We start from the raw sequence: 41284 nt of genomic DNA, 5'->3' as shown, positions 1-41284 counted from the left end.
TCAGCCTGGGCGGTGAGCTTCTGCTGGAGGTCGTTGGCGCTCTGGCTGGCGGCGTCTTTCTCGGAAGCGAGGGCGTCTTTTTCAGAGACGAGGGCGTCTTGTAGCGCCTTGGACTTCGCCAGGTCGTCTTGGAGGCTTTTGATCAGGGCGTTGTGGTCGTCTTGCACCTTGCCCTGTTGCTCGCGTTCGCCCAAGAGCTTGTCGCGCTCTCTGGTGAGCTGGGCGAGCTGGCTGTCGAGCTCAGCCTGCGTCGCTTGTAACTCATTTTCTTTGATGATTAATGCAGAAGAAAGGTTGTCAATTTGCCGTGAAGACAACCGTTTGGCATCTTGAACCTCTGTAATTAGATTCGCGACGCATTGAAGAGCTTCGAACACATTGCTGCTATGATTGTGGGCCTCAAAATCAAGAGTCATCATGCGAGAGCGTTTCCCCTCTCTATTGTGCCACTTGCCAGTCCGATGTCCCGCAAATATCCCTTGGAAGACAAAGTGTCTGCCCAAGGGGGGGGCAGTGGCGCTTGACCGTCCGCCCATGAGCCAATCGCTTGCCTGCGATAACAAGGGTATCGTCCCGTGAATGGGTGGCTTTTCCAGAGTCTCCCTAGGGGTTACCCTTCTTCAGCAAAGTGAATCAATGGTAACCTAACCGGTCATTATTTTCATAGCATGGAACGATGACAATTCTCACAAAAGACAGCAACAGTATCCTTTTTCTGCATGTCCCCAAGTGTGGAGGATCCTCAATTGTTGACACGTTTACGGCGAATGGCTATACATCTGAATTGGAGATGCGAGGAAAGCCTGCCCAAGACTGCTTGCTGGCCTCTCCACAGCATCAAACCTGTTCGGCACTAAAATCGCTTGTGCGTTTTGATAACATAAAGGAGATCTTTATGGTTGTTCGAAATCCTTATCAACGCCTTGTGTCTGAATATAATTGGATTTTTCGTGAAGTCTCTCCAGAGGAGCGGCCTGAATATAGCCAATGGGTGATTAATAGCATAGCCATTGTGGAGCAAGACCCTTACTATCTGGACAACCACCTAAGGCCTATGATCGATTTTCTTGACGTGGGTCATCCGGCAAGGATATTTCGGCTGGAAGGTGGACTTCAGGCAATTATCGAGTTCTATCTACAGCCTGTTGAATCGATGCTGAATATCACTGTTGCCCACAATAAAAAGGCGTCACTCTTTAAATATAAAAGTGATAACCCTGCGCTTGATGAGCGAGCTTTACATCTCGTGAATAAGTTTTATCGAGATGATTTTTTGGCGTTTGGCTATGAACCAACCACCTCAGATAATATGCAGTCTTACGGCGATACTCATTGCACCCAAGAGGAATCAAGTAACCAGCTGAAGGTGAGTATGGCGAAGGAATGGCAGTCAAAATCGGCTGTATCGCTAGGCCGAAAACTCAGGATGCAGTCTGAGTTCCTTAGAAATATTTTGGATGATTTGGACAGACATGTATGTGAAAAGAGTATATTCAGTGGCAGCTCTTTGACGAACGAGCATTATTTATGTGATCTTCTTTATGAAGATATACTGCTTAAGCTATCCGTTGCAAGAGGAGACCTTGAGTATTCGCTGAGATGCCGTGGTGATGGATCTGAAATTTATCACTACTCATCATCTGCTAGTCTTGTGTCCATATATAGGGACAGGATTGCGCTGCACCAGCTCAATCCAATGGAGATTGGTGCTTCGCAAAGTTGTTGAATATTGTGATGTGTGCATGTTGTAAGCCGAGATTCTCGGTTGTGAGATTCCTGCTTTCAGGAAAAGTAGCACTGAGAACGCTCTAGTCTCTCAAAACTGGAAATTCATTGAGTGCCATTGCAGTTTTTGATGGCAAACGTGAAAATCTACCGCAGTTATTGGCACGAACTGGTTCAACACTCCTTAAAGCTTGCTGAAAAACTCGGTCAATTCTGCGAAAATGGGTCATTTGCATGGCTGTTGATGCCGAGGCCAGCAGGAGCTTGGGTCCCTTGTGTTGGTGTAAATCCCTGGGGACCTCAACCCCGGCTACGCCGGGGTTGAGCGCGCAGCTCAGGCATCCCGGCTCAGCCGCTGGCGTTGCAAGGGGTGCGCAGGCCCGTGACCCTGGTTTGAGAACCACCTCAACCAGACGAACCATGCCCAAGACTGATTCTGGCGCCTCAGCCCTGGCACCGCTCCTCTCTCTTGTCCAAGCCCGCGTCGCCTTCTGATCTGATCGGCTTTCTGCAGTCGCTTCCTGAGGGTCGCAAGCGCCGGGGCGTGCGCTATCCCCAGTGGCTGCTGTTGCTGATGGTGGCCATCCTGGGAATCCTGAGCGGCTGTCGCAGCGCCAGGGATCTGGAGCGATTTGCCCGCCGGCACCGCGAGGCCTTCAATACGGCTCTCGGTCTTGAGCTTCGCGGGACACCCACCGACTCCACCTTTCTCTACCTGTTGGAGCGGGTGGATCTGCAGAGCATGTTCGCGATGCTGCGCCAGTGGATGCTGGCCCAAATCGCAGAGCAGGACAGGGAACTTGATCAGTTGATCTGTGACGGTAAGACCTTGCGTGGTTCCGCCAGCCAGCCCGAGGGATCTGACGGTGCCACCCGCTTTGTCACCCAGGTGACGCTCTACGCCCGCGATCTGGGCGTCGCCTACTGCTTCGCAGAAGCCTGGCGGCTACGCCCAGACCTCCTACGACACCGGTGACTCCCATGAGCGCGCTGCCCTCAAGGAGCTGCTGAGCACGCTCGATCTCAATGGCGTGCTGATCCAGGCGGATGCACTCCACACCTCACCGTCTTTTTCAGCTCGCAGCAGAACAGGGGGCCGACTTGCTCCTGACCGTCTAGCCGAAGGCTTCTCCGAAGGAGTGGAAAAATCAGCGCACACTGCACCGGCAGATCGCCGATCAGTTCCGATACCAGCGGCACTTCCCTGTCGAGGAGAGCGATTTCGAGAAAAGTCACGGCCGCCAGGTGCTTTGGGAACTGAGGGCCCGCAACGCCACAGAGGCGATCCGCGAACGCTGGATCCGCGCCAGCTGGATCATTGAACTGGTGTCCTCAGGCCAACGTGACGGCAAGCCATTCCGCCACGTCCACCAATTCATCACGACGATGCGTACCAGCCCAAAGGCCCTGCTGCGCCTTGTGCGGCAGCGCTGGGCAATCGAGAACGAGTGGCACTGGGTCCGTGATGTGCAACTTGGCGAGGATGCCCACCGCTATGCCGAACGCAACGGCGTTCAGGCTCTGGCGCTATGGCGCACCCTGGGCCTCAACCTGCTGCGGACCAATGGCTTCCGCTCCATCAGGGCTGGATTGATGGCCGTGGCCCACGACATCAACAGGATGCTCGGCTGGAGCGGGATCCAGGCGCTGGAGAGGGATTAACGAGACTTTCAGTCGGCCCTGGCTGGGCCCCCAGGTGGGCGACAGCGAGACCGAGGGCTTCTGGAGCGAGTTCATCGCTTCCCTCAAAGAACGCGGCCTCACAGGCGTGCGGCTGGTGGTGAGCCGACAGCTCCCCACTGATGTGGCTGGCCATCCCAAGGCCAACGCCCAGAGGAATTTTCCTGATCCAGCCAGCCACATCCTCAAAAGGCGGTGATGGCTGGATTCAGGGCTAAAACTGCCATCCGCGGTCGATGGTGATCACCAGGTGATCGGGCCAGCTCATCCCAGGGAATCAGCTCGGCGAGCTTGACCCAGCGATTGTTACCAGAGAGTTTGCCGCCAAAAGGTAGGAAGAAGTCCTCAGACGAGAGCTGGTTCCGATGCTCGCGTCGACACATGTGTAAAACTCTGGTCACCTTTTCGGCAGGAATGAGCCAATTTGCGCACAGTCTACTGACCAATAGTGCTCAGTCCACTGCAGAGTGGACGGTCTGCTTATTTCAGGAGGCCCTACGTAGTCGGGGGAAAAGTATGCCCGTTCAACTTGCTGCACAGGGATAAAAGAGCGCTGTCCAGAATGCTATTCCCGTGTCAAAGTCTTTCCAGATGCGATGAAATTAGGGCAGAGAAGGGGCCATCAGCCTGCGCGAAAAAGCTGCGTGTGAGGGCTTGGCGTTCCGCATCGGGTAGAGAGTTTATCTTTGTTGCGGCGGTGTCAAAAATCGTCTCGCGTCGGTCGGGAGAGCCGTGCAAAAATCGTTGTGTGATCTGCAGGATCACATGGCTGGGGTTCAGCATCCCCGAAAGAGTGGTGCAAAAGCTGGCTGGGCGGTATGCATAGGTCACTTGCGAGAAAACTCCGGTTAAGCTTTGCGCAAAGTTTGTGCCAAAACTATCACCGAAGATTAGGCAGCTGTTGGGCAGCGGGGCGTCGGGATTTTTCCACATCCGGATACAACCTTGGTTGCGCACGCCATTGTCGAAAACCAGAAGGCGATCAGGGTCTTTCGCAAAGACCAGCTGATAGCTGGCGCGGTGCGGCTCAAGCTTAACGCCTAGATCGCCATGCCGCTGGCGCGAAACAAACTCTTGTGGGAGCTCGCCAATGATGGTTTCGTCCATGCCCCAGTGTTTCAGCACGGCCTTTGCAGCGAGGGTGGCACCATGATCGGTCCAATGTGTATCTGTTTCACAATAGGCAAATTGACGCTGTGCGCGTAACTCGTGGATCGGCACTACCGGGTTATTGGCAGCAAAGCGGAAGCGAAAATCATCAAGCACGGTGCGCGAAGCTCGCGGGAAGGGAAAGTAATTAGGAAAAATCTCTTCCTTGGCCGGGGCGATAAGAAGCGACATGCGCATGCCATACTCCGTCTCCCATGCCTTCATCGCCGCGAAATTTGCCGCCCAGGATATGGCCGACCTCTCCGGTACAATGCGTCTTTCGGTGAACTGGCCCACACTGTCATTGCTGTCCCCGCCCAAAAACAATTGCCTGTCCTTACCGATCAACGCGTATGGACCGCACTGCAGGTCAAGGATGTCAAACACCATTATTCCACCATCCAGTCCCGGACCGGACACCTCCAACCGGTAAGGACCAGGCCGGCGCGACAGGGTCAGATCAAAACCACAACATTCCTTGCCAGGGCGGTCTGCAGGGTTGTCTACCCGGGCGCGAGTGACATCTTCTGGACGAGGGAGATCTGCGGCTATGTCGGCCAGCACTACTCCACCGTGCGAAAGCTTAATTTTCCCAGGACCACCCTGCTGCGCAAGATACCAGCCACGGAAGCGAATCTGATCCGAATAATCCTGTTCTGATTCCGCTCCTGACTTGGGGCTTTCAAGATTCCAGCCTTGTATCTTATCAGAGTTTCGGTGGTCTATTAGCGATATGGACCAATTTGCATGCATAAAACAAAACGTGAAACTCGTGCCTGGGTTTCCTGGGAACCGTTTGCGTCAAAAGCTGTTGCGCTGCAATACAATAATAGGCTGTGTACCGACTTCGGAAAAGTTATCGATCCAATCAACCAGCGTGAAATGGGTCTGCCAATTCTTTTCAACGTAGCTCTTCGGAATTATCGCCTCTCCAAAAAAGTCTGGGGACAAAAGGCCTCCACCACCGGTTGGAACATAAACAAATTCGCCAGCATCATAACGTGATATTGCGGTGTCAAAATCATCTAGCATAGTTGCATATTGCTTTAGATGGCCACTGAGGTCTACTGTATTCTCTGACTGTCCCTTAGAATTTACGAGATGCATCCTGGCACGGGTGGTTATGCAGACAAGCCCGCTAGGCGCAACAATACGCGCAAACTCATTAATCCATGCTTGCGCCACATCTTCGGATAGATGAGAGAATACAGAATATCCGACTATCAAATCAAAGATTCTATTCTGAAACTGGTAAGCAGGAGGCCGTGGTGCGATGAGCGAAAAATCAATAGCTGCCGACAATGATCGAGCCAATTCAACGGCGTCTGGCCGAACATCGACACCAGTGATCATTGAGGCTGGTGTAACGCTCAAGAAAGTTCGAGCAATTCGCCCCCAACCACAACCAAAATCAAGTACCGCAGGTTGCCCTGAACTGGTATGAGTACGATAGCGCTCGATCACGGAGTGGCAGAAGTCAACAGCCTCAATGATGTTGCGTTGACCGACTTTTCCGGTAGTGGACATTTGTATCTCTTCTGATGGCATGCCTGGAATCCCGCTGCGTAAGTATTCTGGCAAACCGGTGCCATTCATCAGGGCAGAAACAAGGGATTCTTTTCCCATAAGTCTAAGATATCCAGTAAGATCGGATGCCTGCATCGGTAAAACTCCATTTGCCAAACACTTTGAGATTCTACCTCATTTTATGATGTCAGTCCGGTTCTCAGACGCAACACGAAGCGAAGCCTGGCGAAGTGCCGCCATTTCAGGCGCTGCAAACGCTTCCTTCACAAGACTAGCGTATTCAGGATAACGCTTGGTCACCATGTCAACACCCGCCTTAACCAGCGCCACCTTTTCACCTTTGAAACTGGCTGAGCGAACATGGTACACAAAAGACCAGGGCGAAACAAGATTGATCCAGCCCGCTTTCAGTGCGCGCATGCAAAAGTCATTTTCCTCTCCATAGCCGCGGGGGAAGGCTATGCAGTCAAATAATCCACATTTGCGGATAACATCTCGTCTAATCAACATACAAAATCCTGATCCAGTTGGCACTTTGGGTGGTACACAGGCTTGCGTGGCTTGCAGAATCAACAATGCATACTCATCATGGCTGAGATGATCTGGTTTAAAGCAAGCTTCATTGAACTTCGGGAATGAAAAGGCACCTGCGTTGTCGCTCATCGCAGTCACTGTCGCCACCTTTGCGCGGCAGTAGGAGGTAGCGAGCAGACCTTCAAGCCATTTGGGAGTCACGATGGTGTCAGAGTTTAGGAGTACCACATCATCCGCATCTGTCTCGGTGATGGCTGCATTGATAGTTCGGGTATAGCCGATATTTGAGTTGTTACGGCGGATGGTAAGACTAGGGTGACCTTCAAAAATTGAAAGTACCGATGTCACCGCTGGATCGGAGCTCCCATCATCGATCACAAGCACTCGGTTGCGCGAAAGATCAGTGTGGCGGAGAACAGAAGAGATGCAGGCGTTCACTTCATCGGGCGCATTGTAGACTGGGATAATTATAGACGTGCGCTGGGCACATCCCACACGGGTAATGGCCGGAATATGGGGAGTGGTATTGGGGGCCTCTAGCGTGGCCTGGCCGCGCATGGGGAGGCCGAAAATTTGTTCATATCCCCTCGCCAGCGCATCGCGCAAACTCTCTTGAGAGAATTCCTTGGAGATAAAAGACCTACCGGCATCGCCCATTTTATGGATCAATGAGGGAGTGTTACAAAGAGTGACTACCGCATCGACTACCCCATCAATGTCGCGGTACGGTACCAAAATTCCATTTTCACCCTGATTCACCAGTTCCCGCAAGGCCCCCCATTCGTAGGCGATGACAGGGCGGCGAGCAGCGGCCCCTTCGGCTAATGTTCGGCCAAAGGATTCAGCAAAATGCGACAGATTTAATAAGACATTTAGTTCAGACATTGCTGCACGTGGATTATCACGATATCCGAGGAAAGCAAGATTGTCTGGCCGCTTACCCTGTTCCACCTCTACGCTCCACTTTCTGATCTGATCATTGAGCGGACCGATTACAACAAAGCGGGCACTTGGAACAAGAGCCGCAGCACGTCGGGCAACCTCGACAAAATCTGCAACTCCTTTCTTAGGAATGTTTGAGCTGACAATTCCGAACTTGATGGTCGTGCCGAATTTGTTGCTCATATCTAAATCGGATATGTTCACTGCATTGGGCACATACAACGTGCGGCCTCCTTTAGAGAAAAGTGTAGCGGTTGCCTGCGAGTTTGCTACGATCCAATCAGCACGTTTAAGGACCTCGGCGATGATATCGCTGGTTCTCATCGCCATCCTTTCGCGTAAGGGTTCATCTAGTGAGATGAGTTCCCGCACATGGATCAGCACTTGCCGCCCCATCCTTCGGGCGGCAAGCACTGCTTCAGATAAAACAATCGTATTGGCGTGCACGATATCCACTCCATGCCGCGCGATAATATCGGAAAACTTATTGGACAACCAGGCATAGTTCTCGCGGTTGTTCATCCATTGCGGATAGGAAAAGACATATGAACCAATTGAAAGACTGGCGATCCCATCAAGATAGGCTGTGTTGTTGCCCGAGGGTAGGGTCACAACCACGTTCAATGGCAGGGTCGATAGGGCATGCAGCACATCAAGGAGGCTTCGCTCGCCGCCAAACAGATGATGGCCAGAAATGTGCGCGCACAGGAGAACGGTTGGCAGGGTTGCATCATGTCTGCGTTGGCCCTCATGCCAAGCAGGCGGGGCCAATGCGGCCCCGCCATTGTCTAATGGTGATCCCTGTACGGCAAGTCGGCCTTGTACCATTGATCGCGGTGACTTTCTCTTTGGAACCAGTACAGCCTTTGCTCCTGGGACCGACTGTATGCTCGAGGCAAAGGCTTCGAGGTACGCGGTGCCCCAACGTTGGTCGGGTTCCAGATAGGTGCCCTCGGCCCATTCGTTCCAGGCATTGATGAAGATCAGGCTTTCGGATCCTGAGTTAAACCTTGCCTCTTGTTCCACAATCCCCTTCATCCAACGGCGAAAACCGTACGGTGTCGCTCCATGGAAGATGCGTGCGTCGGTCAGACGCCGGGCGGTGTTGTCCCAGCCCAGCATTGCGCCACGATGCACCGGCCACTCGTAACCGCCATCATATTTCTGAAGATCACCGTCAACCACGGCGGTATAGTCGAAGATTTCACCGCCGAATTCTTTGTGTAGATCATGTACCTCGTCCCGTATATTCTTGCGTCGTGTCTCATGGGGAGGGAACAGCACATAACTATCAAGTCCATGTTCCTGAGGCTTGCCTTGCAGCGTTTCCAGACCAAAGCGTACAGCGCAAAGATGAATTTCGCCCAATCCCGCCATACGACACTCTTCACGCCAAGCCCGAGCGGTTTCTGTCCAGTTCGGAATGATTGAGATTCGGTAAACCACCATCACTGGTCTCCCGGAAAATCGTACCCATCGGGGGTCTTTCATCATCGGTATCATCTCGCGGATCAGTGCGATATTGCTGTTCAGCGAATACTCCTGCTTCATTAGAACATGGCGGTTTTGGCCATCCCAGTTGCGCGACCAGTTCTCATTGGCCCAGCAGGCGCAAAAGCCCGTTTCTACGCGGCTCGATCGTGCCATCTGCTCGATCGGCTGGTTCAAAAGCTTTTTCCCGTTGAACCAGTAGTAGTAATAGCAAAAACCGTGGATACCGAATTGCCTCGCTAGTTCAGCTTGCGCTACCTGGGTATCTTCCAGTCGGAGATCATAAAAGCCTAGATCCGCAGGCACACGAGGTTGATAATGGTGGCGGAATAACTGCCTGGTGCGTGTCACATTAGACCATTCAGTAAAACCCTTCCCCCACCACTTATCATTTTCTGGTATTGGGTGAAACTGCGGCAGGTAAAATGCCACCGCCTTGATTTCACGATCCCTGACTGTTGCGGGAATTGTGGCCAAACGAGAGGCGCTGACAGTTTCCATCCCCGCCTCTCTTGCGACCGCGGCGAGTATGCCCAGCACTGTTGCGCGTCCGGGAAAGTCGCCCTTGCTTTCAACCTTCATTTCGAAGAGACGCACGCTGGGTTTAATCGCCCGCAAAAGGATTGGGCGCAGCCAAAGCGCATTACCTTCGGGTAATGCCAGCGGCGAATTCCCAATGGACAGACCCAGCCTTGGCAATGCGGTTCGCAGCGCATCCAGCAGTTTTTGATCCGCCTCTGTTTGGGCCTTGGGGCCAAGGCTTCTCAGCTTTGTCGCAAGATAACCCCATTCTGCATCAGCCCGGAATGCCTGGCCCCTTGCTACCAGCTCCAGCAGCTCATCATCCGCCTCGCTCCCGCCATCGCCGGGAGACACCCACAAAAGTGCCTCATATTGCGAGAAGACCCCAGTAATGGCGCTGCAAAAAAAGCCATGCGCATTGCCAGTTACATCAGCTGGGCCGAGGTGTGTGAGGGAGGAAAGGCCTGCTGGCATCGACGAGAAATCTAGGGTGTCGGGCCCGAGCAGGAACAGATCATGAGCCGCTTCATCTAAGGCCTCAAGTGCAGCCAGTGCTTTCACCCAGGCCAGCCCCCCGGCCACGTTGATAACAACGGCCAAAGGTGCCGTAGGTTCCAGCCCGCGCAGCATGAAGGCATCAAGCCCTAAGCGCCAGGTCCAATGTGGATTGGCCGGCATTGAAGCGGGATTGGTAGGCTTTTCCGGTTTTTTCGCGGATTTGTCCTCCGCGCTAGGAACATTCGGCTCGTCAGCCCCTGGCAGTGCCAGTCTTCTTTTGCATCGCTCGATATTGGAGGTGACAATGTGTCTGTTGTCTGGGAACTTTGCTTGGAATTGCAAGTACAGATCCAGGGCTCGGCCATAATCTTTAAGTCTATAATGATTATTAGCTTGTAGAATGAGTCGTTCAGTGATTCCAGAGTTCTTGTTGGCTTGCATTGTGGGTTTAGGGGTTGAAACCAAGTCTTTGGGGTGGATTCTATTGTCCATCATGACTTTTCAGATCCCACCCCACCCGCAAAGCTCTGGCGGGGCGTGGACGGATATCTTGGTGCTGATCCGCCGCGCGTGCCAGGGAACGCGAGAAGTTTCGTCGGTTTCCGGCAGGATCAGGCTGGGTTGGGGAGCGCACGCTGGCTCTAGCGTATCAATCAGGGCGAAGGCCGCTTCCTCCACCCTGTGGAGCACCTGCTCATGCGCCGGCAGCTGGGCCAGAGCCTGATCATTCCAGGATGCAATTTCCTTGGCATTGAGGTCAACCGTCCTCACCTGTACATCCATGCAGTGGTCGGTAATGATCGCCATCGTGGCACCGCTAATGTTGGCGTCGCCAATGCGTCCGTGGTTGGTGATAGGAGTGGGTTTCGTTGGTTTAGATATGGCGAAGGCTGGGGATGGCTTGCTCAGGCCAAAGGGCTGGCCGCCATAGACCGATCGCTCACTCAGCATCTCGCACAAACTCTGATTGGCCAGAAACCTGCATACTGTGACTGCCAGGACTTTGTCAAAGTTGTTGTGCGGCTGCCAGCCCATCTCAGCGCTGTTATTGCGGGGATTGATGGCGTAACGTCGGCCGTGTCCATGGCAACCCGTTGCCGGTTTGATCAGGCGGCTGTGAGGAGCCCCAGCAGGCACCAGCTGAGCACTGCAGATCGCATCCACCTCCGGATTGTTTGTGCGCTCGTTGGCTGATCCATTGGAACCGTGTCCAATCACCATGCCATAGCCCTCGCCCAGCTGCACTTGGCAGCCGGCCAACAACAGCGCATCCACGGAATGTGAAAGTCCAAACTCTTCATCCAGCCAGTGACCGTCGCGGGAGAAAAGCATCCATCGACCGTTGGCAATGGTGCGCTCTTTGCCTGCGGGTAAGGGATAGCTGAATCTGGCCTTGATGTCCTCTCCCAACAGCTTTCGCAACCCCTTCTGCCCAAAGAAAGCCCTGGATCTCGTGCCCAAGTCTCCACACCCCGATCGTGGCGCGGTGCACAGCCAGCAAAGTCCGACGTTCTTGGTTCCCTGGCTGAGGGATGCTTCACGCGAACACCTCCTCGGCTGCCAGCGCCCCGGCCAACGTCGGTGCCTCCGCATCCTTGGGCGCCAGCAGCGGTGCTGTGTCGCCGATGCTCTCCAGGGGCCAGTCGATGCCGATGGTGGGATCATCCCAGCGCAGCGAACGCTCGCACTCCTTGCTCCAGAAGCCGCTGGCCTTGTAGAGCACATCGGCCGTTTCGCTCAGGGTGAGAAAGCCATGCGCGAACCCCACCGGCACCCAGAGCTGCTGGTGGTTGGTGCCGCTCAGCCGGGCAGCCAGCCATTGGCCGTAGGTGGGGGAGCTGCGCCGCAGGTCCACCGCCACGTCGTAGATCTCGCCTGCCACGCAGCGCACCAATTTGCCCTGGGGCTCGGGTTCCAGCTGGTAGTGGAGCCCCCGCAGCACCCCCCGGACGGAGCGGGAATGATTGTCCTGGAAGAACAGGGGGGCCTGCTCCGGTGCTACTCCCAATGCTTCCGCGAAGCGGCGTTGATTCCAGCTCTCGAAGAAGTAGCCCCGCTCATCGCTGAACACCCGGGGGGTGAGCAGTAGCGGTCCCTCGATCGCGAAGCGTTCAACCTGCATGGGAAGGCAGCAGGGAGGCCTGCAGGGCGCTGTGGTCGCTGGTGTTTTCCTTGATCAGATCGAGCAGATAGGAGCCATAGCCACTCTTGCGCAGCGGTTGCGCCAGTCGCTCGAGCTGCTCGCTGTTGATCCAGCCCATCCGCCAGGCCACCTCCTCCGGGCAGCCCACCTTCAGGCCCTGGCGTTTCTCCAGGGTGCGGATGTAGCTGGCCGCTTCATGCAGGGAATCGGGCGTGCCCGTGTCCAGCCAGGCCATGCCCCGGCCCATCAGCTCCACCCGCAGCAGCCCCGCATCGAGATACAGCTGGTTGAGGTCAGTGATCTCCAGCTCACCGCGAGGGGAGGGCCGCACCCGGCGGGCCTGCTCCACCACCGAGTCGTCGTAGAAGTAGAGCCCGGTGACCGCGTAGCGTGAGCGAGGATGCTCCGGTTTCTCCTCGATGCTGAGCACCCGGCCGGCGGCATCGAACTCCACCACGCCGTAGCGCTGCGGATCGCTCACCGGATAGGCGAACACGGTGGCTCCGGCTCCGGGGCCATTGCTGGCCTGCAGCTGGGGCACCAGGTCGTGGCCGTGGAAGAGGTTATCGCCCAGCACCAGGGCTGCGGGTCCTTCCGCCAGGAACTCCGCCCCGATCAGGAAGGCCTGGGCCAGACCATCGGGGCTGGGCTGGATGGCGTACTGGATGGCCATTCCCCAGGCCGATCCATCGCCCAGGAGCCGTTCGAAGGCGGGCTGATCTGTGGGGTGGTGATGATCAGCACCTCCCGGATCCCCGCCAGCATCAGTGTGGTGAGGGGGTAGTACACCATCGGCTTGTCGTACACCGGCATCAGCTGCTTGCTAACGGCGCTGGTTAGGGGGGCCAACCGGGTGCCATTGCCGCCAGCTAGAAGGATGCCTCGGCGCTTGACGGAAGCCATCGTGGAAGAAATGATGCATTGATGCAGATGATCCCACAGGAAAGCCCGTTGGCGTTGTAGTTGATCCAGATTGTCGAGCGTCGATCCGAAAGGCATGGCCAAGGTGCTTGGTCGCCGTCTCGATTCGCAAGGGGCTTCCTTAAATCTCATTGGATTGATAGGTTTCCCTTGCACCTGCCAGTTCTCAGAAAGAACCGGGCCACAACTCGGGAAGTGATCCCAGGCATTGGCCGTGAACTGAACCTCCCTACCGCTTCAACCCACCTGCGGCGCCCTCTCCAACCAATGCCCAATCGGAGCGACTCGCCGCACAGCGGCCATCTTCAGGCGGCGCGCCAATCGGATGCGTCGTTGCTTGTTGGCCAGCCTGCGGCTGTAGAAGGATTCTTGGATGGTCTGGCTGTTGATGGCCTGGAGGTGACGCAGGCAGCTCAGTGCATCGCAGAACTGGCCATTGCTCCAGTTGAAATAGCGCGGATAGTGCCCCAGCATGATCGCGGCCAGCTGATGGAGGTTCAGTTGGCGGTCGCGGCCGGGCTGCTCGGCCCAGTCGGTGGTGAGGCCCCAGCCTGCGTAGCTCGGGGTGCCGTAGGTATGCACGGGCTTGGCGCGGATCAGCGCTTCGAGGCCGGCCGTTGAGGAGATCACGTGCACCGCATCCACGGCATCCATCCAATGGCTGATGTCGCTGTCGCATGCCAGTTGGTCGCAGTGTTGATGCCATAGGTAGGCACGATTGCCGCGGAGATAGCCCTTGCGTACATCATTGGGATGGGGGCGGTAGACAATCCACGCCGCCGGATGCTGCTCCCGAATGGCCTGGAGCAGCGCCTTATTGCTGCGGACGGGGCTCAGGCTTTTGCGCAGGGCCTGATCGCCTTCCACCTGGCCCACGGCCAGGATCGTGGTGCGGTGCCGCGGCGGCCTCGCTGTTGCATCCAGGGCTGGCTGGGAGAGATTGCATTTGCTGAGCCGATGCTGGCGGATGAAGGCCACCAGCTCCTGGCCAAGCTGTTCGTCTGCCGTGCTCAGCGGGCGCTGGTTGAGCAGCTGTTGCAGTTGCGAGGGGACCTGGGCGTCGTAATGCACGCCCAAACGATCCAGCAGCAGGGAGTAATAAAAGCTGCCGGTGAGCCCCAGCCCGCGTGAACTGATGAAACCATCCTCCGCCGTGACAATCTTCAGGTGCGGATGGGCGGCCAGAAGCTCGGGGGGGATGGTGGTCTGGCGGCCCCACACGAGCAGGTGGTTGACCTCGCGGTAGGCCGCAGGGTTGCGGGGCAGCCTTGTGCAGAAACGCAGACTCGTGGCCCCGCGCAGATACTCCTGCAACACCACCCGCTTCCAGCGGCGCGCCACGACGCACAGCCAGCGGCCATGGTTGCTGGCGATGGTGGCGGTGTGGAGGGCGTCGGGGGCTGTGTTCACCAGGCCCTCGGCTGGTTGAGCACCTGCTCGATGGCGGCGCGGTAGTGGGGCAGCAGGTTGCTCCAGCCGAAGCTCTGTTGAACCCAGGCGGCTGCCCGCTCGCTCTGCTGTTGACGCTGCTGGCCTGTCAGGGCTGCCTGGGCCTGAATCTCCTGGCTGAAGGCTTCTGCGTCCCGTGCCGGCAGCAGTGAGCCATTGGCGTCGCTGATCACATCGGTGATGCCTTCGATCCGGCTCGCCAGGCAGTAGAGGCCATGGAGGCCTGCTTCCAGCATCACAAGGCCGAAACCTTCCATATCGCGATGGATTCGCAGGTTTGGCATCACGAACAGATCGGCTAGCTGGTACACGCTGGCTAGATCCCCATCCTCTAGGAGTCCCAGCGGAAACACTCTGTGCTGTAGGTCACGTTTTTCTATGGCCGCATGAATCTCCCGCGCCTGAGGTCCGCTGCCCACCAACCAGAGCTGAACATGCTCCGGCAGCAGGGGCATCACCGCATCCACAAACCAGGCAAACCCCTTGCGCGGAATCTGGCGGCCCACGGTTAGGCATACAAATGTGCCGGGCAACTTGGGCGGGACGCGCACGCTGCCGTTGACCGGGGGAGTTGAATGCCACCGCTGGCCGATGCCATTGGGCAGCACCTGCAGGCGATCTGCAGGAAAACCACGTTCCAGGCACGCCTGCGCTGTGGCGCGGCTGACGCCGATCACTCCGTCCAGCTGGGCCAGGCTGCGCCGAATCCACCACTGCGCCACAGGCGGCCCTTGGGTGATGTCCAGCCCATGGGCGATGGCCATCAGCCTCAGCCCCCGCCGCCGCAGCAGCGGTGCCAACAGGGGCAACAGCAGCGCCGGGTTCAGCGAGGCAAACAGCACAACATCGGCGCGCCCCAGCCAGACCTGTCGGGCCAGCCGCCAGGGCAGGGCTAGAAAAAACAGGGGCACCCGCCAGCCGATCTCTCGTTTCGTGCAGGCCAGGACCACGTGGCTGAGCGTCACGTCGTCCTGGCTCCCCAACTGGGTGAGCAGATCCCGCGCCGCCCGTTGCATGCCCCCGGCGTTGCTGCTTGGGGCGCGAGCCGGGGCCATGCAGTGACTCACAAACACGAGCCTCAGAGCGCGTGGATTCATGAGACTCTTGGGCGCGGCAAGCTTCTGAGCCCATTGAAACTTAACCTTAACCCAGGCGGATTTCTGCGCTCCCCCACGGGCGAGCAACCCCACCCAGCCAGGCGGCGCCATCTGCTTCGTCATGTACCGGAGGTGAAACGCCTCTGCCACCCCTACCCGATCACCGCCTTCTGGATTATCGCCCTGGTGGCCGCCCAGTGGGTTCTGGCCCTGGTAGCCGTCCCTCGCTTGCCCTGGCCAGCAGTGTTGTTGCTGATCTGGATGGTGGGTGCACCCGTCAGCCACGCCCTGTTTGTATTAATGCACGATTGTGCCCATGACCTTGTGTCACGCCATCGCTGGCACAACCAGCTGCTGGCCATCCTCTGCGACCTGGCCCAGGCGATCCCCTCGGCCGCCAGTTTTCGGGGTTATCACCTGCGCCATCACGCGGCCATGGGCCAGCTCGGTGTCGATGCCGATTTGCCCACACCCCTGGAGGCGCGGCTGGTGGGCCACTCCACCTGGCGCAAGGCGCTCTGGATGTGTGGCTATGGCCTCAGTGAAGCCCTTCGGCCCTTCTCCAGCCAGGCCATGGCAGGGCCCAGGGGGTGGTTGGCCCTGAATCTTGCGCTGGTGGTACTGGCCGATCTGCTGTTGCTGATGGCCGGCGGGGTTGGGGCCCTAGCCTATCTGCTCGCCTCCACCCTTGTTGCTCTGGGGCCCCACCCCCTCGCCGGCCGCTGGCTGGCGGAACATTACGTCTTCTTCCCTGGGCAGCAAACGTCTTCGATGTACGGATGGGCCAATCGCCTGGCCTTCAATGTGGGATACCACACCGAGCACCATGACCTGCCTTCAGTGCCATGGGTGGCCCTGCCCCGGATCCGGGCATTGGCTCCTGATCTCTATCAGCAGCCGTCCCATCGATCCTGGGGAGGCTGCCTGTGGCGATTCATCACTGATCCCAGCCTTTCGCCCTACGCCCGGTATCTGAATGAGCGCTCTTGCTAAGCCGCTGCTCATTTATGGCGTCAATGGGGATGGCCGTGGGCACGCCGCCAGAGCCTTGGTGCTGGCCCCTTACCTCCGCCCCCATTACCGGATAGCGTTTCATAGTTCGCAGGACGCCCTGGCCCTGTTGCGCCAGAGCTTTGTGAACCAGGACGACATCGCTTTTGTAGAGATTCCTGGCACCCGTTGGATCTATCGCCACCAGCGCATCAGCCCCTGGCGCTCGGCGCTTCACTTCCTGGCCCAGGCGCTCTGGCTGTTCCCGCGTGAGGCCAGGCGGCTGCGGCGCTCCTGGCGGCACGTGTCTCCGGTTGGGGTGATCTGCGATTTCGAACCGGTGGTGGCCCGGGCGGCCGCCCGGGCGGGCCTGCCTCTGGTGGCCCTCAGCCACCAACATGCGATGGCCGCGATGGATCCGGGCCAGCTGGGATTGTCGTTTCTGGAGCCGTGGATCTATCGCCTCTACGCCTGGCTCAACACACCACGCTTCGGGGCGCTGGTGATCAGTTCATTTTTTCAACTGCCGCTGCGAAGCCGGTTCGCAGGGGCCTTGGTGGTCGGTGGTCTGCTGCGGCCCGAGCTCCTGCAGCTCCGTCAGGAGCACCAGCAGGCGGTGGGTGCTCCTCTGGCCTATCTCCGGCGCCATGGTCTGCACCGGCCGGTGTTGATCGGCCTTCAGGAGTTGCTGCCAGGCACGGTCGTTTTCGGGCTTGACGGCCCGCCGGGGCCGGCGTTTTCGGGGCTCCAGTTTCGTTCCGTTGATCCCGACGGCTTTCTGGGTTGTCTGGCCGCCGCTCCTTTTCTGGTGGCGGCCGCTGGCCATCAGTTGCTGTGTGAAGCGATGGAATTGCAGAAGCCCGTCCTGGCCCTCTACGAGCGTGCCCACGATGAACAGCGGCTCAATGCCCGCCTGTGGGAGCGGGCTGGGTATGGGTTGGCTGTGGAGCTTGAGTGCTTTGAGACCCATCGATTGCAGGACTTCATCGACCAGCTGCCTCACTACCATTGCGCCCTTCAGAAGCGCGTTGGCGCGCTGGGTAATGCCCCGGCTACCGCGCTCTGGATGCTCCGCCAGCTCCAGGCTCTGGCCTGAGCCGTGCAGGCAGGCCCAGAATATCCCCGCTCAGCAGGGCTGAGAAGATGACGTGGCCTCGTACGTAGCCGTGTCTGCTCTTACCCGCTGCTTGCAGGAAGAGGCGGCAGCCATCGCCCTCACCGCCGAACGCCTGGATGCTGCGCAGGTGGAAGCTGCCTTGGAGCTGCTGGCAAGCTGTCGCAGGCACCGCTCCAAATTGGTGCTCTCCGGCATCGGTAAGAGCGGCATCGTCGCCCGCAAGATCGCCGCCACCTTTTCCTCCATCGGCCTGACAGCGGTTTTTCTCAACCCCGTCGATGCCCTCCACGGTGATCTGGGCATCGTGTCGGATAGGGATGTAGCCCTACTTCTCTCGAACAGCGGGGAAACCGAGGAGCTCCTAGCGATCCTGCCCCACCTGAAGCGGCGTGGGGCCGCCTGCATCGCCCTGGTGGGCCGCCTGGCTTCCAGCCTGGCCAGGCAATGCGATGTGGTGTTGGATGGCTCCGTGGACCGTGAGGTTTGTCCCCTGAACCTGGCCCCGACCGCCAGCACGGCCGTGGCGATGGCCGTGGGTGATGCCCTGGCCACGGTGTGGATGGAGCGGGCAGGCATTTCCCCTGCCGACTTCGCTGTCAATCACCCCGCCGGCACGCTCGGACGGCGTCTCACCTTGCTCGTGGGCGATCTGATGGTGCCTGCTCACGAACTCACCCCCTTGGCGCCCGATGCGCCGCTGCTGGTCGTGATCACCCAGCTCACCCAGGGCAGTCCCAACCGAGGGAGCCTTGGCGCCACTTGGGTTCACGCGGAAGGGGACCCGCAGCGTCTGGCTGGATTGATCACCGATGGGGACCTGCGTCGTTCCCTTCAGCGGCATGGCCCCCAGAACTGGGGGGAGGTGACGGCCGTTCAGATGGCCACCATCCATCCGATCACCGTGGCCCCCCAGACCCTTGCGATCGAGGCTCTCGAGCTGATGGAGCGCAATCCGCGCCAATCAATCTCCGTTCTGCCCGTGGTGCATCCCGATCATCCATGGCAGCTACAGGGACTGCTCAGGCTCCATGATCTGGTTCAGGCTGGCCTCGGCCCCGTGGAGCGATGAATCCTTCTGCCACAGCAACAGTGCCGTTCCGCCTCATCGCTGGCCCATGTGTGATCGAGAATCGCGATCTGGTGTTCCAGGTGGCTGATCAAGTCAGCACCCTCTGCCGCCGACTAGGCGTGGAGTACGTGTTCAAGGCCAGTTTCGACAAGGCCAACCGCAGCTCCGGCGAGTCTTACCGAGGCCCAGGCCCCGACGAAGGTCTAGCGATCCTGGCGGAGGTGCGCGAGCACTTCGGGGTGCCGGTGCTCACCGACATCCATGAAAGCCATCAGGCGGCTCCTGCCGCTCAGGCGGTGGATGTGCTGCAGATCCCGGCCTTTCTTTGCCGCCAGAGCGACTTACTGGAGGCCGCCGCCCGGGCGGTCGCCGGTACGGCGAAGTGTGTGAACGTCAAAAAGGGGCAATTCCTTGCCCCTTGGGACATGGCCCAGGTGGTGAACAAACTGGCCACTGGCGGCCTCAAGGCCGCCAGTGGCCGGCTCTGGCTCACCGAACGCGGCAGCAGCTTCGGCTACAACACTTTGGTGGTCGACTTCCGCAGCCTGCCCCAGCTAAAGGCACTGGGCTGTCCGGTGATCTTCGATGCCACTCACGCTGTGCAGCAGCCCGGCGGGCGCGGCACCAGCTCCGGCGGCCAACGGCAATTCGTAGCGACCTTGGCGCGGGCGGCCATGGCCGTGGGCGTGGACGGGCTGTTCATGGAGGTGCATCCCGACCCGGAGCAGGCCCTCAGCGACGGACCGAACATGGTGCCGCTGCACCGGCTGGAGGCATTGCTGCGCCAACTGCTGGCCATTCGCGCGGTGGTGGCGGTGGGTGCGGCCGAAAGCATTCTTTGAGATGGATAGCCTGAGCGGTCTGGGTCTGCGCTCGCTCCTGCAGCGGCAGCTGATCACGCCTCGCCTGCGCCAGATCAGTTTGCTGGTCTGTGATGTGGATGGCGTGCTCACGGATGGCGGCTTGCTCTACGACGCTGACGGCCGGGTGCTGAAGCGCTTTGACGTGCGGGATGGACTGGCGGTGCGGATGTTGCAGCGCGCCGGCATCACCGTGGCCCTTCTCAGCGGCGGCTGTGGCGGCGCCATCGAGCAGCGGGCCCGTCACCTTGACATCGAACACTGCCGCGTGGGTGTGGGCGACAAGCAGCAAGGCCTGGAGCAGCTGCGGGCCGATCTGGGCCTGGCTCGTGACCACACAGCCTTCATTGGTGACGACCTCAACGACCTGGCCGTGCGGTCGGTCGTTGGTTTGCTGGTGGCGCCGGCCGATGCCGCTCGGGGGCTGCGATGCCAGGCCGATTGGGTGCTGCGCCGCCGTGGCGGCGACGGCGCCCTGCGCGAATGCGCCGAAGCCCTTTTGGCCAGCCAGAGCCACCTGACCGAGCTGCATCGCCATGGCTGGCGGGAGGGCAACACCTGATCTGGCACCTCAGGCCTTTGGTTGGAACAGAGCGCGGGCCTGTTCCAGCTGGGCAGGGGTGTCCACCGAAAAGCAATCGGTCTCCACGCGGAAGGTGGCGATGGGGATGCCGGCTTCGATCAGGCGCAGCTGCTCCAGCTTCTCCAGCCGTTCCATTGGCGACGGGCGCAACCCACTCCAGCTGGCCAGCACATCGGCGCGGTAGCCATAGATGCCCACGTGGCCCCAATAGGTGGTGCGGCTGTGCCAATGCTCCGGCCTCAGGTCGCGCACGTGGGGCAGGGCGCTGCGGGAGAAGGTGATCGCCCGGCCATCGGCGGCGCGTTGCACCTTCACGATGTTGGGATCGTGGATCTTGTCTGGAACGAGTGGGTAGACCGGTGTGATCACCGGCAACCAGACGGCCGCCCCAGGGGCCTCAGCCGCCGCTCCAGAGGCCTCAGCGATCATCTTTTCGAGAATGGCTGGATCCAGCAGGGGCTGATCAGCCTGCACGTTGATCACCAACGTGCGCTCCGGCGTTGCGCCACCGGCAGCCAACAGGTCCGCCACCACGGAGGCCAGCCGCTCGCTGCCGCTGCTGCAGTGCTCAGAGGTCGCCAGGGCTCTGAATCCCCAGCATCGGACCGCTTCCAGCACCTCGGCGCTGTCGCTGCAGGCCAGCACCGCCGCCACGCCCCGAGCCCTGCCGCAACGCTCCAGCACGTGGCGCAACATCGGCTGGCCGCCGATGTTGGCCATCACCTTGCCCGGCAACCGTGCGGAGGCCAGCCGCGCCGGCACGGCCACCACAACAGCAGAGTCGGATCTCGGCTCAGCCATCGACCCTGTGCCCGGCCAGTGGATCGGAGCGTAAGCGGCCCGAAGGTGGCAAGATGAACAGGCTCGTCTTCGGACGAACTAGGTGGTCCACACCAGTGTCTCGGACAGCGGTTCGATTCCGCTCAGCTCCATTCCCCCAACCCAAGCGCGGGGCTGCAATGGTTTCGACGGGGCATGAGGAGGGTGACTGAAGCCTGCTCGGTAAGAGCGAACCCGTAACAGCGAACAACATCGTTCGTTTCTCCCGTCAAGCCGCCCCTGTGGCTGCCTGACACTCTTAACGGAGACGGGGTGAGGTCAGCCTTGTCACCCAAATGACCCATGGGGCCTGGAAGGGCCCTTTTCAGTGTCTGGCCGGGGCCCTGTCAGCCTTTTGGTGTGGCCACCTGCAGGGGATTCGAATGACCAGTCAGCGCCCCGATCCCATCGCCGTCCTGCGCGAGCAGGAAGCCCATCGCTTGCCCTGGCTGCTGCCACTGCGCCATGCGCGCATGGCGGAAAGCCCGCTGGCCTTCTTCCGCGGCGCCGCGGCCTAGATGGCCATCGACCTGGCCTGGCAACCCCATTCCGGGGTGACGGTCCAGCTCTGCGGGGATGCCCACCTGATGAACTTCGGCTTCTATGCCTCCCCGGAGCGCACGCTGGTGTTCGGGGTCAACGACTTCGACGAGACCCTGCCGGGCCCCTACGAATGGGACCTCAAACGGCTCCTGGGCAGTGTGAGGCTGGCGGCGGACAGCCTCGGGCTCGCCGCGGACGACGCCCGATCGATCGTGCGCCAGTGCGCCCGCCGCTACCGCCAGACGAACCGGGATTTCATCCAGCTCGGCTATCTCGACCTCTGGTATCACCGCGTCGATGTGGCGGCCTACCGCGAGGGGGTGAAGCACAAGCCCCTGCGGGAGTCGCTGGATGCCATCGCCGAGCAGGCCCAGCACAACGACAACCGTCGGGCGGCGCGCAAGCTCTGTCAACGGGACTCCGACGGGGTTCTGCGCTTCCGCCACGATCCGCCCCTGCTCTGGAGCCTGGAGTCGCTGGCCGGCCAGGGCGCCGACCCCAGCCAGATGCGCCGGTTCGTGCAGCACTCGATCGAGCGCTACAGCGCCTCCTTGCGACCGGAGATGCAGTGGCTGGTCGGGCGCTACCAGGTGCTCGACTTTGCCCTCAAAACCGTTGGTGTTGGATCGGTGGGCACCCGCTGCGCCGTCGTGCTTCTTCAGGGCCGCGATGACGACGACCTGCTGATCCTGCAAGGCAAGGAGGCGGGAGCTTCGGTGCTGGAGGCCCACCTGGGGCCGAGCACGGCGGGGTCCCCGGGCGAGCGCGTCGTGCGCGGCCAGCGGCTGATTCAGACGGTGAGCGACAGTTTCCTGGGCTGGGTGGAGGCCTCCCCCGGTGGCGTGGCCAGCTATTGGCGTCAGTTCCGCGACTGGAAGGCCATGGTGCAGCTGGAGAACCTGGATCAGGAGGCCCTCGCCGACTACGGCGCCCTCTGTGCCGCCGTGCTGGCCAAGGCCCACGCCCGCTCGGGCGATGGCGAGGCCATCGCGGCCCATCTGGAAGCCCAGGACGATGCCGATGGGGCCCTGGCCGACGCCGCCTCGGCCTATGCCGACCAGACCCGCGCCGACCACCAGCGGCTGGTGGCGGCGATCGCGGACGGCGAACTGGAGGTTTAGTCGCTGGGCTGGGCGGGAGGCTCCACGGGAAGCCCAACCGGGGGTCGCTCGATCACGAGGTGGGGGTAGGGCAGCGCGATGCCCAGCACCTGGAACCGCTCCACGACGGACTGGAACACGGCGCTGCAGAGGCTCCGGTTTCTGAACGGAGTGGCGATCCAGAACTTCAGCACGTAGTCCGCTCCGCAATCCCCCATCCCCTGCAGGTAGGCCTGCGGGGGGAGATGGGTCTCCACACCCGGCACGGCGGCGGCGATCTCCTCCAGCAGGCCCAGGATGGTGCTGATCGGCTGGCTCTCATCGACGCTGATGGCGATCTGGGTGTGAAAGAGGGTGCGGCCGACGCTGAACTCGACCGTGCTGCTGTTGAAGAAGGTCTGGTTGGGGATCACCAGCTCGGCATTGTCCCGGTCGCGCCAGAGCCGCGTGGCCCGCAGGCCCAGGCGCCGCACTTCGCAGAAATCGCCATCCAGGGCCACGATGTCGCCCGGCCGCAGGGAGCCCTCGAACAGCAGCCACAGGCCGCTGACGAAATTGCCGAAGACCTCCTTGACGCCAAAGCCGAGGCCCACCGACAGCCCCCCGGCGATGGCCAGCACGGCGGTGCTGTTGAAGCCGATCGTTTCCAGCACCGCGATGGTGCCGAGGGTGATCACGGCGTAGCGCACCATCAGCCCCATGGCCCGCACACTCACCCGCTCCAGGGCAAAGACCCGTTTGAGCAGCCAGGCCACCCCCAACGACGGTGGCCCTGAGGAAACCATGAGCAGGTAGAGGGCTACCAACAACCGCGTCAGGTCGCCGACATTGACGTTCGCTCCCACCCACCGCCCCAGCGGGATCAGGGCCAGTTCCGCCCGGGTGTCCAGCAGTTCGATCAACGACCACACCAACCCACCGAACAGGAAGGGGCGGATCAGCAGATAGCGAAGCGGCTGAATCTGGTCGGCGGGCAACCAGCCCACGCTGCGACGCAGCAGCAGCTCCGACACCTGCAGGCTGGCCACGAAGGCGATCAGCAGCATGGCCAGCGTCACCGGCTGATGGGCGATGGCCAGCAGGCCGCAGCCCAGGCCTCCCCCCACCACCGTGATCCCCAGCCCAAGTGCCCAGTGCCAGTGCCGGGCCGTGCGCCCATCGCGCCTGGCCAGCAACTGACCGCCCACCACGACCAGGGCCACCAGGCCAAGCTGGAGGAGCACCTGGGGCCGGCTCAGCATCGGCAACCAGCCCAGGATCTGGCCGAACAGGTCGTTCATGGCGCCGGAGCAAGGGCCTTGATCACGGCTTCGGTGGCGTCCGTTGCGGTCAGTTCCCCGAAGGCCACGGCGGTCACGAGGCGACTGAGGGCACGGTCGCGCGGGTCGCCGGCGGGCAGCAGCTTGGAGATGGCATCGCTGGCGTCGGCCTGCTCGATGGACCGTTGCATGGCTTTGAGCACGGGGGTGTGCAGCGCCGAGGGGGGCACGAAGCGATTGGTGGGCAGCATGTCCTGGTTGTCCGAGGTCAGGGTGCTCTGGATCCAGGGATTCAGAGCAAAAAGGGCCAGGGCTTCCGCCAAGCTTCGCTGCCGGGCCGTGGAGCCCGTGCCGAAGGCCAGCACCCGCAGCCGCGTGATCGGTGTGGCTGGTCCGTGGGGACCGCTGGGAAGCTCGCCCACCCCGAGGGCGGTCCCCAGGGTCTCGCGCAACCGGCTGAGGTTGCCGCTGTTGCAGGGAATCCAATCCAGGCGCCGCTCCAGCAGACCTTGCACCAGCGCCTCCTGGTCAGGCTCAAGGAAGACCTGCTGGTTGAAGTTGGCGGCGGAAAGCCATTCCAGCCAGCGCATCAGTCCCTGCCGTTCGTCGGCCTTCAGGGGACGCCCTGCCGCGGCGGCGATGAGCGCCTGATCGGCCCCCAGCGGGCCGGTGCTCCAGAAGAGGCTGCGCGAGTCCACCGCCAGTCCCACCCGCAGTCCCCGGCGGGCCTGGTCGATCAGGGCGATGGTGGTGGCGGGGCTGGCCGCCACCCGGTTGCGGTTGTAGCAAGCCAGTTGTGGTCGCATCAGGATGGGCAGTCCCGCCAGGGTCCCGGGTGTGGTCTCCAGCCGCGTCAGGGAATCCGGGTCCAGCTGGTTGCGGGTGGCCCCTGGAAGCTTGAGCTCCCTGGCTAGATCGGCTTCCACCAGGGTGCGGGCGGTGGAGCCAGGCAACAGCATCAGATCAGGGCCGAGGCCTGCGGCCTGGCGCTTGCGCACCTCCGCGATGAATTCGCTTTCGCGGAAGAGGTTTGTTTCGATCGCCACATGGGGGTGCAGTTGGCGAAAGGCTTCGACGATCGTCTGCGCCTGAAGCACCTCCTCCTGCAGGATCGCTTTGGTCAGCGGCTGGTCACCTTCGACACTGATGGCCAGATAGGCGGTTCCGCTCAGCTCCTTCGAACGGAGGTCGCAGGCGGAGAGAAGGGTGAGGGGCAGGGCCACCAGCAGGAAAGCCTTGGTCGCTCTTATGGGTGGCAAGGAGCGTGCACCGAGGGCCGGGTGGTTGGCTTGGGGATAAGCCGACGAACGTTCTGGTCAACGGTGTTGCTCATGCTCCTCTTTCTGTCTTCCGTGGTCCCGACGTTCTGCAGGGGCGGGCAATCGATTCTGGGGCTTTACCTCTATGGATGGGCAGTGAGGGACCTGGCACCTGGCGCTGTCGCTCATGTTACGAGCAGCCTTTTGCCATGGACCTTCCTCGCACCTGGTCTGGAGGCTCGAACCAGGAGACGGAGACGGCATGGACATTGAGGGAGTGATGAGCTGACCTTGCCAGGAAAAGGTTCTCTCCTGAATCTCACGGCGATGAAGTATTTCATGCACTGCAGCGCTCTGGCGTTCGCCGTGGCGGCCCTCGCTGTGGCGATCCCCTCGCCCAGCCCTGCATGACCCAACCCGGGAGGTCTCGGCGGGCCGGCTTCTGGAGCCGGTGTGCGACCCGGGCTGGGTTACGGGGCTCCAGGTGCGGGGATGCATTGGCACTGATCCCTGGCGGGCGCCATCGGAGCGTGGAAAAGAGCTGGGGATTCAATCCTCCAGCTCGACCTCCTTGGCAAAACTCCTGCCGCCGCGTTGAACGTGATCCACTTCCACCTTCAGCCCAGGCTTGAGATCAGCAAAGCTCCTCAGCCCATCCTCGTAGTCCGTGGATCCATCGGTGTAAAACCGCTGACCTTGGACGACGAAGGAGCGGTCATTGGGGTTGACCGACTGGATCCTGCCTTCCAAGCAGTCAGCCAGTGCCGGTGTGCTGACCATTCCAAGACAAAGCGAGGCTGCAAGGGCGGAATGACGCAGGTTCATGACAACAAGGCTGCAAGCTGAGTGAACGTGCGAAGCCTATGGAAGTTTTGCTGGTGGGTCGCACATGCTTTCTGACCACGTGTGACCGACGTGCGGTTCAGTCATGGCTGGTCACATGTTGGGCCGGCGGCTTCAGCAGGGATCCGCCTTGAGCAGCAACCTCAGAAAAGTCTTTGAAATGTCGAAGTCCTGCTCAAAGCGCAGGCCGGAATAGTGGGCCCCCCTTAGCTGGTTCATCCAGATCAGTTCTCCCTTCGCTTCGACGATCTCAGCCTCGGAGGGATCGTGGAAGCGAATCTGGATAGACGGGCCCATGGGGACCTCCTGGAAGCTGCGAATGCAGGCTCCAGAGCGGCTGACATCCCAAAGATGTCCCGAATAACAATGGTCCTGAGAAAACACCTCGACTTTTATGAGGATCTGAAAAAAAGGTGCTGAAAACTTGGGTTCTCGGGCGGGAAGTGCTGATTCCTTCATGTCCCTGAGTTGAGGAGATTGGCTCCAGACAGGTTTCAGTGTTCTGAGGAAATGGGTTTGAAGACTCTACCAAAAACAACAGGGGCGTCTACCTGGACCTTCGCACCCATGCGACACATGGATGGCATGCAAAGCACGGCCAACGGCACGCCAGGCCCCTGCTCAGGGGGTGCCGCCGGCCGGCGCCTGGGAGAAACCGCTCCAGCGCTTCAGCTCCTCGATCGTCTGCACCCCTTCCACCCGTTGGCTCCCCAGGACCCAGGTCGGGTAGGCCTTGATGTCAGCTTCCTGGCAGCGCTCCCGACCCTCCTTGGTCTTGTCGCACTCCACGTAGGGCAGTTGATTGCCCGCCTGCTGGCCGAAGAGGCTCTTCTGGCGGAAACAGGCCGGGCACCACCAGGCGCCATAGAAGAGCGCCCCGACGCGACGCAGGTGGTCCGTCAGCTCGATCTGGGAACGGTCGGATGGTGCCAGGGCCTCCCCAAGCGTGGGGGTGGTGGAGCTCCCGGCCTGGCCTCCCTGGGCGGGGGTGGTGATCGTGAGGACACAACCCAGCAGGGTGGGCAGTCCGCCCAGAAGCAGCAGTGGCCGCAGCACCGATGCTCGGGTGGCCTTCACGGAGGGGGAGGACAAGCGCATCGGCGGGCGAACTGGGCTGAAAATCTAGGCCGCACCCCTGGCCCCGTACGGGCTTCCGCCCTGCCGGGGCGTGTGAATTCAGCGGCTGGACTGGGACAATTTCCTCGACGGACGGTGACTGGCGCCCTGGCGACATGAGCGTGACGAGATGAGTGCCAATGGATACCGCGACTATTTCAAGGTGCTTGGCGTCGAAAGGGGCACCGATGCCGATGGCATCAAGCGGGCCTTCCGCAAGCTGGCCCGCCAGTACCACCCGGATGTGAATCCCGACGATGCCTCCGCCGAGGCCCGCTTCAAGGAGATCAGCGAGGCCTATGAAGTGCTCTCCGATCCCGAAAAGCGACGCCGCTACGAGCAGTTCGGCCAGTACTGGAACCAGATGGGTGGCGGCGGCGGGGCTCCCGGTGTCGATGTCGATTTCGGCCGTTATGGCAATTTCGACGACTTCATCAACGACCTGCTGGGCCGTTTCGGTGGCGGGGCTGCGGCCGGTGCCCCCGGCGGCTTCGGCTTCGGCAGCGGTTTCCCCGGCGGGTTCGCCTCCGGTTTCGGTGGTACCGGTGCTGAACGCGCCACCCAGGTCCAGCTGGATGCGGAAGCCACGATCAGCCTGCCGGTGGCCGATGCCTTCCGCGGCTGCGAGCGCACCCTGGCTGTCAACGAGGAGCGGGTGCAGGTGCGCATCCCCGCCGGCGTCAAGGACGGCAGCCGCCTGCGGCTCAAGGGCAAAGGCAACCTGCAGCCCGGCACCGGGCGCCGCGGCGACCTTTACCTCACGCTCAAGCTCCAGGCCCATCCCGTCTGGCGTCTCGATGGTGACCAGCTGCGGGCCGAACTTCCCCTCAGCCTCGACGAACTGGCCCTTGGCGGTGAGGTGCGGGTGGCCACCCCTGATGGGGAAGCCACGATCCAGGTGCCCCCCGGCATGACCCTGGGCCGCAGCCTGCGGCTCAAGGGCAAGGGCTGGCCGGTCAAGGACGGCAGGGGAGATCTGTTGTTCACCCCGACCCTCAAGCTGCCCGACAGCCTCAGCCCCCAGGAGCGGGACCTGCTGGAGCAGCTGCGCCAGGCCCGCAGCGTCGACCCCCGCAAGGACTGGATCAGCGCCGCCCTGCTCTGAACCCCCAACCGGCCCGCCGTTCAAGCGCCGGAAGGGCTTTCCGTAGGATCCGGCCAGTCAGAACGGCCCCATGGAGCTCACCTATCGGCCCCGCCGGCTGCGGCGCACGCCGGCCCTGCGGGCCATGGTGCGGGAATTTCAGCTCAGCGCCGCTGATTTCATCTATCCACTGTTCGTCCACGAGGGCGCGTCCAACGAACCGATCGGAGCGATGCCCGGCGCCCAGCGCTGGAGCCTGGAGGGCCTGGTGACCGAGGTGGGCCGGGCCTGGGATCTGGGCATCCGCTGCGTGGTGCTGTTCCCCAAGGTGGCCGATGGCCTCAAGACCGAGGACGGCAGCGAGTGCTTCAACGAGGGTGGGCTGATCCCCCGGGCGATCCGCCGCCTCAAGCAGGAACATCCGGCGATGGCGATCATGACCGACGTCGCCCTCGATCCCTATTCCTGCGATGGCCATGACGGCATCGTCAGCACCGAGGGCGTGGTGCTCAACGATGAGACTGTCAGCCAGCTGTGCCGCCAGGCCGTGGCCCAGGCCCGGGCCGGAGCGGATCTCATCGGCCCCAGCGACATGATGGACGGACGGGTGGGGGCCATCCGGGAAGCCCTTGACGAGGAAGGTTTCGAGCACGTCGGGATCATCAGCTACACCGCCAAATACGCCTCCGCCTACTACGGCCCTTTTCGCGAAGCCCTCGATTCCGCCCCCCGGGCCGTGAGCACCAAGCCCATCCCGAAGGACAAGAGCACCTATCAGATGGATCCGGCCAACGGCCGCGAAGCCCTCACCGAAGCCCTGCTCGATGAACAGGAGGGGGCCGACATCCTGATGGTCAAGCCCGGCCTGGCCTACCTCGATGTCATCCATCGCCTGCGCGGCGAGAGCGAGCTGCCCATCGCCGCTTACAACGTCAGCGGTGAGTACGCCATGGTGAAGGCCGCCGCCGAGCGGGGCTGGATCGACGAGCGGGCGGTGGTGCTGGAAACCCTGCTCTGCTTCAAGCGCGCCGGCGCCGATCTGATCCTCACCTACCACGCCTGTGATGCCGCCCAGTGGCTCCGCGACAGCTGAGCCACACCGCTTGAATGGGGGGATGAACCGACGTTTCCCCTTCCGATGACACGTCTCGGCCACGTGGCGGTGCGGGTCCAGGACATGGAGCGTGCCAAGCGCTTCTATGAGGGGCTGGGGCTGCGCCTCACCTGGGATGCCCAGGACTGGGCCTACATGCAGTCGCCCGGCAACGGCGACGGCATCGCCCTGCTCAGCCCCACCTACACCGCCGCCGGCCCCCACTTCGCTTTCCACTTCAGCGATCGCGCCGAGGTGCAGGCGGTGCACGACCGGCTTGAGGCGGCGGGCCACCGGGTGGGACCGGTGCATGACCATCGCGACGGCACCGCTTCCTTCTACCTGCAGGATCCGGATGGCAACTGGCTGGAGATGCTGTACGAGCCTGCCGAAGGCATTCCCTCCAACGTCGGAGCCGCCGCCATCCCCGCCCCGTCCTCCCTGGCGCCGGCTGGGTGAGCGAGATCCATCAGGACACGCTGGAGCTGCTGGAGTGGCCCCGTCTGGCCGCCCACCTGGCCGGCTTCGCCAGCACCGCCGCCGGCCGGCGCGACTGTGCTGGGCTCGGCCTGCCGGACCATCCGGCCGAGAGCCGCCGCCTGCTGCTGGAAACCACCGAGCTGCTGGCCCTCGATGGCCTCAGTGAGGGCGGCCTCAGCCTGCAGGGGGCCGAGGACATCGCCGCCACGATGGCCCTCTGTGCCAAGGGGGGCTGCGCCGGTGGCGAGGAGTTGCTGGCACTGGCCTCCACCTTGGCCACCGCCAGGCGGCTGCGGCGCCAGATCGAGGACCCCGAGCTGCGGCCGATCACCACGGCCCTGGTGGCCGAATTGCGCACCATGCCGGAGCTGGAGCAGCGGCTGCACTTCTGCCTGGAGGAGGGGGGCCGGGTGGCGGATCGGGCCAGCGGCCCCCTGGAGGCGGTGCGGCGCCAGCTGCTGGGCCTGCGGGCTGAGCGGCGCGAGCGGCTGCAGGAGCTGGTGCGTCGCTACGCCTCCTTGCTCCAGGACACGGTGGTGAGCGAGCGCAGCGGCCGGCCGGTGCTGGCGGTCAAGGCCGGCGCCGCCGCCCAGGTCAGCGGCCTGGTGCACGACAGCTCCGCCTCCGGCAGCACGGTGTATGTGGAGCCCCAGGCGGTGATCCCCCTGGGCAACCGCATCCGTGATGCCGAGGGCCAGGAACGGGAGCAGGAGCGCCAGGTGCGCAGCGAACTCAGTGCCCTGGTGGGAGAGCAGGCTGAGCCGCTGGGCCATCTGCAGCAGGTGTTGGTGCGGCTCGATGCCGGCCTGGCCCGGGCCCGTTACGGCCAGTGGCTGGGGGCCGTGCGGCCCGAGCTGGCCGAGACGGCTGAGGCCCCGTTCGAGCTGCGGGAGCTGCGCCACCCCCTGCTGCTCTGGCAGGAGCGCCGGGAGGGCGGCCGGCCCGTGGTGCCCGTGAGCATCAGCGTGGGCCCCGAGCTGCGGGTTGTGGCGATCACGGGCCCCAACACCGGTGGCAAGACGGTGACCCTCAAAAGCCTCGGCCTGGCGGCCCTGATGGCCCGCGCCGGCCTGTTCCTGCCCTGTGCCGGCACCCCCCGGCTGCCCTGGTGCGGCCAGGTGCTGGCCGACATCGGCGACGAGCAGTCGCTGCAGCAGAACCTCTCCACCTTCAGCGGCCACATCCGCCGCATCGCCCGCATCCTGGCGGCCCTGGCGGAGGGGGCCACCCTGGCCCAGGATTCCGCGGCGCTGGTGCTGCTCGATGAGGTGGGGGCCGGCACCGATCCCACCGAAGGCAGCGCCCTGGCCGCTGCCCTGCTGCGCCACCTCGCCGATCGCGCCCGCCTCACGGTGGCCACCACCCACTTCGGCGAGCTCAAGGCGCTCAAGTACGCCGATTCCCGCTTCGAGAACGCCTCGGTGGCCTTCGACGTGGAGACCCTCTCGCCCACCTACCGGCTGCAGTGGGGCATCCCCGGCCGCAGCAACGCCCTGGCGATCGCCTCCCGGCTGGGGCTTGACCCTGCGGTGCTGGCCGCGGCCGCCGCCCAGCTGGAGCCCGGCGGTGAAGGCGACGTGAACCGGGTGATCGAGGGGCTGGAGCAGGAACGCCAGCGCCAGCAGGAGGCGGCCGAGGCGGCGGCTGTGCTGCTGGCCCGCACCGAGCTGCTGCACGAGGAACTGCTGCAGCGCTGGTCGCAGCAGAAGGAGCAGTCGGCGGAACTGCAGGAGCAGCGCCGCCAGCGGCTGGAGCTGTCGATCCGGGAGGGGCAGGGGGAGGTGCGGCGCCTGATCCGGCGGCTGCGCTCGGTGGGTCAGGAGGTGCGCGTTGGCGGAAGGCTGGCGGGGGAAACGGCCCGCCAGGCCGGCCAGCGCCTGCGCCGGCTGGAGCAGCAGCACCGGCCCCTGCCGGAGCAGCGCGACCACGGCGGCTGGCGGCCCCGGGTGGGCGACCGCATCCGGCTGCTGGCCCTGGGCAAGGCCGCCGAGGTGCTGGCCATCTCGGAGGAGGGAACGGAACTCACGGTGCGCTGCGGTGTGCTGCGGCTCACGGTGGCGCTGGCGGCGATCGAGGGACTGCACGGCGAGAAGCCGGCGCCGCCCGAGCCGCCGCCCCAGGTGCGCATCCGCAGCCGTCGCTCCCCCGGCAGCCGCGGCCCGGACGTGCGCACCGAGGGGAACACGGTGGACGTGCGTGGCCTGCGGGTGCATGAGGCCGAGGCGGCGGTGGAAGAGCGCCTGCGGGGGGCGAACGGGCCGGTGTGGGTGATCCACGGCATCGGCACGGGCAAGCTCAAGCGGGGCCTGCGGGAGTGGCTCTCCGGCCTGGCCTGGGTGGAGCGAGTGAGCGATGCCGAGCAGGGGGATGGCGGCCCCGGCTGCAGCGTCATCTGGGTGAAGTGAGGCCCGGGCCGCGCCGCTCAGAAGTTGATGGCGGGCAGCTGGGGTTCTTGCCGGGGGGGCGCCGTGACATCGGTGGGCAACAAGGCGGCTCCGAGGCCGTCGAACAGGCGCCAGCCGGTGGGATCGACGTCGAGGTGGACGGTCTGGCCGACGGTCACGCTCTGATCTGGTGTGGCCCGCACCAGCACCAGGTGGCTGCCCTCCAGCAGCCGGCAGGTGACCAGTTGCTCGTTGCCCAGGGCCTCGCAGTGGCTCACCTCCGCGGCCAGGTTGCGGTTGGTGGCGGGGGCCAGCCGCAGGTGCTCGGGCCGCAGGCCGCCGGTGATCCGGTGGCCGATCCAGTCCCCCAGCAGGTCCGCCATCGGTCCCTCCACCGGGAAGCGCCGCTCCCCCAGCAGCAACTGGCTCGCGCTAGCCACCTCCACCGGCAGCAGGTTCATCGACGGACTGCCGATGAACTGGGCCACGAACAGGTTTGACGGCCATTGATAGAGCTGCATCGGCGTGCCCAGCTGCTGCAGCCGGCCCTCGTTGAGCACGGCGATGCGGTGGCCCATCGTCATCGCCTCCACCTGGTCGTGGGTGACGTAAAGGGTGGTGGTGCCCAGGCGCCGCTGCAGCTCCACGATCTGGGTGCGGGTGCCGGTGCGCAGCTTGGCGTCGAGGTTGCTGAGCGGTTCATCCATCAGGAACACCGCCGGTTGGCGGGCGATGGCCCGGCCCAGAGCCACCCGCTGCTTCTGGCCCCCGGAGAGCTCCTTGGGCCGGCGCTGCAGCAGGGGCTCCAGTTCCAGGGTGGTGGCCACCTCGTCGATGCGCCTCTCGATGCGGCGCTCCCGCTCGGAATCGATTCGCAGGGCCGCCGGCAGGCGGCGGCTGGCCCGATGCAGGCTGTCCTGCACTTGCTGGGGCAGGCTGCGGTGACGGCTGCGCCGCAGGCCGAAGCCGATGTTGTCGGCCACGCTCAGGTGGGGGTACAGCGCGTAGCTCTGGAACACCATGGCCACATCCCTCTGGGCGGGCCGCAGACGGCTCACGGGCCGCTCGCCCACGTAAATCTCGCCCGACGTGGTGGCCTCGAGGCCCGCTAGCAGCCGCAGCAGGGTGCTTTTGCCGCAGCCCGAAGGGCCCACCAGCACCAGGAATTCACCGTCCTCGATGTGCAGGTCGAGCTGGCGCAGCACCTCCACCGGGCTGCCGCCGCGACGGGGCGGGTAGGTCTTGCCGACCTTTTCGAAGCGGACCTCGGCCAAACAAGCGGTGCAACCGGGGGATCCTAGGGTTGTTCCTCATCAGAGCCCCGGCCGAAACCCTTCCTTGCAGTTCATCGATCAGGCCCGCATCGCCGTGCGCGCCGGCCGCGGCGGCGACGGCATCGTGGCCTTCCGTCGTGAGAAATACGTGCCCGCCGGGGGGCCCTCCGGCGGCGACGGGGGTCGGGGCGGTGACGTGCTCCTCGTGGCCGATTCCAACCTCCAGACCCTGCTGGATTTCAAGTACCGACGCCTGTTCGCCGCCGATGACGGCCGGCGCGGCGGCCCGAACCGCTCCTCCGGAGCCAGTGCCGCCACCCTGACGATCCGGGTGCCGTGCGGCACGGAGGTACGTGACTGCCGCACCGGCATCCTGCTGGGGGATCTCACCAACGCCGGCGAGGAACTGCTGGTGGCGGCCGGTGGCCGTGGCGGGCTGGGCAACGCCCACTACCTCAGCAATCGCAACCGGGCCCCGGAAAAGTTCACCGAGGGCAAGGAGGGGGAGGAATGGAAGCTGCAGCTGGAGCTGAAGCTGCTGGCCGAGGTGGGGATCATCGGCCTGCCCAACGCGGGCAAAAGCACCCTGATCGCCGTGCTCTCGGCCGCCCGACCGAAGATCGCCGACTATCCCTTCACCACCCTGGTGCCCAACCTGGGCGTGGTGCGGCGGCCGAGCGGCGACGGCACTGTCTTTGCCGATATCCCCGGACTGATCGCGGGGGCAGCCCGCGGAGCCGGCCTGGGCCATGAGTTCCTGCGCCACATCGAGCGCACGCGACTGCTGCTGCATCTGGTGGATGCGGGCGGCGGGGACGTGCTCAGGGATCTGCTGGTGGTGGAGGAGGAGCTGTCCGCCTATGGCAACGGGCTCAGCGAGCGCCCCCGCCTGGTGGTGCTCAACAAGATGGAGCTGTGTGATGACGAGGAACTGGAGGAACGGGTGGCTTCCATTGCCGCCCACACCGGCCAGCCCCCCCTCGTCATCTCCGCTGCCGCCTCCCAGGGTCTCCAAGCCCTGCTGGCCGCCGTCTGGCAGCAGCTGGGCATCGTTTGACGCTTCGCCTCAGTCGTCGTAGACCCGGCACTCGGGCGCTTCGGGGTTGAGGTCGCAGTACACCTCGAGGGGGCTGGGGTCGTGGCTGTCCTCGGGGTGGTGCTCCTTGTACTCGTTGAGGGCCTTGAGCTCCTCCTCGAGATGGCGCACCTTGCCGAGATTGCCGTCGGCCTTGGCCGACTCAATCTCGACCTTGTCCTTCTCGATGTGATCGTCGATCGTCTTCATGCAAAAACCGGCCTTCACGAGCCGGAACTCACCGCAGACACCATACGGTCGTGGCAGGGGGACCGCCTTTTCCTGTGGGTTCCCGCACACCCTTGGTTGAGGCACCGGCTTCAGGTGGCCAGCTCGCTCAACGCCAGCCAGCGCTCCTCCGCCGCGTGGATCCGCTCCACCAGGCCCGCCAGCTCGTGGGTCAGCTCCTCCAGCCGGGCGTAATCCGGGCCACTGGGCGCCGCCAGGTGCTGCTCCAGCTCGCGGCGTTGCTGTTCGAGCTGGGGCAGTTCGGTTTCGAGGCGCTCCAGCTCCCGGACCTCCTTGAAGCTGCGCCGTCTGGGGCCGTCCGCCGGCACCTTGGCGGAGGGGGCTGAGCGCTTGGCGGCCACCTGGGCCACGGCCGCGGCGGCGGCGGACCCAGGGGCGGTTGCCGGCGATTCTGCCTTTCGCTCCAACCAGCTGCTGTAGTTGCCCTCGAAGCGCTCCAGCCGGCCGTCCTCGAAGTGGAACAGGCGGTCGACGGTGCGGTCCAGGAACCAGCGGTCGTGGGAGACCACCACCACGCAGCCGCGGAAATCGTCGAGGAACTCCTCCAGCACGCTCAGGGTGTGGACATCGAGGTCGTTGGTGGGTTCATCCAGAAGCAGCACGTTGGGGGCCTCGATCAGCAGCCGGCAGAGGTGCAGGCGCCGCCGCTCGCCCCCCGAAAGCTTCGCCACCGGCTGGTGCTGCTGGGCGGGGGGGAACAGGAAGCGCTCCAGCAGCTGGGAGGCCGTCAGCTCCACCCCGTCCACCTGCACCCGGCTGGCGGCCTCCTGCACCACTTCGATCACCTTGCGCTTGCCGTCCTTGGCCAGCAGCACGTCGCTGTGCTGGTCGAAGTAGGCCAGCTTCACCGTGGCCCCCAGTTCCAGCAGGCCTTCGCTGGGGGGGCGCCGTCCGGCGATCACCTCCAGCAGGCTGGATTTGCCGGCCCCGTTGGGTCCGATGATCCCCACCCGGTCCTCGGGACTGAAGTCGTAGCTGAAGTCGCTCAGCAGGGTGCGCTCGCCCACGGCCACCGCCAGCCCCTCGGCGGTGATCGCCCGTTTGCCGATGCGCCGGGCGGTGGCGGCCATGGCCAGGCTGGTGCGACCCTGGCGGGCGGGCGCCTCCAGCAGGGCATCGATGCGTTGCAGCCGCGCCTTCTGCTTGGTGCTGCGGGCCTTGGGGCCCTGGCGCAACCAGGCCAGTTCCCGCCGCAGGGTGCCCTTGAGCTTGGCGGCGGTGGAGGCTTCGGCCTCCTCTTCGGCCGCCTTGAGGCCCAGATAAGTGCCGTAGTTGCCCTCGTAGGGCCGGGCCTCGCCCCGCTCCACCGCCACGATCCGGCGGGTGACCCGATCCAGCAGGTAGCGGTCGTGGGTGACGAGCACCAGGGCGCCGGCGAAGCGATCCAGGTAGCTCTGCAGCCACTCCACCCCCTCGGCATCGAGATGGTTGGTGGGTTCGTCCAGCAGCAGCACTTCCGGTTCGGCCACCAGGGCCGCCGCCAGGGCGACGCGGCGCCGGTTGCCGCCGGAGAGTTCGCCGATCGTGCGCTCCTGCTGGGCCGCGTTGATGCCCAGGCGCTCCAGCACCTCCCGGCAGCGGCGCTCCAGGTCCCAGGCCTGGCAACCGTCCATGCGGTGCTGCAGGGCGCTGAGGCGGGCCAGCAGCTGGTCGTCTTCGGCGCCGCTGGCCAGCTGGTGGCTCACCCCGGCGTACTCCCGCAGCAGGGCCATGGCTTCCCCGTCCCCGGCGAACACCTGCTCCAGCACGGTGAGGGAGGGATCCAGGCGGGGCTCCTGGTCGAGCAGCACCACCCGGGTGCGGGCGTGGCAGCGGCGTTCGCCGCGATCGAGCGGCTCGAGGCCGGCCAGCACCCGCAGCAGGGTGCTCTTGCCGCCGCCGTTGGGGCCGATCAGCCCCAGCCGGTCGCGCTCGCCCACATGCAGGTCGAGATCGGCGAACAGGCTGCGCAGGCCGAAGTCCTTGGCGGCCCCCACCAGACTGATGGCACTCATGGGGTAGTGCCGCTCTGGCCCAGGCCCAGGCGCTGCTGCTCCAGATGGGCGAAGACGCTCTTGTCGCCCACATCGGCCGCCGCCGGCATGGGGAATTTGCGCAGGCAGAGCAGCAGCAGCAGCAGGGCTTCGGCGGCCAGCAGGCTGGCGGTCGTGGCGGGGCTCAGCACGCCGGCCAGGCGCCCGAGCAGGGCCAGGGGCAGCAGCAGGGTGACGCCGATCGCCTCGGGGCGCTGGAAGCAGAAGAACTCCTTGAAGCCGATGCCGGCCAGGGCGGCGAAGAAGGGACCCACCGCCAGGATCCACAGGGGCTGCTGGGCCAGGGCGGGGAGCATCTGGGCGGGTCCGGCCCGCAGGGCCAGCAGCAGTCCGCCCAGGCAACCGGCCAGCCAGAACAGTTGCAGGGCCCGGTGCAGGGGACGCAGGTAGATGTGGATCCAGCGCAGGGCCAGGCCCAGTCCCGCCGCCATCACCAGCAGCCAGGGCCAGAGCAGGTCGGGGCCGAACTGCCGCCACTGGGCCAGCAGGGCCAGCTGGGCCAGGGCCACGGCCGTGAGGGCCAGCCGGTAGCCGAGCACCTCGCGGCGGTCGGTAGCGGTGATCGTGAAGTGGCCGTACACCCCCTCGAAGACGGGGTCGGTGCCATCCGGGGTGGCCAGGGTGCTGCTCATCGGGTGGGGGCGCCGGGGGCGGCAGGGGGCGGGCTGCCCACCAGTGTGGCCAGGTCCGGTCCCGCCGGGACGATGCCGGAGGGATGCAGGGGGAACAGGGCCCCGAAGTAGTCGCGGCGCCAGGCCGTCGGGAAGCAGGTGGCGGCCACCCCCTCAAGGGCGTGGAAGCGGCGCCGCCAGTCCCACAGCCGCGGCAGTTGCCACAGGGGGCGGCGGCTGCAGCCGAACAGCGGCGCGTAGACCAGCTCCATCCGGATCAGGGTGGGGAACAGCACCACGTCCGCCAGGCTGGGGTGGGCCCCGCCGCAGAGCCAGCCGCCGCTCTCCCCCTGGGCCACGAGGCTGGCCTCGACGGCCTCCAGGGCGTCGAACAGGGCCGCTTCGGCCTCGTCGTAGGCCGCCTGGGTGCGGGCGAAGCCGCAGCGATACACCCCGTCATTCACATCCCCTTGCAGCCGCTCCCGCCAGACGCTGATCGCCGCGAGGTCGTCCGGCGGGGCCAGGTCCGGAGCCCTGGGCGCGGCGGGCCAGGCGTTGAGCAGCTCGATCAGGCGGGCGCTCTCGCTGACCAGGATCTGCTTCTGGCTGCGGGAGTAAAGAGCCGGCACGGTGGCCCGGGTCCGGGGATCGGCGCCGCTGCGGCGGTAGAGGTCGATCAGGGTGTGGCAGCCCTCGAAGGGCGTCTCGAAGCGCCAGCGGCCGGCGGCCGGATCGGGATCCACCACCACCGTGTCGATCGTGGAAGCCAGGCCGCGCAGGCTCCAGGTGAGCCAGGCGCGATGGGCCCAGGGGCAGCTGCGGCCCACGATCAAGACGTGGCCGCCGGGGTCGGCGGCGTCCTGCGGCAGCGGCGGCAGGCTGGTGAAGGCCCCGGCAGGCCGCCGGTAGCGGCCCTGGTTGTCGGCGGGGCCGAGCCCGCCCATCAGCAGACGCCACTGGCACTGCCAGAGCTGCCGAGCGGTGCGCACCAGGGTGGCGGGCGGGGCCATGGGAATCAGCGCTGTCCAGCCATGACTCTGCGCCAGGCTGGAGCCCTGTGAGCGAGCAGGCGATGGCGGCGGGCAGGGTGATGGTGGTGGGGGGCACCCACGGCAACGAGCGCAACGCACCCTGGCTGCTGGAGGCCTGGCGGCAGCACCCGGCCCTCTTGCAGCGCCATGGCCTCGCTCTGGAGCTGGTGCTGGGCAACCCCGCCGCCCACGCCGCGGGCCGGCGCTACCTGGACCGCGACCTCAACCGCAGCTTTGTGCCGGCCCTGCTGGACGCCGCCGAACCGGGGGACCGGGAACGGCAGCGGGCGCGGGAGTTGCTGGCTTGCCATGGGCCCGAAGGCAGCGCCCCCTGCCTGGTGGCCCTCGACCTGCACAGCACCACCGCCGCCATGGGCAACGGCCTGGTGGTGTATGGCCGGCGGCCGGCCGATCTGGCGCTGGCGGCGGCGATGCAGCAGCGCCTGGGGCTGCCGATCTACCTGCACGAGCAGGATCAGGTCCAGACCGGCTACCTGGTGGAGCGCTGGCCTTGCGGGCTGGTGGTGGAGGTGGGCCCGGTGCCCCAGGGGGTCATCAATGCCGCCATCTGTCTCCAGAGCCAGCTGGCCCTGGAAACGGCCCTGGAGGTGCTGGCGGAGGCTCGGGCCGGAGCCTTGCGCCAGCCGGCCCAGCTGGTGGTGCACCGGCACCTGGGCAGTCTGGATCTGCCGCGCCACAGCGACGGATCCCCGGCGGCGGTGGTGCACCCACAGCGTCAGGGACGTGACTGGTGGCCGATCGGCGCCGGCGAGCCCCTGTTCCTGACGGCGGAGGGCACCACGATCCCTTATCACCCCCAGGGCGACCAGGAGCAGGGAACCGTCTGGGCCGTGTTCATCAACGAGGCGGCCTACGGCGAGAAGGGCATCGCCCTCAGCCTCACGCGCCGGGAAGCTTGGCCCGTGGCGCCCGCCTGGGGCCAGGCACTGACGGACCTGGCCCGGAACCTTCAGACCCCAGGAGCTGGCTGCGATCGGGGCGGGCCGTTGTAGAGCACGCTCACGACGGTGCGACCGTCGGGAGCGATGAGAATCTCCGTCTCCAGCGTCGGGGGCTGGCCGAGCTGGGCCCAGCCGGGCCCACCGCCGTAGAAGCGGAAGAGATGACCGGCGGCGTCGGAGCGCACCAGGCAGTCGCCGCCACTGCGTTCGTACATGCAGGTGGCGGGCCGATAGACGCCGAGACCGCCGTTGATCACCTCGGCCCGCATGCGGGCCAGGTTGACGGCGCGGCCGCGTTGGAAGGCCAATTCCTGGGTGGTCTGGGAGAGGGCGGGGGCGGCCTCAGTCAAGGGGGTGGCCAGCAGCAGGGCCAGGCAGCCCAGCAGGGGCCGGAGACGGGGTGAGCGCATGGTCATCCGCAAACGAGGGTGGTCTGTTCCTTGGTGCAGGGGAGATCGGTCTTGCTGCCGTCGGCCCAGTAGATCCGCAACCGGTCGTCCTCGGTGTCGGTGCGCAGGGTCAGCGATTTGACCACGCCGGCCGGGGGCTTGCCGGCCGGGTCGGCGGTGTCTGGGCGCAGGTTGGCCTTGTTCAGGCGCTGCTCGAGCTGCTGGATCTGCAACTCAAGCTGATCGATGCGGCGGCTGTCGGCATTGGGCAACCCCTGGCAACCCGCCGCCAACAACGGCAGGACGAGCAGGGCGGGAGACAGCCGGCGCAGGCGCAAGCCGGCGTGACGCGGTGGCTGGGGCGAGAGCGGCGAACGCGAGACCATCGGCGGGCGGGCGGGCGTGATGACCGGAGCAACTCACCATCTAGCAGCGGCAGGGCGGGGCAGGCCAGAAAACAAACTCAGCTTTTCTTCATGAACGACCGCTCACACCCCGCAACAGTCTGTTACAGTCGTTTCAGGCGATTCCTCGCTCTTCCTTACGCCCATGGCCAGCGCACCAGCGTTCGCGCCTGATGGCACTCTTCTCTCGCACTCATGACCGCCACTCTCCAGCAGCGCTCCGGCGCTTCGGTGTGGAACCAGTTCTGTGAGTGGGTCACCTCCACCAACAACCGCCTCTACGTCGGTTGGTTCGGTGTGCTGATGATCCCCACCCTGCTGGCCGCCACCATCTGCTTCATCGTCGCCTTCATCGCGGCCCCCCCTGTCGACATCGACGGCATCCGTGAGCCCGTCGCCGGCTCCCTGATGTACGGCAACAACATCATCTCCGGCGCCGTTGTTCCTTCCAGCAACGCCATCGGCCTGCACTTCTACCCCATCTGGGAAGCCGCCAGCCTCGACGAGTGGCTGTACAACGGTGGTCCTTACCAGCTGGTGGTCTTCCACTTCCTGATCGGCGTCTTCGCCTACATGGGTCGCGAGTGGGAACTCTCCTACCGCCTCGGCATGCGCCCCTGGATCTGCGTCGCCTACTCCGCCCCCGTGGCGGCCGCCAGCGCCGTGTTCCTGATCTACCCCTTCGGTCAAGGTTCCTTCTCCGACGGCATGCCCCTCGGCATCAGCGGCACCTTCAACTACATGCTGGTGTTCCAGGCTGAGCACAACATCCTGATGCACCCCTTCCACATGCTGGGTGTGGCGGGTGTGTTCGGTGGCTCCCTGTTCTCCGCCATGCACGGTTCGCTGGTGACCTCCTCCCTGGTGCGTGAAACCACCGAGAGCGAGTCGCAGAACTACGGCTACAAGTTCGGCCAGGAAGAAGAGACCTACAACATCGTGGCTGCCCACGGTTACTTCGGTCGCCTGATCTTCCAAT

At 63.8% G+C, this 41284-nt stretch carries 36 protein-coding genes and 3 pseudogenes; 17 read left to right on the top strand and 22 right to left on the bottom strand.

Features of this window, described 5'->3' with window-relative positions:
• On the bottom strand, positions 1-419 hold a 419-nt coding region (locus tag KBY95_RS15100), incomplete at its 3' end, for a hypothetical protein (RefSeq protein WP_254966102.1).
• Between the two features lie 257 nt (positions 420-676).
• Between KBY95_RS15100 and KBY95_RS15095 the strand changes: the two genes are divergently transcribed.
• The 4 genes and pseudogenes from KBY95_RS15095 (at position 677) to KBY95_RS16540 (ending at position 3604) form a co-directional block, all read left to right on the top strand.
• Positions 677-1726, top strand: a complete 1050-nt coding sequence (locus tag KBY95_RS15095) for a sulfotransferase family 2 domain-containing protein (protein WP_254966101.1) — start codon at positions 677-679, stop codon at positions 1724-1726.
• A 468-nt stretch (positions 1727-2194) separates the two neighbouring features.
• Positions 2195-2701, top strand: coding sequence for a transposase family protein (locus KBY95_RS15090; RefSeq protein ID WP_254966100.1), 507 nt, complete (start codon positions 2195-2197; stop codon positions 2699-2701).
• 179 nt (positions 2702-2880) lie between these two features.
• Positions 2881-3387, top strand: a pseudogene (locus KBY95_RS15085) (ISAs1 family transposase); the annotation flags it as partial.
• Positions 3388-3421: 34 nt separating this feature from the next.
• The gene (locus KBY95_RS16540) at positions 3422-3604 is read left to right on the top strand and encodes a transposase (RefSeq protein ID WP_396095034.1); all 183 of its coding nucleotides are present in this window, start codon (positions 3422-3424) and stop codon (positions 3602-3604) included.
• 377 nt (positions 3605-3981) lie between these two features.
• On the opposite strand, the gene KBY95_RS15075 is transcribed toward KBY95_RS16540, so the two are convergent.
• The 8 genes and pseudogenes from KBY95_RS15075 to KBY95_RS15040 form a co-directional block, all read right to left on the bottom strand.
• Entirely contained in the window at positions 3982-5307 is a 1326-nt protein-coding gene (locus KBY95_RS15075; protein ID WP_254966099.1) for an alginate O-acetyltransferase AlgX-related protein, read from the bottom strand.
• Positions 5308-5355: 48 nt separating this feature from the next.
• Positions 5356-6216: a class I SAM-dependent methyltransferase gene (locus tag KBY95_RS15070; RefSeq protein ID WP_254966098.1), complete on the bottom strand. Its 861-nt coding sequence runs from the start codon at positions 6214-6216 to the stop codon at positions 5356-5358.
• Positions 6217-6255: 39 nt separating this feature from the next.
• Positions 6256-10563: a glycoside hydrolase family 99-like domain-containing protein gene (locus KBY95_RS15065; protein WP_254966097.1), complete on the bottom strand. Its 4308-nt coding sequence runs from the start codon at positions 10561-10563 to the stop codon at positions 6256-6258.
• A gap of 6 nt (positions 10564-10569) precedes the next feature.
• Positions 10570-11478: a hypothetical protein gene (locus tag KBY95_RS15060; protein ID WP_254966096.1), complete on the bottom strand. Its 909-nt coding sequence runs from the start codon at positions 11476-11478 to the stop codon at positions 10570-10572.
• Positions 11479-11605: 127 nt separating this feature from the next.
• Positions 11606-12190: a dTDP-4-dehydrorhamnose 3,5-epimerase gene (gene rfbC, locus KBY95_RS15055; protein ID WP_254966095.1), complete on the bottom strand. Its 585-nt coding sequence runs from the start codon at positions 12188-12190 to the stop codon at positions 11606-11608.
• Positions 12180-13114 (bottom strand): annotated as a pseudogene (rfbA, locus tag KBY95_RS15050) (glucose-1-phosphate thymidylyltransferase RfbA). The gene rfbC and the pseudogene rfbA overlap by 11 nt, the downstream one beginning before the upstream one ends.
• Positions 13115-13369: 255 nt before the next feature.
• Entirely contained in the window at positions 13370-14542 is a 1173-nt protein-coding gene (locus tag KBY95_RS15045) for a hypothetical protein (RefSeq protein WP_254966094.1), read from the bottom strand.
• Entirely contained in the window at positions 14539-15636 is a 1098-nt protein-coding gene (locus KBY95_RS15040) for a glycosyltransferase family 4 protein (protein ID WP_254966093.1), read from the bottom strand. The genes KBY95_RS15045 and KBY95_RS15040 overlap by 4 nt, the downstream gene beginning before the upstream one ends.
• 174 nt (positions 15637-15810) lie before the next feature.
• Here KBY95_RS15040 and KBY95_RS15035 point away from each other — a divergent pair, with 174 nt between their 5' ends.
• From KBY95_RS15035 to KBY95_RS15015, 5 genes are all read left to right on the top strand, one after another.
• Complete coding sequence (locus KBY95_RS15035) at positions 15811-16671, top strand: fatty acid desaturase (RefSeq protein ID WP_254966092.1); 861 nt, start codon at positions 15811-15813, stop codon at positions 16669-16671.
• Positions 16655-17764 (top strand): glycosyltransferase family protein, encoded by a 1110-nt coding sequence (locus KBY95_RS15030; RefSeq protein ID WP_254966091.1) that lies wholly within the window; start codon positions 16655-16657, stop codon positions 17762-17764. Before KBY95_RS15035 ends, KBY95_RS15030 begins: the two co-directional genes overlap by 17 nt.
• A gap of 70 nt (positions 17765-17834) precedes the next feature.
• The gene (locus KBY95_RS15025; protein WP_254966090.1) at positions 17835-18854 is read left to right on the top strand and encodes an SIS domain-containing protein; all 1020 of its coding nucleotides are present in this window, start codon (positions 17835-17837) and stop codon (positions 18852-18854) included.
• Positions 18851-19696, top strand: a complete 846-nt coding sequence (kdsA, locus tag KBY95_RS15020) for a 3-deoxy-8-phosphooctulonate synthase (RefSeq protein WP_254966089.1) — start codon at positions 18851-18853, stop codon at positions 19694-19696. The genes KBY95_RS15025 and kdsA overlap by 4 nt, the downstream gene beginning before the upstream one ends.
• Position 19697: 1 nt before the next feature.
• On the top strand, positions 19698-20276 hold the full coding sequence (locus tag KBY95_RS15015) for an HAD family hydrolase (RefSeq protein WP_254966088.1): 579 nt from the start codon (positions 19698-19700) through the stop codon (positions 20274-20276).
• Positions 20277-20285: 9 nt separating this feature from the next.
• Here KBY95_RS15015 and kdsB read toward each other — a convergent pair whose 3' ends face one another.
• On the bottom strand, positions 20286-21098 hold the full coding sequence (gene kdsB / locus KBY95_RS15010; RefSeq protein WP_254966086.1) for a 3-deoxy-manno-octulosonate cytidylyltransferase: 813 nt from the start codon (positions 21096-21098) through the stop codon (positions 20286-20288).
• 314 nt (positions 21099-21412) lie between these two features.
• Here kdsB and KBY95_RS15000 point away from each other — a divergent pair.
• A pseudogene (locus KBY95_RS15000) lies at positions 21413-22780 on the top strand (DUF2252 domain-containing protein).
• Here KBY95_RS15000 and KBY95_RS14995 read toward each other — a convergent pair.
• The 5 genes from KBY95_RS14995 to KBY95_RS14975 all read right to left on the bottom strand — a co-directional run bounded on the left by KBY95_RS14995 (position 22777) and on the right by KBY95_RS14975 (position 27218).
• Positions 22777-24039: a mechanosensitive ion channel family protein gene (locus KBY95_RS14995; RefSeq protein WP_254966084.1), complete on the bottom strand. Its 1263-nt coding sequence runs from the start codon at positions 24037-24039 to the stop codon at positions 22777-22779. The pseudogene KBY95_RS15000 and the gene KBY95_RS14995 overlap by 4 nt on opposite strands.
• Positions 24036-25277, bottom strand: a complete 1242-nt coding sequence (locus KBY95_RS14990; RefSeq protein ID WP_254966083.1) for an extracellular solute-binding protein — start codon at positions 25275-25277, stop codon at positions 24036-24038. The genes KBY95_RS14995 and KBY95_RS14990 overlap by 4 nt, the downstream gene beginning before the upstream one ends.
• Positions 25278-25826: 549 nt before the next feature.
• On the bottom strand, positions 25827-26102 hold the full coding sequence (locus KBY95_RS14985) for a DUF5666 domain-containing protein (protein ID WP_254966082.1): 276 nt from the start codon (positions 26100-26102) through the stop codon (positions 25827-25829).
• Between the two features lie 132 nt (positions 26103-26234).
• Entirely contained in the window at positions 26235-26579 is a 345-nt protein-coding gene (locus KBY95_RS14980) for a PilZ domain-containing protein (protein ID WP_254966081.1), read from the bottom strand.
• Positions 26580-26741: 162 nt separating this feature from the next.
• Complete coding sequence (locus KBY95_RS14975) at positions 26742-27218, bottom strand: hypothetical protein (protein WP_396095033.1); 477 nt, start codon at positions 27216-27218, stop codon at positions 26742-26744.
• Between the two features lie 148 nt (positions 27219-27366).
• On the opposite strand from KBY95_RS14975, the gene KBY95_RS14970 reads away from it, so the two are divergent.
• From KBY95_RS14970 to KBY95_RS14955, 4 genes are all read left to right on the top strand, one after another.
• Positions 27367-28341 (top strand): J domain-containing protein, encoded by a 975-nt coding sequence (locus KBY95_RS14970; protein ID WP_254966079.1) that lies wholly within the window; start codon positions 27367-27369, stop codon positions 28339-28341.
• 70 nt (positions 28342-28411) lie between these two features.
• Positions 28412-29413 carry a porphobilinogen synthase gene (gene hemB, locus KBY95_RS14965; RefSeq protein ID WP_254966077.1) on the top strand — a complete coding sequence of 334 codons (1002 nt, stop codon included), beginning with the start codon at positions 28412-28414 and terminating at the stop codon, positions 29411-29413.
• A gap of 45 nt (positions 29414-29458) precedes the next feature.
• Complete coding sequence (locus KBY95_RS14960; protein WP_254966075.1) at positions 29459-29872, top strand: VOC family protein; 414 nt, start codon at positions 29459-29461, stop codon at positions 29870-29872.
• The gene (locus tag KBY95_RS14955) at positions 29869-32298 is read left to right on the top strand and encodes an endonuclease MutS2 (RefSeq protein ID WP_254966073.1); all 2430 of its coding nucleotides are present in this window, start codon (positions 29869-29871) and stop codon (positions 32296-32298) included. Before KBY95_RS14960 ends, KBY95_RS14955 begins: the two co-directional genes overlap by 4 nt.
• 17 nt (positions 32299-32315) lie before the next feature.
• Here KBY95_RS14955 and KBY95_RS14950 read toward each other — a convergent pair whose 3' ends face one another.
• The gene (locus tag KBY95_RS14950) at positions 32316-33551 is read right to left on the bottom strand and encodes an ABC transporter ATP-binding protein (RefSeq protein ID WP_254966072.1); all 1236 of its coding nucleotides are present in this window, start codon (positions 33549-33551) and stop codon (positions 32316-32318) included.
• 64 nt (positions 33552-33615) lie between these two features.
• Here KBY95_RS14950 and cgtA point away from each other — a divergent pair, with 64 nt between their 5' ends.
• Positions 33616-34608, top strand: a complete 993-nt coding sequence (gene cgtA, locus KBY95_RS14945) for an Obg family GTPase CgtA (protein WP_254966070.1) — start codon at positions 33616-33618, stop codon at positions 34606-34608.
• 9 nt (positions 34609-34617) lie between these two features.
• Here cgtA and KBY95_RS14940 read toward each other — a convergent pair whose 3' ends face one another.
• From KBY95_RS14940 to KBY95_RS14925, 4 genes are all read right to left on the bottom strand, one after another.
• Complete coding sequence (locus tag KBY95_RS14940) at positions 34618-34836, bottom strand: Calvin cycle protein CP12 (RefSeq protein ID WP_094586564.1); 219 nt, start codon at positions 34834-34836, stop codon at positions 34618-34620.
• Positions 34837-34946: 110 nt separating this feature from the next.
• Complete coding sequence (locus KBY95_RS14935; protein ID WP_254966068.1) at positions 34947-36869, bottom strand: ABC-F family ATP-binding cassette domain-containing protein; 1923 nt, start codon at positions 36867-36869, stop codon at positions 34947-34949.
• The gene (locus KBY95_RS14930; protein ID WP_254966065.1) at positions 36866-37540 is read right to left on the bottom strand and encodes a DUF2301 domain-containing membrane protein; all 675 of its coding nucleotides are present in this window, start codon (positions 37538-37540) and stop codon (positions 36866-36868) included. The genes KBY95_RS14935 and KBY95_RS14930 overlap by 4 nt, the downstream gene beginning before the upstream one ends.
• Complete coding sequence (locus tag KBY95_RS14925; RefSeq protein ID WP_254966064.1) at positions 37537-38529, bottom strand: glutathione S-transferase C-terminal domain-containing protein; 993 nt, start codon at positions 38527-38529, stop codon at positions 37537-37539. The genes KBY95_RS14930 and KBY95_RS14925 overlap by 4 nt, the downstream gene beginning before the upstream one ends.
• A gap of 62 nt (positions 38530-38591) precedes the next feature.
• Here KBY95_RS14925 and KBY95_RS14920 point away from each other — a divergent pair, with 62 nt between their 5' ends.
• A complete protein-coding gene (locus KBY95_RS14920; RefSeq protein WP_254966103.1) occupies positions 38592-39563 on the top strand; it encodes an aspartoacylase in 972 nt (323 codons plus the stop codon).
• Here the strand turns inward: KBY95_RS14920 and KBY95_RS14915 are convergent.
• Together KBY95_RS14915 and KBY95_RS14910 are read right to left on the bottom strand one after the other, a co-directional pair.
• Positions 39521-39922: a hypothetical protein gene (locus tag KBY95_RS14915; protein ID WP_254966063.1), complete on the bottom strand. Its 402-nt coding sequence runs from the start codon at positions 39920-39922 to the stop codon at positions 39521-39523. The genes KBY95_RS14920 and KBY95_RS14915 overlap by 43 nt on opposite strands.
• A gap of 2 nt (positions 39923-39924) precedes the next feature.
• Positions 39925-40287, bottom strand: coding sequence for a hypothetical protein (locus KBY95_RS14910; protein ID WP_254966062.1), 363 nt, complete (start codon positions 40285-40287; stop codon positions 39925-39927).
• A 213-nt stretch (positions 40288-40500) separates the two neighbouring features.
• Between KBY95_RS14910 and KBY95_RS14905 the strand changes: the two genes are divergently transcribed.
• The coding region (locus KBY95_RS14905) for a photosystem II q(b) protein (protein ID WP_254966061.1) at positions 40501-41284 on the top strand (784 nt) is incomplete at its 3' end.

This window comes from Cyanobium sp. Aljojuca 7A6 (assembly GCF_024346455.1).
Taxonomy (GTDB): domain Bacteria; phylum Cyanobacteriota; class Cyanobacteriia; order PCC-6307; family Cyanobiaceae; genus Cyanobium.
This window is presented reverse-complemented; position numbering and strand designations above follow the sequence as displayed.

Coding starts and splice junctions, on each gene's coding strand:
- KBY95_RS15095 (WP_254966101.1), top strand. CDS start 677: ATGACAATTCTCACAAAAGACAGCAACAGTATCCTTTTTCTGCATGTC.
- KBY95_RS15075 (WP_254966099.1), bottom strand. CDS start 5,307: ATGCATGCAAATTGGTCCATATCGCTAATAGACCACCGAAACTCTGAT.
- KBY95_RS15070 (WP_254966098.1), bottom strand. CDS start 6,216: ATGCAGGCATCCGATCTTACTGGATATCTTAGACTTATGGGAAAAGAA.
- KBY95_RS15065 (WP_254966097.1), bottom strand. CDS start 10,563: ATGATGGACAATAGAATCCACCCCAAAGACTTGGTTTCAACCCCTAAA.
- rfbC (WP_254966095.1), bottom strand. CDS start 12,190: ATGCAGGTTGAACGCTTCGCGATCGAGGGACCGCTACTGCTCACCCCC.
- KBY95_RS15040 (WP_254966093.1), bottom strand. CDS start 15,636: ATGGCCCCGGCTCGCGCCCCAAGCAGCAACGCCGGGGGCATGCAACGG.
- KBY95_RS15030 (WP_254966091.1), top strand. CDS start 16,655: ATGAGCGCTCTTGCTAAGCCGCTGCTCATTTATGGCGTCAATGGGGAT.
- kdsA (WP_254966089.1), top strand. CDS start 18,851: ATGAATCCTTCTGCCACAGCAACAGTGCCGTTCCGCCTCATCGCTGGC.
- KBY95_RS15015 (WP_254966088.1), top strand. CDS start 19,698: ATGGATAGCCTGAGCGGTCTGGGTCTGCGCTCGCTCCTGCAGCGGCAG.
- kdsB (WP_254966086.1), bottom strand. CDS start 21,098: ATGGCTGAGCCGAGATCCGACTCTGCTGTTGTGGTGGCCGTGCCGGCG.
- KBY95_RS14995 (WP_254966084.1), bottom strand. CDS start 24,039: ATGAACGACCTGTTCGGCCAGATCCTGGGCTGGTTGCCGATGCTGAGC.
- KBY95_RS14985 (WP_254966082.1), bottom strand. CDS start 26,102: ATGAACCTGCGTCATTCCGCCCTTGCAGCCTCGCTTTGTCTTGGAATG.
- KBY95_RS14980 (WP_254966081.1), bottom strand. CDS start 26,579: ATGAAGGAATCAGCACTTCCCGCCCGAGAACCCAAGTTTTCAGCACCT.
- KBY95_RS14975 (WP_396095033.1), bottom strand. CDS start 27,218: ATGCGCTTGTCCTCCCCCTCCGTGAAGGCCACCCGAGCATCGGTGCTG.
- KBY95_RS14970 (WP_254966079.1), top strand. CDS start 27,367: ATGAGTGCCAATGGATACCGCGACTATTTCAAGGTGCTTGGCGTCGAA.
- hemB (WP_254966077.1), top strand. CDS start 28,412: ATGGAGCTCACCTATCGGCCCCGCCGGCTGCGGCGCACGCCGGCCCTG.
- KBY95_RS14960 (WP_254966075.1), top strand. CDS start 29,459: ATGACACGTCTCGGCCACGTGGCGGTGCGGGTCCAGGACATGGAGCGT.
- KBY95_RS14940 (WP_094586564.1), bottom strand. CDS start 34,836: ATGAAGACGATCGACGATCACATCGAGAAGGACAAGGTCGAGATTGAG.
- KBY95_RS14935 (WP_254966068.1), bottom strand. CDS start 36,869: ATGAGTGCCATCAGTCTGGTGGGGGCCGCCAAGGACTTCGGCCTGCGC.
- KBY95_RS14930 (WP_254966065.1), bottom strand. CDS start 37,540: ATGAGCAGCACCCTGGCCACCCCGGATGGCACCGACCCCGTCTTCGAG.
- KBY95_RS14925 (WP_254966064.1), bottom strand. CDS start 38,529: ATGGCCCCGCCCGCCACCCTGGTGCGCACCGCTCGGCAGCTCTGGCAG.
- KBY95_RS14920 (WP_254966103.1), top strand. CDS start 38,592: ATGGCGGCGGGCAGGGTGATGGTGGTGGGGGGCACCCACGGCAACGAG.
- KBY95_RS14915 (WP_254966063.1), bottom strand. CDS start 39,922: ATGCGCTCACCCCGTCTCCGGCCCCTGCTGGGCTGCCTGGCCCTGCTG.
- KBY95_RS14910 (WP_254966062.1), bottom strand. CDS start 40,287: ATGGTCTCGCGTTCGCCGCTCTCGCCCCAGCCACCGCGTCACGCCGGC.